General features: G+C 72.3%; 59 protein-coding genes and 2 pseudogenes (1 of these 61 only partly in view). 29 read left to right on the forward strand and 32 right to left on the reverse strand.

Going from position 1 to position 54,633, the window contains the following annotated elements; all coding sequences use genetic code 11:
- Both AB0G28_RS31705 and AB0G28_RS31710 read right to left on the reverse strand, forming a co-directional pair.
- Nucleotides 1-93: pseudogene (locus AB0G28_RS31705) on the reverse strand (2-oxo acid dehydrogenase subunit E2); the annotation flags it as partial.
- Nucleotides 78-317 (reverse strand): hypothetical protein, encoded by a 240-nt coding sequence (locus tag AB0G28_RS31710; RefSeq protein ID WP_361097307.1) that lies wholly within the window; start codon nt 315-317, stop codon nt 78-80. The gene AB0G28_RS31710 and the pseudogene AB0G28_RS31705, both read right to left, overlap by 16 nt.
- A gap of 139 nt (nt 318-456) precedes the next feature.
- Here AB0G28_RS31710 and AB0G28_RS31715 point away from each other — a divergent pair, with 139 nt between their 5' ends.
- Nucleotides 457-882 (forward strand): hypothetical protein, encoded by a 426-nt coding sequence (locus tag AB0G28_RS31715; RefSeq protein ID WP_361097310.1) that lies wholly within the window; start codon nt 457-459, stop codon nt 880-882.
- On the opposite strand, the gene AB0G28_RS31720 is transcribed toward AB0G28_RS31715, so the two are convergent.
- Entirely contained in the window at nt 879-1,568 is a 690-nt protein-coding gene (locus AB0G28_RS31720) for a GNAT family N-acetyltransferase (protein ID WP_361097313.1), read from the reverse strand. The two genes, AB0G28_RS31715 and AB0G28_RS31720, sit on opposite strands and share 4 nt — an antisense overlap.
- A gap of 66 nt (nt 1,569-1,634) precedes the next feature.
- Here AB0G28_RS31720 and AB0G28_RS31725 point away from each other — a divergent pair, with 66 nt between their 5' ends.
- Entirely contained in the window at nt 1,635-2,264 is a 630-nt protein-coding gene (locus AB0G28_RS31725) for a hypothetical protein (RefSeq protein ID WP_361097316.1), read from the forward strand.
- On the opposite strand, the gene AB0G28_RS31730 is transcribed toward AB0G28_RS31725, so the two are convergent.
- The 3 genes from AB0G28_RS31730 to AB0G28_RS31740 form a co-directional block, all read right to left on the reverse strand.
- Nucleotides 2,183-2,812, reverse strand: coding sequence for a hypothetical protein (locus AB0G28_RS31730; RefSeq protein WP_361097319.1), 630 nt, complete (start codon nt 2,810-2,812; stop codon nt 2,183-2,185). The two genes, AB0G28_RS31725 and AB0G28_RS31730, sit on opposite strands and share 82 nt — an antisense overlap.
- A gap of 81 nt (nt 2,813-2,893) precedes the next feature.
- A complete protein-coding gene (locus AB0G28_RS31735) occupies nt 2,894-3,301 on the reverse strand; it encodes a VOC family protein (RefSeq protein ID WP_361097322.1) in 408 nt (135 codons plus the stop codon).
- A gap of 82 nt (nt 3,302-3,383) precedes the next feature.
- On the reverse strand, nt 3,384-3,938 hold the full coding sequence (locus AB0G28_RS31740) for a hypothetical protein (protein ID WP_361097325.1): 555 nt from the start codon (nt 3,936-3,938) through the stop codon (nt 3,384-3,386).
- Nucleotides 3,939-4,304: 366 nt separating this feature from the next.
- Here AB0G28_RS31740 and AB0G28_RS31745 point away from each other — a divergent pair, with 366 nt between their 5' ends.
- From AB0G28_RS31745 to AB0G28_RS31760, 4 genes are read left to right on the forward strand one after another with little or no spacing between them, the layout of a single operon-like run.
- The gene (locus AB0G28_RS31745; RefSeq protein ID WP_361097328.1) at nt 4,305-4,745 is read left to right on the forward strand and encodes a MarR family transcriptional regulator; all 441 of its coding nucleotides are present in this window, start codon (nt 4,305-4,307) and stop codon (nt 4,743-4,745) included.
- Nucleotides 4,742-5,548, forward strand: a complete 807-nt coding sequence (locus AB0G28_RS31750) for an ATP-binding cassette domain-containing protein (protein ID WP_361097332.1) — start codon at nt 4,742-4,744, stop codon at nt 5,546-5,548. The genes AB0G28_RS31745 and AB0G28_RS31750 overlap by 4 nt, the downstream gene beginning before the upstream one ends.
- Nucleotides 5,508-6,329, forward strand: a complete 822-nt coding sequence (locus AB0G28_RS31755) for an ABC transporter permease (RefSeq protein WP_361097335.1) — start codon at nt 5,508-5,510, stop codon at nt 6,327-6,329. The genes AB0G28_RS31750 and AB0G28_RS31755 overlap by 41 nt, the downstream gene beginning before the upstream one ends.
- A gap of 36 nt (nt 6,330-6,365) precedes the next feature.
- A complete protein-coding gene (locus tag AB0G28_RS31760) occupies nt 6,366-8,480 on the forward strand; it encodes a transglycosylase domain-containing protein (protein WP_361097338.1) in 2,115 nt (704 codons plus the stop codon).
- On the opposite strand, the gene AB0G28_RS31765 is transcribed toward AB0G28_RS31760, so the two are convergent.
- Nucleotides 8,477-8,902 (reverse strand): nitroreductase/quinone reductase family protein, encoded by a 426-nt coding sequence (locus tag AB0G28_RS31765; protein ID WP_361097341.1) that lies wholly within the window; start codon nt 8,900-8,902, stop codon nt 8,477-8,479. The two genes, AB0G28_RS31760 and AB0G28_RS31765, sit on opposite strands and share 4 nt — an antisense overlap.
- Nucleotides 8,903-9,000: 98 nt before the next feature.
- Between AB0G28_RS31765 and AB0G28_RS31770 the strand changes: the two genes are divergently transcribed.
- A complete protein-coding gene (locus AB0G28_RS31770) occupies nt 9,001-9,381 on the forward strand; it encodes a zinc-ribbon domain-containing protein (RefSeq protein ID WP_361097346.1) in 381 nt (126 codons plus the stop codon).
- Here the strand turns inward: AB0G28_RS31770 and AB0G28_RS31775 are convergent.
- Complete coding sequence (locus AB0G28_RS31775) at nt 9,366-9,512, reverse strand: hypothetical protein (RefSeq protein WP_361097349.1); 147 nt, start codon at nt 9,510-9,512, stop codon at nt 9,366-9,368. The two genes, AB0G28_RS31770 and AB0G28_RS31775, sit on opposite strands and share 16 nt — an antisense overlap.
- A gap of 360 nt (nt 9,513-9,872) precedes the next feature.
- The gene (locus AB0G28_RS31780) at nt 9,873-10,484 is read right to left on the reverse strand and encodes a PhoU domain-containing protein (RefSeq protein ID WP_361097352.1); all 612 of its coding nucleotides are present in this window, start codon (nt 10,482-10,484) and stop codon (nt 9,873-9,875) included.
- A gap of 126 nt (nt 10,485-10,610) precedes the next feature.
- Here AB0G28_RS31780 and AB0G28_RS31785 point away from each other — a divergent pair, with 126 nt between their 5' ends.
- The 3 genes from AB0G28_RS31785 (at nt 10,611) to AB0G28_RS31795 (ending at nt 13,028) form a co-directional block, all read left to right on the forward strand.
- Nucleotides 10,611-11,069 carry a single-stranded DNA-binding protein gene (locus AB0G28_RS31785; RefSeq protein ID WP_361097355.1) on the forward strand — a complete coding sequence of 153 codons (459 nt, stop codon included), beginning with the start codon at nt 10,611-10,613 and terminating at the stop codon, nt 11,067-11,069.
- Nucleotides 11,070-11,252: 183 nt separating this feature from the next.
- Entirely contained in the window at nt 11,253-11,546 is a 294-nt protein-coding gene (locus AB0G28_RS31790) for a hypothetical protein (protein ID WP_361097358.1), read from the forward strand.
- A 483-nt stretch (nt 11,547-12,029) separates the two neighbouring features.
- Nucleotides 12,030-13,028 (forward strand): pirin family protein, encoded by a 999-nt coding sequence (locus tag AB0G28_RS31795; protein WP_361097361.1) that lies wholly within the window; start codon nt 12,030-12,032, stop codon nt 13,026-13,028.
- On the opposite strand, the gene AB0G28_RS31800 is transcribed toward AB0G28_RS31795, so the two are convergent.
- Together AB0G28_RS31800 and AB0G28_RS31805 are read right to left on the reverse strand one after the other, a co-directional pair.
- Nucleotides 13,025-14,410, reverse strand: a complete 1,386-nt coding sequence (locus tag AB0G28_RS31800) for a pyridoxal-dependent decarboxylase (RefSeq protein ID WP_361097364.1) — start codon at nt 14,408-14,410, stop codon at nt 13,025-13,027. The genes AB0G28_RS31795 and AB0G28_RS31800 overlap by 4 nt on opposite strands.
- Before the next feature lie 352 nt (nt 14,411-14,762).
- Nucleotides 14,763-15,668, reverse strand: coding sequence for a phosphatase PAP2 family protein (locus AB0G28_RS31805; RefSeq protein WP_361097367.1), 906 nt, complete (start codon nt 15,666-15,668; stop codon nt 14,763-14,765).
- Nucleotides 15,669-15,778: 110 nt separating this feature from the next.
- Between AB0G28_RS31805 and AB0G28_RS31810 the strand changes: the two genes are divergently transcribed.
- From AB0G28_RS31810 to soxR, 4 genes are all read left to right on the forward strand, one after another.
- Entirely contained in the window at nt 15,779-16,468 is a 690-nt protein-coding gene (locus AB0G28_RS31810) for a response regulator transcription factor (protein WP_361097370.1), read from the forward strand.
- Complete coding sequence (locus tag AB0G28_RS31815) at nt 16,465-17,871, forward strand: HAMP domain-containing sensor histidine kinase (RefSeq protein WP_361097373.1); 1,407 nt, start codon at nt 16,465-16,467, stop codon at nt 17,869-17,871. The genes AB0G28_RS31810 and AB0G28_RS31815 overlap by 4 nt, the downstream gene beginning before the upstream one ends.
- A complete protein-coding gene (locus tag AB0G28_RS31820) occupies nt 17,868-18,359 on the forward strand; it encodes a hypothetical protein (RefSeq protein ID WP_361097376.1) in 492 nt (163 codons plus the stop codon). Before AB0G28_RS31815 ends, AB0G28_RS31820 begins: the two co-directional genes overlap by 4 nt.
- Before the next feature lie 98 nt (nt 18,360-18,457).
- On the forward strand, nt 18,458-18,937 hold the full coding sequence (gene soxR, locus AB0G28_RS31825; RefSeq protein ID WP_361097379.1) for a redox-sensitive transcriptional activator SoxR: 480 nt from the start codon (nt 18,458-18,460) through the stop codon (nt 18,935-18,937).
- Here soxR and AB0G28_RS31830 read toward each other — a convergent pair.
- From AB0G28_RS31830 to AB0G28_RS31840, 3 genes are all read right to left on the reverse strand, one after another.
- The gene (locus tag AB0G28_RS31830) at nt 18,925-19,440 is read right to left on the reverse strand and encodes a DUF664 domain-containing protein (RefSeq protein ID WP_361097381.1); all 516 of its coding nucleotides are present in this window, start codon (nt 19,438-19,440) and stop codon (nt 18,925-18,927) included. The two genes, soxR and AB0G28_RS31830, sit on opposite strands and share 13 nt — an antisense overlap.
- A gap of 72 nt (nt 19,441-19,512) precedes the next feature.
- The gene (locus tag AB0G28_RS31835) at nt 19,513-20,085 is read right to left on the reverse strand and encodes a hypothetical protein (RefSeq protein WP_361097384.1); all 573 of its coding nucleotides are present in this window, start codon (nt 20,083-20,085) and stop codon (nt 19,513-19,515) included.
- Nucleotides 20,086-20,087: 2 nt separating this feature from the next.
- On the reverse strand, nt 20,088-20,771 hold the full coding sequence (locus AB0G28_RS31840; RefSeq protein WP_361097387.1) for a hypothetical protein: 684 nt from the start codon (nt 20,769-20,771) through the stop codon (nt 20,088-20,090).
- Between the two features lie 257 nt (nt 20,772-21,028).
- Between AB0G28_RS31840 and AB0G28_RS31845 the strand changes: the two genes are divergently transcribed.
- Entirely contained in the window at nt 21,029-21,766 is a 738-nt protein-coding gene (locus tag AB0G28_RS31845; RefSeq protein ID WP_361097390.1) for an SDR family oxidoreductase, read from the forward strand.
- 331 nt (nt 21,767-22,097) lie between these two features.
- Here AB0G28_RS31845 and AB0G28_RS31850 read toward each other — a convergent pair whose 3' ends face one another.
- Entirely contained in the window at nt 22,098-22,535 is a 438-nt protein-coding gene (locus AB0G28_RS31850; protein ID WP_361097393.1) for a DUF6314 family protein, read from the reverse strand.
- 68 nt (nt 22,536-22,603) lie between these two features.
- Between AB0G28_RS31850 and recQ the strand changes: the two genes are divergently transcribed.
- Nucleotides 22,604-24,439, forward strand: coding sequence for a DNA helicase RecQ (gene recQ, locus AB0G28_RS31855; RefSeq protein WP_361097396.1), 1,836 nt, complete (start codon nt 22,604-22,606; stop codon nt 24,437-24,439).
- A gap of 1 nt (nt 24,440) precedes the next feature.
- Here the strand turns inward: recQ and AB0G28_RS31860 are convergent, their stop codons facing one another.
- Nucleotides 24,441-24,665, reverse strand: coding sequence for an antitoxin (locus tag AB0G28_RS31860; RefSeq protein WP_361097399.1), 225 nt, complete (start codon nt 24,663-24,665; stop codon nt 24,441-24,443).
- Between the two features lie 152 nt (nt 24,666-24,817).
- On the opposite strand from AB0G28_RS31860, the gene add reads away from it, so the two are divergent.
- The gene (add, locus tag AB0G28_RS31865) at nt 24,818-25,792 is read left to right on the forward strand and encodes an adenosine deaminase (protein ID WP_361097402.1); all 975 of its coding nucleotides are present in this window, start codon (nt 24,818-24,820) and stop codon (nt 25,790-25,792) included.
- On the opposite strand, the gene AB0G28_RS31870 is transcribed toward add, so the two are convergent.
- Together AB0G28_RS31870 and AB0G28_RS31875 are read right to left on the reverse strand one after the other, a co-directional pair.
- Nucleotides 25,770-27,137 carry a VWA domain-containing protein gene (locus tag AB0G28_RS31870; protein WP_361097405.1) on the reverse strand — a complete coding sequence of 456 codons (1,368 nt, stop codon included), beginning with the start codon at nt 27,135-27,137 and terminating at the stop codon, nt 25,770-25,772. The genes add and AB0G28_RS31870 overlap by 23 nt on opposite strands.
- A 79-nt stretch (nt 27,138-27,216) precedes the next feature.
- Nucleotides 27,217-28,098, reverse strand: a complete 882-nt coding sequence (locus tag AB0G28_RS31875; protein WP_361097408.1) for a MoxR family ATPase — start codon at nt 28,096-28,098, stop codon at nt 27,217-27,219.
- A 62-nt stretch (nt 28,099-28,160) separates the two neighbouring features.
- Here AB0G28_RS31875 and mgrA point away from each other — a divergent pair, with 62 nt between their 5' ends.
- Nucleotides 28,161-29,189: an L-glyceraldehyde 3-phosphate reductase gene (gene mgrA / locus AB0G28_RS31880; RefSeq protein WP_361097411.1), complete on the forward strand. Its 1,029-nt coding sequence runs from the start codon at nt 28,161-28,163 to the stop codon at nt 29,187-29,189.
- 46 nt (nt 29,190-29,235) lie between these two features.
- Here the strand turns inward: mgrA and AB0G28_RS31885 are convergent, their stop codons facing one another.
- Complete coding sequence (locus AB0G28_RS31885; RefSeq protein ID WP_361097414.1) at nt 29,236-30,096, reverse strand: SDR family NAD(P)-dependent oxidoreductase; 861 nt, start codon at nt 30,094-30,096, stop codon at nt 29,236-29,238.
- Between the two features lie 145 nt (nt 30,097-30,241).
- Between AB0G28_RS31885 and AB0G28_RS31890 the strand changes: the two genes are divergently transcribed.
- Genes AB0G28_RS31890 through AB0G28_RS31900 form a run of 3 tightly spaced genes read left to right on the forward strand, consistent with a single transcriptional unit; the run spans nt 30,242 to nt 32,064 of the window.
- On the forward strand, nt 30,242-30,907 hold the full coding sequence (locus AB0G28_RS31890; protein WP_361097418.1) for a helix-turn-helix domain-containing protein: 666 nt from the start codon (nt 30,242-30,244) through the stop codon (nt 30,905-30,907).
- A gap of 15 nt (nt 30,908-30,922) precedes the next feature.
- Entirely contained in the window at nt 30,923-31,792 is an 870-nt protein-coding gene (locus AB0G28_RS31895) for a TIGR03564 family F420-dependent LLM class oxidoreductase (protein ID WP_361097421.1), read from the forward strand.
- Complete coding sequence (locus tag AB0G28_RS31900; RefSeq protein WP_361097424.1) at nt 31,789-32,064, forward strand: cyclic-phosphate processing receiver domain-containing protein; 276 nt, start codon at nt 31,789-31,791, stop codon at nt 32,062-32,064. Before AB0G28_RS31895 ends, AB0G28_RS31900 begins: the two co-directional genes overlap by 4 nt.
- A gap of 68 nt (nt 32,065-32,132) precedes the next feature.
- Here AB0G28_RS31900 and AB0G28_RS31905 read toward each other — a convergent pair whose 3' ends face one another.
- From AB0G28_RS31905 to AB0G28_RS31925, 5 genes are all read right to left on the reverse strand, one after another.
- The gene (locus tag AB0G28_RS31905; RefSeq protein ID WP_361097427.1) at nt 32,133-33,356 is read right to left on the reverse strand and encodes a helix-turn-helix domain-containing protein; all 1,224 of its coding nucleotides are present in this window, start codon (nt 33,354-33,356) and stop codon (nt 32,133-32,135) included.
- 134 nt (nt 33,357-33,490) lie between these two features.
- Nucleotides 33,491-33,949 carry a (2Fe-2S)-binding protein gene (locus tag AB0G28_RS31910; protein ID WP_361097430.1) on the reverse strand — a complete coding sequence of 153 codons (459 nt, stop codon included), beginning with the start codon at nt 33,947-33,949 and terminating at the stop codon, nt 33,491-33,493.
- A 13-nt stretch (nt 33,950-33,962) separates the two neighbouring features.
- Nucleotides 33,963-36,200, reverse strand: coding sequence for a molybdopterin cofactor-binding domain-containing protein (locus AB0G28_RS31915; RefSeq protein ID WP_361097433.1), 2,238 nt, complete (start codon nt 36,198-36,200; stop codon nt 33,963-33,965).
- A 165-nt stretch (nt 36,201-36,365) separates the two neighbouring features.
- Nucleotides 36,366-36,905, reverse strand: coding sequence for an RNA polymerase sigma factor SigC (sigC, locus tag AB0G28_RS31920; RefSeq protein WP_361097436.1), 540 nt, complete (start codon nt 36,903-36,905; stop codon nt 36,366-36,368).
- A gap of 56 nt (nt 36,906-36,961) precedes the next feature.
- Nucleotides 36,962-37,474, reverse strand: coding sequence for a PadR family transcriptional regulator (locus tag AB0G28_RS31925; protein WP_361097439.1), 513 nt, complete (start codon nt 37,472-37,474; stop codon nt 36,962-36,964).
- A 91-nt stretch (nt 37,475-37,565) separates the two neighbouring features.
- On the opposite strand from AB0G28_RS31925, the gene AB0G28_RS31930 reads away from it, so the two are divergent.
- Nucleotides 37,566-38,126 carry a hypothetical protein gene (locus AB0G28_RS31930; protein ID WP_361097442.1) on the forward strand — a complete coding sequence of 187 codons (561 nt, stop codon included), beginning with the start codon at nt 37,566-37,568 and terminating at the stop codon, nt 38,124-38,126.
- A gap of 5 nt (nt 38,127-38,131) precedes the next feature.
- Here the strand turns inward: AB0G28_RS31930 and AB0G28_RS31935 are convergent, their stop codons facing one another.
- Nucleotides 38,132-38,872 (reverse strand): DUF427 domain-containing protein, encoded by a 741-nt coding sequence (locus tag AB0G28_RS31935; protein WP_361097445.1) that lies wholly within the window; start codon nt 38,870-38,872, stop codon nt 38,132-38,134.
- A 115-nt stretch (nt 38,873-38,987) separates the two neighbouring features.
- Here AB0G28_RS31935 and AB0G28_RS31940 point away from each other — a divergent pair, with 115 nt between their 5' ends.
- Together AB0G28_RS31940 and AB0G28_RS31945 are read left to right on the forward strand one after the other, a co-directional pair.
- On the forward strand, nt 38,988-40,187 hold the full coding sequence (locus tag AB0G28_RS31940) for an ROK family protein (RefSeq protein WP_361097448.1): 1,200 nt from the start codon (nt 38,988-38,990) through the stop codon (nt 40,185-40,187).
- Nucleotides 40,188-40,191: 4 nt separating this feature from the next.
- A complete protein-coding gene (locus AB0G28_RS31945; protein WP_361097451.1) occupies nt 40,192-42,504 on the forward strand; it encodes a P-loop NTPase fold protein in 2,313 nt (770 codons plus the stop codon).
- 3 nt (nt 42,505-42,507) lie between these two features.
- Here AB0G28_RS31945 and AB0G28_RS31950 read toward each other — a convergent pair whose 3' ends face one another.
- Nucleotides 42,508-42,969, reverse strand: a complete 462-nt coding sequence (locus tag AB0G28_RS31950; RefSeq protein ID WP_361097454.1) for a pyridoxamine 5'-phosphate oxidase family protein — start codon at nt 42,967-42,969, stop codon at nt 42,508-42,510.
- Between AB0G28_RS31950 and AB0G28_RS31955 the strand changes: the two genes are divergently transcribed.
- Nucleotides 42,968-43,444 (forward strand): MarR family transcriptional regulator, encoded by a 477-nt coding sequence (locus AB0G28_RS31955; protein ID WP_361097457.1) that lies wholly within the window; start codon nt 42,968-42,970, stop codon nt 43,442-43,444. The two genes, AB0G28_RS31950 and AB0G28_RS31955, sit on opposite strands and share 2 nt — an antisense overlap.
- 1 nt (nt 43,445) lies before the next feature.
- Here the strand turns inward: AB0G28_RS31955 and AB0G28_RS31960 are convergent, their stop codons facing one another.
- Complete coding sequence (locus AB0G28_RS31960) at nt 43,446-43,946, reverse strand: PaaI family thioesterase (RefSeq protein WP_361097460.1); 501 nt, start codon at nt 43,944-43,946, stop codon at nt 43,446-43,448.
- Between the two features lie 118 nt (nt 43,947-44,064).
- Between AB0G28_RS31960 and AB0G28_RS31965 the strand changes: the two are divergent.
- The 3 genes and pseudogenes from AB0G28_RS31965 to AB0G28_RS31975 all read left to right on the forward strand — a co-directional run.
- Nucleotides 44,065-44,397: pseudogene (locus tag AB0G28_RS31965) on the forward strand (metalloregulator ArsR/SmtB family transcription factor); the annotation flags it as partial.
- 297 nt (nt 44,398-44,694) lie between these two features.
- Nucleotides 44,695-45,426, forward strand: a complete 732-nt coding sequence (locus AB0G28_RS31970; protein ID WP_361097463.1) for a beta-phosphoglucomutase family hydrolase — start codon at nt 44,695-44,697, stop codon at nt 45,424-45,426.
- The gene (locus tag AB0G28_RS31975; RefSeq protein ID WP_361097466.1) at nt 45,423-47,825 is read left to right on the forward strand and encodes a glycosyl hydrolase family 65 protein; all 2,403 of its coding nucleotides are present in this window, start codon (nt 45,423-45,425) and stop codon (nt 47,823-47,825) included. Before AB0G28_RS31970 ends, AB0G28_RS31975 begins: the two co-directional genes overlap by 4 nt.
- Here the strand turns inward: AB0G28_RS31975 and AB0G28_RS31980 are convergent.
- Nucleotides 47,806-47,988, reverse strand: coding sequence for a hypothetical protein (locus AB0G28_RS31980; RefSeq protein ID WP_361097469.1), 183 nt, complete (start codon nt 47,986-47,988; stop codon nt 47,806-47,808). The genes AB0G28_RS31975 and AB0G28_RS31980 overlap by 20 nt on opposite strands.
- A gap of 41 nt (nt 47,989-48,029) precedes the next feature.
- Nucleotides 48,030-48,971 carry an exopolyphosphatase gene (locus AB0G28_RS31985; protein WP_361097472.1) on the reverse strand — a complete coding sequence of 314 codons (942 nt, stop codon included), beginning with the start codon at nt 48,969-48,971 and terminating at the stop codon, nt 48,030-48,032.
- Between the two features lie 285 nt (nt 48,972-49,256).
- Between AB0G28_RS31985 and AB0G28_RS31990 the strand changes: the two genes are divergently transcribed.
- On the forward strand, nt 49,257-49,859 hold the full coding sequence (locus tag AB0G28_RS31990; RefSeq protein ID WP_361097476.1) for a class F sortase: 603 nt from the start codon (nt 49,257-49,259) through the stop codon (nt 49,857-49,859).
- Nucleotides 49,860-49,880: 21 nt separating this feature from the next.
- Here AB0G28_RS31990 and AB0G28_RS31995 read toward each other — a convergent pair whose 3' ends face one another.
- From AB0G28_RS31995 to AB0G28_RS32005, 3 genes are all read right to left on the reverse strand, one after another.
- Complete coding sequence (locus AB0G28_RS31995) at nt 49,881-50,921, reverse strand: LLM class F420-dependent oxidoreductase (RefSeq protein WP_361097479.1); 1,041 nt, start codon at nt 50,919-50,921, stop codon at nt 49,881-49,883.
- 32 nt (nt 50,922-50,953) lie between these two features.
- The gene (gene fahA, locus AB0G28_RS32000; RefSeq protein ID WP_361097483.1) at nt 50,954-52,165 is read right to left on the reverse strand and encodes a fumarylacetoacetase; all 1,212 of its coding nucleotides are present in this window, start codon (nt 52,163-52,165) and stop codon (nt 50,954-50,956) included.
- A gap of 145 nt (nt 52,166-52,310) precedes the next feature.
- On the reverse strand, nt 52,311-54,633 hold the final stretch of the coding sequence (locus AB0G28_RS32005) for a DUF885 domain-containing protein (protein ID WP_361097486.1). The gene runs 4,307 nt beyond the window's last position; 2,323 of the gene's 6,630 nt are visible here — the last part of the coding sequence; its start codon lies off the right edge, out of view; the stop codon is at nt 52,311-52,313.

Here is a 54,633-nt window from a genome sequence, read left to right on the forward strand (position 1 = left end):
GTCCACCCAGACCGTGGCCTCGGGAATTTCGCGCCGCGACGCTGTCAGCTTGTCGGCGACGGCCTTGCGCACGCCGGTCAGCGGGATCCGCCTGCGGCGACGGCCAGCTCGCACCGGCAGCCGCGGCACCAGCGGTGCCGGGTCACCGGGCTGACGTGGGCGGGCGAAGCGACGCACTGGTGGATCCACCGGCCGTGCACGTGGCAGGTCAGGCGGTCGTCGGGCGCCAGCAGGCCCATGTCTTCGGCGTCGTCCTCGGTGGCAAGCAGGACCGGCAGGCTGCGGACCCGGCTCGGCGTGCTGGTCGTGGCGGTCATCGTGGTCCCCTTTCGCTCCCACCCGCACGTCGAACCGGGGAGGCCGGAATCGACACCCGCTCCCCGGCTGGCCGGATTCCGGCGGTTCCTGGCAATCCGGCCACTCCCCGATGCGCGCGAAGATCGCTAGCGTCGGGGCGTGTCGAAAATCCTCCTCTCGGTCCACGTCCTGGCGGCGATCCTCGCCGTGGGCCCGGTCGCGGTCGCGGCCAGCATGTTCCCCGCCGCGGTCCGCCGGGGCGACGTCAAGGCGGCGACCCTGCTGCACCGGATCTGCCGCGTGTATGCCTACGCGGCCATCGCGGTCCCGGTGTTCGGCTTCGGCGTGGCGGGCACGATGCACGTCATGGGCGACCCGTGGCTGCTCGTGTCGATCGGCCTGACGGCGGTCGCGGCCGCGGTGCTCGCGCTGCTGGTCCTGCCGCGCCAGAAGCGGCTGCTGGCCGAGGAGCCGGCTACGGACACCCTCGGCCGGCTCGCCATGCTGACCGGCGTGTTCAACCTGCTGTGGGCGGTCGTGACGGTACTGATGATCGTCCGGCCCGGGTCGTCGACCGGTGCCTAGGCCGCGACCGCGAGCGGCACGCGGACCGCCACGAAGTCCGGGCGGTACCGGAGGACGAACCCCAGCGACAGGTAGAGGCGGATGGCGGAGGTGTTCGACGCCGCCGCGTGCATCATCGGGATCTCGCCGCGCTCGCGGATACCGGCCGCGACAGCGAGGACCAGCCGCGTCGCGAGCCCCTGCCCGCGGTGGGCCGGGTCCGTGCAGACCGCGCTGATCTCCGTGTACCCCGGCGGGTGCAGCCGCTCGCCGGCCATCGCGACGAGCGCGCCGCCGCGGCGGATGCCCAGGTAGGTGCCGAGCTCGACGGTCCGGGTCCGGAACGGCCCCGGCTGCGTCCGTTCGACGAGGTCCAGCATCTCCGGCACGTCCGCGGGCCCCAGCCGGACGGCTTCCGGGTCGGGGGTGGCCGCGACGCCGTCGTCGACCAGCTGCACGCCGGGGATCTCGTCGAGCACCTCCCAGCCGGACGGCGGCCGCGCGGTGGCCGCGGCGATCACGACGGTCGCGCCCGGTCCGGCCAGCTCGGCGACGTCGAGCCAGTCCTGCTCGCCGGGGTCGTCCGGGAGGGCCAGGAACGGCGCGACGTCGTCGGGGTAGCGCAGCACGCGGCCGCGGCGTTCCGCGAAGTGCGCGTGCGGACCGGCCAGTGACGCCCAGGTCGGGTTGTCCAGCGGTGAAGCCACGGCTCCAGCATGCCGACATCGGGCGCGTGGCCGCCGCCACTCCCACATGCTGGGTAGGGTGCGCACGTGGGTTCCCAGGTCCCGGTGTGGATTCCGATCGTCGTCGCCCTGCTCGGCCTCGCCGGGGTGATCCTGACCCAGGTCCTGTCGGGACGGCGGGAGGCCCGGCGGATGGCCGAAGAAGCCGCTCGCGAAGAACGCCGGTGGCAGCGCGAACGCGAAGCCCGGACCCACGAGACCCGCGCCGCGGCCTACGCCCAGCTGATGGGTGTGCTCGAAGCGTTCGACGGCGTGCTGTTCCAGGCCCGCGCGGTCGTCGAAGCGGGCAATGACCTCGACGAACACCAGCTCGCTGAACTGCGCGAAGTGCGCAGCGAGGCCCAGCACGCGCTCGGGCCCGTCGTGCTGCACGCGCCGGAAGCGGTCCGGCGGCTGGTCAGCGACGCCACGCTGCCCCGGATGCGGCTGGCCGCGATGCTGCTGGACCCCGGCGACGACCACACCAGGCTGCGGCCCGCCTGGGACGCCGGCCAGCGCGGCTACCGCGTCATGCGGGCCCGGATGCGGGCCGACCTCGGGTTCGACGCCGAGCCGGTGGACGAGATGTACGGCCCTCAGCCGACGGTGGTCAGCTCCTCGTCCGAGAGCACCTCGGATCCGGCCGACACGACCAGCCTGCCGCCGCCCACCTTGTAGGTGTAGTCGCCGTTCACCGCGACGAAGCCGTCGCCCGAGGGCTGGGCCGGCAGGACGATGTGGGTGTCGCCCGAAGCCGCCTGGCCGCGGGCCTGGCCGTCGTAGAAGATCCGGCCGTCGGGCGTCCGGCAGACCGTGATGAGGGACTTCGCGGTCTGCGCGACGAGCAGCGCGGTCCCCTCGCCGCCGGGGAGGTACCGCGCGGCGTCGCCCGGGCAGGGCTTTCCGGCCGGCGTGGCCGAAGTCGAGGTGGACGGCGTGATCGGCGGGGTGGCGGAGGCGGTCGTGACCACCGTCTTGGTGGTCGGCAGCGCGGGCGTCGTGTACTCCGGGAAGGGCCCCGACGCCGACGGCGAAGGCCGCGAGCGCCCGGTGAACAGCAGGACCCCGCCCACCGCGGCGCCGGCGACCAGCATCAGGGTCAGCAGGACCCACAGGGCCCGCGCGCGGGCCCGGCCCGGCGCCAGGCTCGCGCAGGTGCCGCACCGCCCGGCACCCGGGTCGTTGACCGCGCCGCACTGCGCGCACGTCCAGGGAAAACCCGCCATCGGGCCTCCTTCGGCCCGGCGCCACGCCACGCCGGTCCCTCCATGGTCACCGACGAGGGCACCGGCTGCAACGGCTCGCGGCTAGCCGTGGACGACGTTGACCATCCAGGGAATGCCGAACTTGTCGACGCAGGCGCCGAACTCGTCGCCCCACATCTGCTTTTCGAACGGGACCGTCACGGTGCCGCCGTCGCTGAGCTTGTCCCAGTAGCCGCGCAGGTCGTCGGCGTCGTCCCCGCTGAGGCTCACCGAGATGTTCGTGCCCGGATTGTGTTCCATCCCGGCCGGGGTGTCCGACGCCATCAGCGTGAAACCGTTCTCGGCCTCCAGCTGGGCGTGCATGATCTTGTCCGCGTCCGCCCCTTCGGGTGAACCGAATTCCCCGAACGTGTTCACCCTCAGCGTGCCACCGAACACGCTCTTGTAGAACTCCATGGCCTGCCGAGCGTCGTCGCGGAAGCTCAGGTAGGGATTGAGGCGAGAAGCCACGGCCATCTCCTTCGATCGGACGAGAGCAGCATCTTCGCAGAACGCCCGTGCCGCGCCAATCGGAAGATTTTCAGGACCGTCCTCAGAGCACGAACCGCCGGTGGGCGACGGGTTCGAGCGGCAGCGCGCCGTGCAGCGCCGCCCGGGCGCGCAGCTCCAGCGCCCGGTCCAGGGGCCGGCTCCCCGGCGCCGCGGCGTGGAACGTGCCGCGGTCGAACAGGTACACCAGCGCGAGCTTCCCCTGCCGCCGCCCGGTCTGCTCGGCGAACTCGACGGTCGCCGACCGCAGGCAGCCGCCGTAGCCCGCCCGGTTCAGCCGGTCCGCGACGTCGACCAGGTCGCCGGTCAGCACGCGCAGGTCGCGGTTGCGGCGCCAGCACCGGACCGTCGAGTGGCCGTGGAGGTCCTGCGTCACCAGCGGGTGCACGGGCAGCCGTGCCGAGGTCGCGGCGATCAGCTCCGCCTCGGTGCGGGCCAGCGCGTCCCCGTCCACTTTGAAGCCGACCGTGCCGCCACCGGTGGGCGCGAGGCCGAGGGCGGCGCGCACCCGCGGGGCGGCCGCGGCGAGGGTGTAGAGGGACTGCAGGTGCGGGCGGGACGTCCAGCAGCGGACGAGCTTGCTGTCCAGCAGGGTCACGAAGGTTCCTATCCTCGGGTGAGAAGACCGCCGGACCGGGCGCACTGGCAATGTCCACAGTGGACGTCAGGCGCGGGGACGCGGGGCCGGAAAGGACAGCATGCGCCCCTTCGCCCGGTTCCGCGCCGGAACGCCGGCGTCCGCGCGGCGAACGGCACCGGCCCGCCGCCGAACGGTCGTCGGTGAAACAGTTCCACCGATCAGCGGTATCCCGCTCGTTTCACACGGGGCGATCGCGACCTCGCCGAAGTTCTCCCGGTCCTCGAAACGCCGCCCCGGCGTCCCCAGCCGCCTGATCCGGCCTTTCCACATCAACCAGACATTTAGCGTTGCTAATAGATCTGGGTCAGAGCTACCTTGGGAGGCATGACCGAACTCGCCGAACGGCTCCTGAGCGCCGTCCAGGGAATCCGCCGGGTGGTGCGCCGCCGGGTGCGGGCCGACGTGCCGGGCTTCCCGCTGCCGGGCGCCCAGGTCGAGCTCCTGCGGGTCGTGGCCGACCAGCCCGGCATCGGCGTCGCCGCGGCCGCACGCGAACTGCACCTGGCGAACAACTCGGTCAGCACGCTGGTGAACCAGCTCGCCGACGCCGGGCTGCTGAGCCGCGAGGCCGACCCCGCCGACCGCCGCGCGGCCCGGCTGGAGATCACCGCCGCGGCCGCCGACCGGATGGCGGCGTGGCGGCGCGCCCGGACCGGGCTCGTCGCCGACGCGCTCGCCGGACTGTCCGAAGAGGACACAGCGGCCATCGAGCAGGCCTTGCCGGCCCTGGAAAAGCTCATGGGCATCCTGAAGGAGCAGCCATGACCGAACCCGCGGCGGTGCGCTGCACCGGCCTGAGCCACTCGTTCGGCACGACCCGCGCGGTGGACGGTGTCGACCTCGAAATCCACCCGGGCGAGGTGTTCGGCCTGCTCGGCCCGAACGGCGCCGGCAAGACGACCACCCTCCGGATGATCACCACGCTGCTGCCGACGGCACCGGAGAAGATCGCCGTCTTCGGGGTCGACGTCGCGCGCCGCCGGATGGCCGTGCGGCGGCTGATCGGCTACGTCCCCCAGCAGCTGTCCGCCGACGCCGCGCTGACCGGCCGCGAAAACGTCGCGCTGTTCGCCCGGCTCTTCGACGTGCCCCGCCGCGAGCGGGCCGGACAGGTGCGGCTCTCGCTCGAGCTGGTCGGGCTGGCCGGCGACGCCGACCGCACCGCCAAGACGTACTCCGGCGGCATGATCCGCCGGCTCGAGCTGGCCCAGGCCCTGGTCAGTTCGCCGCGGCTGCTCATCCTCGACGAGCCGACGATCGGGCTCGACCCGGTCGCCCGGTCGTCGGTGTGGGACCGCATCGGCTCGATCCGCGCGGCGACCGGCATGACCGTGCTCGTCACCACGCACTACATGGACGAAGCCGAGCAGTACTGCGACCGCGTCGCGCTGATGCACACCGGCCGGATCCGCGCGCTGGGCACCCCGGCCGAGCTGGAGGCCGGCCTCGGCCCGGAGTCCACTTTGGACGACGTGTTCCGGGCGGTGACCGGGAACCGCCTCGACCACGAAGAAGGAGGGATCCGCGGTGTCCGTGCCACTCGCCGTACCGCCCGCCGTCTCGGCTGACCCGGGCCCGTTGCGCCGGCTGCGCGTGCTCGCCGCCCGCGTCGGCGCGATGTGCCTGGTGGAGCTGCAGAAACTCCGCCGCGACCAGACCGAGCTGCTCACCCGGGCGATCCAGCCCGCGCTGTGGCTGCTCATCTTCGGGGAGACCTTCACCCGGCTGCGCGCGATCCCGACCGGCTCCACGCCGTACCTGGACTACCTCGCCCCGGGCATCCTCGCGCAGTCGGCGTTGTTCATCGCGATCTTCTACGGCATCCAGATCATCTGGGAGCGCGACGCGGGCGTGCTCGCCAAGCTCCTGGTGACGCCGACACCGCGCGCGGCGCTCGTCGCGGGGAAGGCGTTCGCCGCCGGGGTGCGCGCGCTCGTCCAGGCGCTGATGGTGCTGGTCCTGGCCGCGCTCCTGGGCGTCGGGCTGACCGCGAACCCGCTGAAGCTGCTGGCCATGGCCGCCGTCCTCGTGCTCGGCTCGGCGTTCTTCTGCTGCCTGTCCATCGTGATCGCCGGGATCGTGCTGTCGCGGGAACGGCTGATGGGCATCGGCCAGGCGATCACGATGCCGCTGTTCTTCGGCTCGAACGCGCTGTACCCGGTGGACCTGATGCCGTCGTGGCTGAAGGTGCTCAGCCACGTCAACCCGCTGAGCTACCAGGTCGACGCGCTGCGGGGCCTGCTGATCGGCACGCCCGCCCACCTGGGGGCCGACTTCGCCGTGCTGGCCGTGGCGACCGCGGTGGCCATTTCGGTCGCCTCGGCACTGCTCGGCAGGTTGGCCCGGTGAGGCACATGTCTCACCGAACGGAAGCTTTATCGCCCGATGCCTAATCTCGGATTCGTGAATCGTCGCCGGGGTGTGGTCGGATTTGTCGGGTTGTGTGTGCTCGCTGGAATTCTGGTGGCCGGGACGATGGCGCCCGCCGCCCTCGGGGCGGGCCTGCTGTCGAATCAGGTCAGCGATTCGGTGGACGCCATTTCGGCCCAGCTCGCGGCCGCCGATCCGCCTCTGGTGACGACGGTGACCGACCGCGACGGCACCCCGATCGCGACGCTCTACGCGCAGTACCGCCTGCCGGTCACCGCGGCCGGGATCGCGACGACGATGAAGGCCGCGATCATCGCGGTCGAGGACCGCCGGTTCTACACCGAAGGCGGCGTCGACGTGCAGGGAATGCTCCGCGCGGCGGTGAACGACAGCACCGGCGGCGCGCTGCAGGGCGCGTCGACGATCACCCAGCAGGACGTCAAGAACTACCTGATCAACGTCGTCGACCGGAACGACCCGGCGGCCCAGCAGGCCGACCGCGAGGACTCGCTCGCCCGCAAGCTGCGGGAGGCGAAAATGGCCGTCCAGCTCAACGCGACCAAGAGCAAGGACGACATTCTGGCCGATTACCTGAACGTCGTGGAATTCAGCGGAACCGTGTACGGGGTGGGTGCCGCGGCAAAAGCGTACTTCGGGACGACAGCGGACAAACTGACCGTTCCGCAGGCGGCGCTGCTCGCCGGAATGGTGAACAACCCGAGCGTCTACAACCCGTACACCCACCCGGACAAGGCGCTGCAGCGCCGCAACCTCGTCATCGACGACATGGTCACGAACGGCTCGATCCCCGCCTCCTACGCGGCGACGGCGAAGGCCGCCCCGCTCGGGCTGCTGCCGAACGGACCCGTCACGCCGTCCGGATCATGCCTGGGCGCGGCGCCGGACGCCGGTTTCTTCTGCGCCTACGCCGAAAGCTACCTCGAGCACGCCGGGTTCACCGCCGACCAGCTGGCCACCGGCGGGTACACGATCAAGACGACGCTCGACCCGCGCGTGTCGCAGGTGACGAAGGACGCCGTCGACGCGAACGTGCCGACCACCCAGGACGGCGTGGCCAACACCTTCGCCGTGGTCCAGCCGGGCCGGAACGGCCACCAGGTGCTCGCCATGGTCGCCAACCGGAACTACGGCACGGACCCGGGCCAGGGCGAGACGTCGACCGACATCGTCGCCGACGCGAGCAACAAGTTCGGGTCGGGTTCGTCGTTCAAGATCTTCACGTCCGCGGCGGCGCTCGTCACCGGCAAGGCGGGCCTGGACACGCCACTGCCCAATCCGGACAGCCAGTGCTTCCCGGTGCCCGACGCGCATTCGTCCTGCTACACCGTCCACAACGACGGCCACTACGCGGACCCGATCACCCTCGAAGACGGGCTGGCGACGTCACCGAACGTCGCGTTCGTCGGGCTCGAGTCGCAGGTGGGGATGCCCGCCGTGCTCGACATGGCGTACAAGCTGGGCCTGCGGAACACGCTGGCGACCAACGACGCCGGCCGCACGCCGGACCCGAAGTCGGCCAACCCGCAGTACAGCGAGCCGCAGTCGCAGTACTTCGAGGATCTGCTGTCGTTCACCCTCGGCAACAGCCCGGTCAGCCCGCTGGAGATGGCGAACGTCTCGGCGACGCTGATGAGCGGCGGCGTCTGGTGCCCGCCGAACCCGATCCTGTCGGTGACCGACCGGAACGGGAACGCGGTGCCGGTGCGGCAGCAGGGCTGCGAGCAGGTCATCCCCACGGGCGTGGCGAACACCCTCGAAGCGGGCCTGAGCAAGGACACCACGAGCGGCACGTCCGCCCAGGCGGCCCGCGCCGCCGGCTGGACCCGCCCCGACATCGGCAAGACGGGCACGACCCAGCTGAGCGAGTCGGTGGCGTTCGTCGGCGGTGTCGACGGCTACGCGGTGTCGTCGATGGTGTTCGCCGACGGGCCGCACCCGCGGGAGATCTGCCCAGGCACGCCGGTGCATCTGGGCGACTGCGGCCACGGCGCGTTCGGCGGCACGGTCGCCGCGCCGCCGTACTTCCACGCGATGAGCCAACTGCTGGCCGGGGTCCCCGACCAGCCGATCCCCGCCCCCGACCCGGAATACCTGAACGCCCGGAGCTAGCGCGGTTCGAGGAAGACGAGCGGGATCTCCCGCTCGGTCTTCGTCTGGTACTGCGCGTAGTTCTTGAAGTCGGCGGTGATCTTCGGCCACAGCCGCGCGCGCTCTTCGGCGTCGGCGATCCGGGCGCGCATCGGCTGCTTGGGGCCGCCCTTCAGCGAGACCTCGACGTCGGGGTTGTCGCGCAGGTTGAGGAACCACGCGGGGTGCGTGTCATCGCCACCACGCGAGGCGACGACGACCCAGGTGTCGCCCTCCTGGTGCGGCGAGGTCAGCAGCACCGACCGCGGCTGCCCGCTCTTGCGGCCGACGGTGGTGAGCTCGAGGACGGGCATGGCGACCTGCCACCCCACCTTCCCACCGGTGAGCTTGATCAGGCCGCGGTGGACGGCGTTCATGGTCTTCAGGGCGAAGTCGCTCGGCATGATCCCAATCTATCGCCCCAGTTCGCGCAAACCGCCACGCGGCCGCGTACCGGTGTGCGAGGCTGCGCGGCGACCGAAGACGGAAAGAGAGAAGACCGATGCTGATCTGGGGCTGGCGTACGCGGATCTACGTACTGGCGATGACGACCTTCCTGTGCGGCCGCTGCGGCAATCCCGCGTCGCACGCTGTCCGCAAGGCGGTCACGAAGTTCACCCTGTTCTTCATCCCGCTGTTCCCGATCAGCGTCAAGTACACGGCACAGTGCACGTTCTGCGGGATCGAGAACCGGATCCCGAAGGAAGACGCCGTCCGCCTGCAGGCGCAGGAGGAGCAGGCCCAGGCCCAGCCCCAGCCGGCGCCGGGGTACCCGCAGGGACTTCCGCAGCAGGGCGTCCAGCACCCTTCGGGGCAGCAGCAGTACCCGGCGCAGCAGCAGGGGTTCCCGCAGCCGGGCCGTCCCCCTCAGCAGGGCCAGTAGCGAACTCGCCCGGCCGCGGCTTCCCGCGGCCGGGAACCCGCCGGTGCGAGCCTGGCGGTCCGTTGGGCGATCCGCACGGCCACCGCGGCGAACCGCACGTAGACCGCCGCGAGCAGCGCGAGGCCGACCACGGCCGAACCGCTAAGCTCCCACCGCCGCGAACCCGGCAGCCCGCCGACCGACCCCGACCGCCACCGCGGCAAACCCGCACGTAGACCGCCGCGAGCAGCGCGAGGCCGACCACGGCCGAACCGCTAAGCCCCCACCACCGCGAACCCAGCCGCCCGCCGACCGACCCCCACCGCCACCGCGGCAAACCCGCACGTAGACCGCCGCGAGCAGCGCGAGGTCGACCACGCCCCGCGCCCCTCTCACCCCGGCGTGCCCCCGCCCGAGCCGCCATGCCACGACCCCAGCAGCCCGCCGGTCAGCCCGCAGCGAACCCGACACGAATCGCCGCGAGCACCGCGAGGCCGACCACGGCCGAACCGCTAAGCCCCCACCACCGCGAACCCGGCAACCCGCCGACCAACCCCCACCGCCACCGCGGCAAACCGCACGTAGACCGCCGCGAGCAACGCGAGATCGACCGCGGCACCGGCCCCACGCGGCCGATCCCGTCCGTCCACCCACTCGCGCAGCTCCCGTTCGGCCGCACCGGCGAGCACCACCGCGTCGCCGATCCCGGCACCGTCCCCGCCGGCGAGCAACTCCCCCAGGGCCCGGGCGGCGGCCACCGCGTGCGCGCCGAGCCGGGCGAGCGCGGGCCGGGCGTCCGGCGGCACGGGCCCTCGCGCGTCCGCGACCTCCCGCGCAAGACCACCCATCCGAGTGAGATCCGCGGCGGTGTGCACGGCGGCGACCACCGCCTTCACCTCCGCCTCCCGCGGCGCGTGCAAGGCCAGCAGCGCACACGCCTGGTCCTCGCACGCGGCCCCGAGCGCGGCCGCCGCCGCGACCTGCTCGCGCACACGTCCGCCCAGCGTGTCGTCACTTTCCAGCACCGAGCGCGTGGCCTCTTCGAGGGCGATCGCGACGAGCGCGCACAGGTCCGCCAGCCGGTGGGAGAGCGTGACCAGTTCCTTCTGAAACGCCGTCGGCATGGCGGCAGGAAACCAGCCCGGCCGGGTGTCGGCATCTCGTCGCCCCGCCCGGAATTGTCGGTCCCCCGTGCTCTCCTCGACGGCGAGAGCGGTGCACCCCGCACCCGGAGGAGAAGGAGAAGACCGATGGCAGGCGAAACGACGGTCACCGTGGTCGGCAACCTGACGAGCGACCCCGAACTGCGCTTCACGCCGGCCGGCGTGGCGGTCGCGAGCTTCACGGTCGCCTCGACGCCGCGGACGCTGGACCGGCAGTCCGGCGAGTGGAAGGACGGCGAGGCCCTGTTCCTGCGCTGCAGCCTGTGGCGCCAGGCCGCGGAAAACGCGGCGGAGAGCCTCACGCGCGGAGCCAGGGTCCTGGTCACCGGCAGGCTGGTGCAGCGGTCGTTCGAAACCAAGGAGGGCGAGCGGCGCACCGTCGTCGAGCTGCAGGTGGACGAGATCGGCCCGTCGCTGCGGTACGCGACCGCGACGGTCACCAAGGTCAGCCGCGGCGGCAGCGGACCGAACACCCCGGACGGCACCGGGTGGGGAGCCGCGCCGGTACCGGCGGGCGTCGGCGCGGGCGAGGAGCCACCGTTCTAGTTTCCCGGCTGCCCCATCCGTTCGCGGCCGGCGGCCGAACGCCCGTTGACGGGAACTCGACCCGTGCTCGACGGCCCCCGGTGACGATGAGGGGGCCGCTCCGGCCGGACCTGTTGTCGAAATCCCGCCCCCTGGTTCGACGCAGGGGTGGACGAGGCCGAACCACGAGCGGGAGGGACCGAGATGAACGGGAACGAGAAAACCGGCTCACCGGCGGCGGCGCACCTGGTGGTCAACCACCGGATGCGGGCGATGTTGCGAGCGGTGGGCGCGGGCCGGGGCCGGGTGTCCTGCAGCAGCGAACCGGACCTGTTCATCGACGGCCTGTCGTGCGGCGACCAGTTCGCCGCCCACGGGCTGGCCCACCTGGGCCTGATCCGCCCGGCCCACCCCGGCCGCCCGGGCGAGCAGGTCCCGGCGGTCCTGACGGCCGCGGGCCGGGCCATCGTGACAATGGACAACCAGTCGGCCGCCTGAGCGGGGCGACCGGCGCGAAGTTTGACAACTCCACAAAGAAACGACCACGCGGCGCCCGCACACCGGCCCTGCCCGGCCGGGCACCGCAAGACGACCCACGGCCGGGAATCGGCCGCTCGGTCCCGCCACCCCGGCCGCAACCACCTCGCCAATGGCGAACCCACCCTCGCTGTCTCGGCCGGCCGTGCCAAAACCACCAGCCAACCGCCCCGTGATCCCACCGGCCGGGCCGGCTCGGCCGAACCACCCACCACCGGCGAACCGGCCCGGCCATCCGACCAGGCGCCCCCGGCCACAACCCATCACCACCGGCCAACCGTCCCGCGATCCTCACCGGTCCGGTCCGGTTCCGGTCCGGGCCGGGCCGGGCCGGGCCGAGCCCACCCACCGAGCGGGGCCCGCGCCCACCAACAACGAGCGAACCGGCCCCGCGGACCCCGGCCACCCCCCACCCCGACACGAACCGCGACTACCGTGGCGGGCATGAGCAACACCGAGGCCGCCCCCGCCGAGCTCGCCTGCGGCGACCGGCCGTCGGCCGCCGATCCCGAGCGTCCGGCCGTCGAGGTCCTCACCCCGCGTGAGGTGCCGCTGGGCGGCCCGCGGGCGATGCGGGTCCGGCGGACACTCCCCCAGCGGTCGCGTTCGCTCATCGGCGCCTGGTGCTTCGCCGACCACTACGGCCCGGACGAGGTCACCGGCCCCGGCGCGATGGACGTCGCGCCGCACCCCCACACCGGGCTGCAAACGGTGAGCTGGCTGTTCGCCGGCGAAATCGAGCACCGCGACAGCCTGGGCACGGACGCGATGGTCCGGCCCGGCGAGCTGAACCTGATGACCGGCGGGCACGGCATCTGCCATTCGGAAGTCTCGACCGCGGCAACGAAGACGCTGCACGGCGTCCAGCTCTGGGTGGCGCTGCCCGAGCGGCACCGGCACGCGGCCCGGGCCTTCGACCACTACGTCCCGTCGGTGAACCGGATCGAAGGCGCGGAGATCCGGGTGTTCCTCGGGTCGCTGGCCGGGCGCACGTCCCCGATCCCGACGTTCACCCCGCTGCTGGGCGCGGAGGTCGTCCTCGGCCCGGACGCGCACATGTCCCTCGGCGTGGACCCCGGGTTCGAGCACGGCGTCCTCGTGGACACCGGCGACGTCGTCGTGGCCGGCACCCGGGTCCGCGCGGCGGAGCTCGGCTACCTCGGCACCGGGGTTCGCTCCTTGACGCTCAGCAACCGCGGCACGGAGCCGGCCCGGTTCCTCCTGCTCGGCGGCACCCCGTTCGACGAAGAAATCCTGATGTGGTGGAACTTCGTCGGCCGCACGCACGAGGAGATCGCGGAGTTCCGCGAAGCCTGGCAGGCGGAGTCCGACCAGTTCGGCAGCGTCACGGGCTACTCAGGCACTCCGCGGCGCCTGCCCGCACCGGCCCTGCCGGCGGTCCGCATCAAGCCGCGCCGCAACCCGGAATCCGGCCGGAGCTAACCGGTGACCACCCGCTCCAGGGCGGCGAAGACCCGGTCGACGTCGGCCGGGGTGGTGCGCCAGTTGCTGAAGGCGGCCCGCAGTGCCGGGCGGCCGTCGTACACCGTCGGGGTCAGGAACGTGGTCCCGTCCTCGGCGATGGCCTGGACCAGAGCGTCGATCCGGTCCTGGGTGACCTCGCCGGCCGGGGTGAAGCAGACGACGTTGAGCCGCACCGGGTCGAGCAGGTGCCAGCGCGGCGAGCCGTCGATCCGCGCGCCGAGGTCGCGGGCCAGCGCGACACAGCGCTCGACGATCTCGCGGTGCCCGGCGCGGCCGTACGCCATGAGCGAGAACCAGGCCGGCAGGGCCCGCAGCCGCCGGGAGTTTTCCGGCGTGAGGTGCAGGAAGTCCGGGTTCGCGCCGATTTCGCCGAGGTAGGCGGCGTTGTTGGCGAACACGCGCAGCTGCAGGTCGCGGCGGCGGGTGAACTGGACGGCCGAGTCGTAGGGCACGTTGAGCCACTTGTGCAGGTCGACGACCACCGAGTCGGCCTGGTCGAGGCCCGCGGTCAGCGCCGCGTGCTCGGGGGCCAGCGCGGCGAACCCGCCGAACGCGGCGTCGACGTGCAGCCAGAAGTCGTACCGCTGCTTGAGCGCGGCGATCGCGCGCAGGTCGTCGAAGTCGACCGTGTTGACGGTCCCCGCGTTCGCGACGACGACGGCCGGGCCGTCGAGCGCCTCGAGCACTTCGGCGAGTTTCGCGACATCGACCGCTTCACGGCCGGGGAGCACCGGCACCTTCAGCAGCGCGGACCGGCCCATCCCGAGGAACGACAAGGCCTTCAGGACGCTGGAGTGCGGCGAACCGGACAGCACCGTGACGGGCCCGAGCGCGGCGGCGCCTTCCTCGGAGACGTTCACGCCGGCCCGCTCGCCGAGCCATTCACGGGCGATGGCCAGGCCGGTCACCGTCGACATCGTGGCTCCGGTGACGAACGCGCCGGAGAACTCCGGGCCCAGCCCGAACAACTCGGCCAGCCAGCCGACGGTCTCGCGTTCCAGGTCCTGCGCGGAAGAGTCCATCCCACTGGCCGGGTTCTGGTCGTAGGCGGCGGTGAGCCAGTCCCCGGCCAGCGCCGCCGGCGTGGCCCCGCCGGTCACGAAACCGAGGTAGCGGGGGCCCGCGCTGGCCGCGAAGCCGGGTTCCCAGCGCTGCGAGAACTCCTCCAGCGCACCCCGCGCCCCGGCGCCTTCGGCGGGCAGGGGCTTCGGGGCGACGGCGACGGGCGGGACGGCCGCCGCCCGCCCGGCCAGCCCGGCGAGCGCCTCACTCGCGACTTTGCCGGTGACGTCGAGGAGATCGGCCAGGGAGGTCAGGTCTTCGGCAAGCTTCGGATGCACCCGGCCGACGCTAGGCGCCCGCGGGCCCAGCTGTCGCGGTCCAATCCCCCGAAACTGGCCCCTCACCCCGTGATGCCCCGCCAATCACACGCGATGCCCCGCCAATCACGCGAGATGCCCGCCCGATCACGCGAGATGCCCGCCCGATCACGCGAGATGCCCGCCCGATCACGCGACATCCGCCTCCGATCACGCGAGATCCGGGTCCAGTCACGCCAGTTCCGGCCTCCGAGCACACGAACCGACCCTCCGGGCACGCAAGCCGACCGTCCAGGTACGCGAACCCGCCATGGCGGTACGCGGACCCGCGCCAGACACGCCACATGCGAGGTTCCGGACCGCGCGGCCGCGGTCAGCGGCGTCGGAGACGGCGGACCCGCGCCTCGGCCGGATCGAACGCGACCCGCCGCAGCGGCGCGGCGACCAGCAGCACCACCGCCATCCCCGACATCGCGGCCAGCACCATCGCGGCGACGAACTGGGCGTCGCCGGACGTCGCCGTGCCGAGGACCGCGTACCCGGCGAGCACCAGGGCCGGCGGCGCCAGCAAACCGGCCAGGACCGGCACCGGCGGCACCCGGTCACCGTCGGGGCGGCGGGCGGACACCACCGCCGCCCCGGCGCAGGTGACCGCGGCGACCAGCAGGCAGCCGCCGACGGTGTCGCTCAACCGGTGCCAGCCCAGCGCCACGGCCGCGGCCGAAACCCACGCGACGCCGAACCCGCCCACCACGAAGGTCGCCCTGCGGAACCGGCGGGGCAGGACGATCGCGAGCGCCACCAGCACGGCCATCGCCGCGCTGACGTGCCCGCTCGGAAAGCTGTTGTGGCTCGCGACGCCGAGCCGGTCGTCGGTGGCCGGGCGGTCCAGGACGTACAGCTTGAGCAGCTGCGCCACCACCAGCGGCGCGGCGAGCAGGACCAGGGCCGTGACACCGAGGGCGAACCGCCGCCGTACCAGGGAAACCACCACGAGCAGCACCGCGACGCCGCCGAGCACCACCACCAGGTCGGCCTGCCGCAGCGGCGCCGCCCAGTCCACCGTCGTCCCCGCGGACTGGGCGCTGCGGACGACGCCGTTCTCGACGCCGCGGCCCGCCTGGGTGCGGACGAACAGCAGGTAGGCCGCGACGAAGGCGAGGGCGAACCCGGCCGCGCTCGCGGCGAGCACCGCCGTGCGGGACACGGTCCTGGTAGCGAGCGCGTGGCGGCCGGTCGACGGGGTCGCGGGCCGGACATCGGTGATGATCACTGCCATGTCTCCGAGTCTGGAGCGTGCATTTCGGGATCCCGTCAGCGCGATGTCATGGTTTTGCTACAAGATCCGGCCGAGTCGCCACGAAGTGCTCTTTTCCGAATAATGGCGCCGTGGCCGAGGTATTGGTTGTGGAAGACGACGCGGCGGTGCGGGAAGGACTGCAGCTGGCCCTGCGCCGGCAGGGACACGTGGTGCACACCGCGGAATCGGGCGAGCTCGGCATCGAGGCGCTCGTGCGCCACCGGCCCGACATCGTCGTGCTCGACCTGATGCTGCCCGGCATGGACGGCTTCGAGACCTGCCGCCGGATGCGGTCGGCGGGCCCCGTCCCGATCATCATGCTCACCGCGCGCAGTGACGACTTCGACGTCGTCGCCGGGCTCGAAGCGGGCGCGGACGACTACGTCGCCAAGCCGGTCGAGCCGCGGGTCCTGGACGCGCGGATCCGGGCGGTGCTGCGGCGGGCGGCCGGCGAGCGGCCGGGTGAGCCGCCGGAGCCCTCGGAACGGCACGGCGACCTCGTGATCGACCGGGCCGCGCTCGAGGTGACCAAGCGCGGCGCGCCGGTGTCGCTGACCCCGACCGAGCTGAAGCTGCTGCTGGAGCTCTCGCGCACGCCCGGGCAGGTGTACAGCCGCCAGCAGATCCTCTCGGCGGTGTGGGACCACGACTACCTCGGGGACTCCCGGCTCGTCGACGCCTGCGTGCAGCGGCTGCGCGCCAAGATCGAGGACGTGCCGGCGAAGCCGGAATACGTGCAGACGGTCCGGGGGTTCGGCTACCGGTTCGGCCGGTCGTGAACCAGCGGATCCGGTCGTGGCTGGCCGGGCTGCGGCCCCGGCTGGTGGCCGCCTTCGCGGTGATCATGATCGTCGGGGCCACCGCCGCGTCCGGCGCGAGCTACGTCTCCGCGCGCCGGGCCATCCTGGAAGGCATCCAGGACCAGACGATGCTGAAGCTGCGCGACCAGATCTCCGCGTACCTGCCGACCATCTCGCTACCGCCGACCGCGGGCACGATCGACGCGTTCGCCTCGGCGCTCAAGCCGAGCAACGTCCTCGTCGTCTACCACGAGCTGCACTCGTCGTCGGGGCTGTCGCTCGACGCCGTCCCCGCCGAGCTGCGCCACGTGGTGGCCGCCAGCACCAACATCCAGTTCCAGCGCGCGGACGTGCACGGCATCCCGCAGTTCTTCGTCGGCGTCCCGGTGCAGACCGCCGCGGGCCGGCCGAGCGGCCTCGAGGTCTACGCGACGGTGTCCCTGACCGGCCAGCAGGACGCGATCGACGAACTGGCCACGAGGGCCTGGCAGACCGCGGCACTCGCCCTGCCGTTCGCGGTCGCCGTGGCGCTGCTGGCGGCCCGGCAGGTGCTGCGGCCGGTGCGCGCGCTGAACACCGCCGCCAGCCAGCTCGGCCGCGGACGGCTGGACGTGCGGCTGCGCGTGAAGGGGTCCGACGAGCTCGCGCAGCTGGTCGCGACGTTCAACAACACCGCCGCGGAGCTGGAACGCGCCGTCGGCACGCTCCGGGCGATGGAGGCCGACGCGCGGCGGTTCGTCGCCGACGTCTCGCACGAGCTGCGGACCCCTCTCGCCGCGATGAACGCCGTCACCGACGTCCTCGACGAGGACGCGGAGCAGCTGCCGCCGGACACCGCGGTCGCGGCGCGGCTGGTGTCGGCCGAGACCCGGCGGCTGACCCGGCTCGTGCAGGACCTGATCGAGATCTCCCGGTTCGACGCCGGGCGGGCGGAGCTGCGGCGGGAAGAGCTGGACGTCGCCGCGGCGATCACCGACAGCCTCGCCGCGCGCGGCTGGGAGCCCGGTGCCGGCCTGGTCATCGACCTGCCGCCCGGGATCGGCGCCCGGCTCGACCGGCGGCGGCTCGACATCGTGGTGGCGAACCTGGTCGGCAACGCGCTGCGGCACGGCGCGCCCCCGGTCGAGGTGGTGCTGCGGGAAGCGGCCGGCGCCGTCGTGCTCACCGTCACCGACCACGGGCCCGGCATCCCGGACGACGTGCTGCCGCGTGTCTTCGACCGCTTCACCAAGGCCGACACCGCGCGGGCGCGGTCCGAGGGCAGCGGTCTCGGGCTGTCCATCGCGCGGGAGAACGCGCGGCTGCACGGCGGCGACATCGTCGCGGCCAACACCGGCACCGGCGCCCGGTTCGAGTTGCGCCTGCCCCGGGAGGTGGCGTGAGGAAGCTCCTCGTCCTGGCGGTGGTGCTCCTGGTGAGTGCCTGCGGGATCAAACCGACGCCGGTGGTGTCGGCCGGCCCGGCGCCGACGCTGCGCAGCCCGGCGAGCGACGGTCAAAGCACCGGCGTGATCCTCTACTTCCTGGTCGACGGCCGGCTGACGCCGGTGGTGCGGCCGGCCAACCGCACGGTGACCGTCGAGGAGACGTTGACGATGCTGTTGGACGGACCGACCGTCGACGAGCACGCCGAGGGGTACCGGACGATGCTCCCGGTGCGCACCGGCCCGGTCACGGTCACCGTGTCCCCCGGCCGGCCCCCGACGATCAGCTTGCCGTTCCCGCTGCGGCCGATCACCGGTGTCGCGCTCAACCAGCTCGCCTGCACCGCGTCCGCGGCACTGGCGGTCCAGGGCGGATCCGGCGTCGACGGCACCGTCTCCTTCGCCGGGCCGGACGTCCTGCTGCCGTACCAGCCGTGCCAGGCTTGACGGCCGGGGCGTCAAGCCGACCTGACATCACCGGACCGTCCATTCCGGACTTCGAGTTCACTTGAAGTCGATTGCCCGGCTGTGGTTGGGTGGCGACCATGGTGAACGCCACGGCCCGGTCACTGCCCGACCTGACGGTCGGCGAACTCTCCCGGCGCAGCGGAGTGCCCGCCTCGGCCTTGCGGTTCTATGAGGACGAAGGTCTCATCCACAGCCGCCGCACCGCGGGCAACCAGCGGCGCTACCGCCGTGACACGCTGCGGCGGGTGACGTTCGTCCGGATGTCGCAGCGGGTCGGCATGCCGCTGTCGAAGATCCGCGAAGTGCTCGCCCTGCTGCCGGACGACCGCACACCCACCCGCGCCGACTGGACCCGGATCTCCCAGTGCTGGCAGGAAGACCTCAACGCGCGGATCCGCCGGCTGGAACAGCTGCGCGACCAGCTGGACGACTGCGTCGGCTGTGGCTGCATGTCGCTGGCCAAGTGCCGGCTCGCCAACCCGGGCGACCGGCTCGGCGCCGAGGGCCCGGGTCCGCGGCGGGTCGCCGACCACCGCGGCGAGGGCTACGAGGACTGACGCTCCAGCAGGCCGCGGACGTACATGGCCTGGCCGGCGTGCTGGATGTCGTCGTCGAGGACGCTGATCAGGCGCACGCCCAGCGACACCGGCGGGTCCCAGGCCTCGTCGACGATCCGGTCGAGCGCGTCGGCGTCGACGCCCGCGACGAACCGCAGGGTCTGCTCGTGCACGGCGTCGTAGTAACCGGTGAGCAGGTCCGGCTTGTCGACGCGGACCGCCTCGACGTCGGCCGGGCGGTGGCCGTAGCCGGTGTCGCCCGCCGGGAAGGGGAGGCCGAACCGCGAAAGCCAGTCCTGCCCGGTCCACACCTGTTCGGTGCCCGCCACGTCGGCGACGTGGTCGTCCTGGACGCGGGTCAGGTGCCACACCAGCCAGGCGATCGAGTTGGCCTCGCCGCCCGGCCGCGTCCGGAGCTGCTCGGCGGTGAGCCCTTCCACCGCCGCGTGCACTGTGCCCCGGACCCGGCCGAACCCGTCGGCGAGCAGATCGGCCACGTTCATTCGGCTGCCTCCCGTTGCTGACGCCGTCCCCCGGCGTGCTACCCGATCATGCCCGCCGGCAAACGGCGCCCGCTAGCGCGGGAGCAGCTGGTCGAAGAAGGAGCGGTAGCGGCGAAGCGCGATCCGCAGCTCCTCGGTGGCCGGTTCGCCTTGCCGCCACTGGGCTTCCAGCTCGCTCTTGTGCTCGGCGAACGTGGTGGCCAGCGCGCTGATCACGGCGGCGACCAGTTCGTCGGCCTGCTGGACGGCCTGCTTCGGGTCGTCGACGAAGCCGGTCTGGACGTTCTGCCAGCGGTCGCGGAAGCCGGTGACCTTCTCCTCGTCGATGAGCGCCGGCGTTTCCACGTCGTCGCCGGATCGGGCGGGAGTCTCCCCGTCGCCGCCCGAAGCGGCCGGGGTTTCGACGTCCCCGCCCGATTCGGCGGGTGACTCCACGTCCCCGCCGGATTCGTCGGCGTCCTGCCGCCCGGCCGAAGCGGACGCCAGGTCGGCGGTGCTCAGGTTCTGGTCGTCACCGGTGCCCGGTTCACGGAATTCGGTCCGCTCCTGATCGGGGACCTCGGCGGTGTCCCGCTCGTGGAAGCCTTCGCGCGGCGTGAGGTCCTCGTCGTTTTCGGTGCTGTGACGCGTCAGGTGGTCGGTCATGGTCAGCGTCCTCCGTTCCGTTCGGTCCGCGACTGCGCGGACGCCTCGCGCTCGTCGGTGTCGCGCCGCTCGGCCAGGTCGTGGTCGTGGCCGTTGTTGTGGTCGTGCCCGTTGCGGCGGTCGTGGTGGTGGTCGTGGTCGTCGCGGTGTTGCTCGTCGGCGCCGTCGGTCAGCAGGTCCTCGAAGACGGTGCGGTAGCGCACCATCGCGTCGCGGAGGTCCTCGGTGGACGCTCCGTCGCGCTTCTGCTGCGTCGTGTGCGCGGCGCGGTAGTGCTCGAGGGTTTTGGCGTGCCGCACGGAAAGGTCCGCCACCTGCTGCTCGTAGCCTTCGGTCGGGTAACCGCGTTCGGCCATCAGCGAGACGAGGACGCGGTCGGCTTCGGCGACCGCGTCGGCCGGCTGGTCGACGAACTTTTCCTGCACCTGCGCCCATTGCTGGGTGTAGCGCTCGCGCGCCGACGCCGAGAGCGGGCGGATGTCGAGTTCCTTGTGCCGGCGTTCCCGCTCGGCGAGTTCCCGTTGCGCGGCACGGGGACTGTCCTTCTCCGCGACCGTGCGGTCGTACTCCGGGCCGAACCGCTGCTGCAGCCGTTTTCGTTGCATCTCCTGCGTCACCAGCCAGATCACGGCGCCGAGCACCGCGACGGCCACGACGACGATCAAGACGATCAGCCAAGTGGGCATCGCACAAACTCCTTCAACGATGTCGCCCCCGATGCGTCCCGGGTTCCCGCATTCCCCGTCCCGAAAACGGCGCGCACGCCGCTGACCTCGCGATTCGGCCGACCGGCGGCGTCGATACCGCCGGATGCCGTGCCCCGCGACGGGGAGGTAACGGCGGTAACGAGCAGTCGCTAGCGTCGTTACCATCGACGTGCTATCGTCGATACAGAAAGAGCGAAGCGGTGATACGTTCACCGCCCGACCGGAAGAAGGAACCGATGAGCACCACCCCCCGTGTCGCGATCGTCACCGGCGGCTCCCGCGGCATCGGCCGCCAGGTCGCCGAACGCCTGGCCGCCGACGGCATGGCGGTCGTCGTCAACTACGCCGGCAACGAGAAGGAGGCCGGCGCCGCCGTAGAGGCCATCACGGCCCGCGGTGGCCAGGCGATCGCCGTCCGCGCCGACGTGGCCGACCCGGCCGCGGTCGCAGAGCTGTTCGACACCGCGGAGCGCACCTACGGCGGCGTGGACGTCGTCGCCCACCTGGCCGGCGTGATGAACCCGCCGACGCCGATCGCCGACACCGACTTCGATGTCCTGGACCGCGTGCACCGCACCAACATCCGCGGCACCTTCGCGGTGGCCCAGCAGGCCGCGCGGCGGGTGCGCGAGGGCGGCGCGGTGATCATGACGTCGACGTCGGTGATCGGGCTGAACCTGCCCGGCTACGGCATCTACAACGCGACCAAGGGCGCGGTCGAGGCGATCACCATGATCCTCGCGCGCGAGCTGCGCGGCCGCGACATCACGGTGAACACCGTCGCGCCCGGCCCGACCGCGACCGCGCTGTTCCTCGACGGCAAGGGCGAGGAGACCATCACCCGGATGGCCAAGCAGCCGCCGCTCGAGCGGCTCGGCGAGCCCGAGGACATCGCCGAGGTCGTCGCCTTCCTCGCCGGCCCGGCCCGCTGGGTGAACGGCCAGGTGCTGCGCGCCAACGGCGGCATCGTCTGAGCTTCGCCTCGCCGCCGACGCGGAGACCGCGGTGGGGCGCCCCGCTCGACCCGCCGGGCGACCGGCGGCACCACCTTGGCCTCACGCCTCCGCCCACCGGAGCCACGGCTGGTCGCCCCGCTCAACCCGGCCGGGCGACCAGCGGCACCACCTGGGCTTCACTCCCCCGCCGACCGGAGCCCACGGCGGGTCGCCCCGCCGGGCCGACCGCGGCATCGTCCGATGCCTCAGCTCACCGCCGCGCGGAGACCGGCGGCGGATCGCCCCGCCCAGCCCGCCGGGCGAACAGCGACACCGTCCGAGCTTCGCCGCGACGCCGGGCCCGCCCCGCTCAGCCGGCCGGGCGGGTGAACCGGCTGACGATGACGTGGTCCTTCGCCGGTCCGCGCACCGCCCACTCCTGCCGCCAGCGCGCGGCGCCGGTCACGCGGTACTCGCCGCGGTAGTGGTCGGCGCGGCAGGGGTGGTCCGCCGTCCAATGGCCTTCGCGCAGGTCGAGGTCGTGGAAGAAGCCGCCGTGGTCGAAGTGCACCGACGCGCGGCCGGGGCCCGCCGGGCGGTAGTGCAGGGTGCGCGTGACCGGTCCGGTGTGGCCGCCGAGCCGCAGCTCGCCTTCCTCGTGGTAGACGAGCACTCCCGCGGCCTCGGTGAAGGTGGCGGTGCCGGTGACCTCGCCGACCGGATCGCCGTCCGTGGTGTGGATTTCCCGGTCCAAGCGCCATTCGCCGCCGAAATACGCGGCGAGATCGGGAACCGGCCAGTACTGCACCCGCCCATTCTCGCACCCCGCGGCGGGCCGGACCGGAACTGTCGGACCCCCGCTCTATAGTCGGGCGGGTGGCAGAGACCGACCTCACAACCGCGTCCGACGCGCTGGAGACCCTCCGGCGCGTGTTCGGCTACGACAGCTTCCGCGGCGACCAGGCGGCGATCGTCGAGCACGTGATCGCCGGCGGTGACGCGCTCGTGCTGATGCCCACCGGCGGCGGGAAGTCCTTGTGCTACCAGATTCCCGCGCTGGTGCGGCCCGGTGTCGGCGTGGTGGTGTCACCGCTGATCGCCCTGATGCAGGACCAGGTCGACGCGCTGCGCAACGCCGGCGTCCGCGCCGGGTTCCTCAACTCCACCCAGGACTACGCGGCGCGGCAGGAGGTGGAGTCGGCGTTCCTGAACGGCCAGCTGGACCTGCTCTACCTGGCGCCGGAACGGCTTTCGGTCGAATCCACCGTGCGGCTGCTCGACCGCGGCAAGATTTCGCTGTTCGCGATCGACGAAGCACACTGCGTCGCCCAGTGGGGCCACGACTTCCGGCCCGACTACCTGCAGCTGTCGGCCCTGCACGAGCGCTGGCCGGACGTGCCGCGGATCGCGCTGACCGCCACCGCGACCGAGGCCACGCACAAGGAGATCTCCGCGCGGCTGCAGCTGGACGAAGCCAGGCACTTCGTCGCGAGCTTCGACCGGCCGAACATCCAGTACCGGATCGTCGGCAAGAACTCGCCGCAGCGGCAGCTGCTGGAGCTGCTGCGCACCGAGCACGCCGGTGACGCGGGGATCGTCTACTGCCTGTCCCGCAACTCCGTCGAGAAGACGGCGGATTTCCTGGTGCAGAACGGGATTCCGGCGGTGCCCTACCACGCGGGGCTCGACGCGCGCACGCGCGCCAAGCACCAGTCGCGGTTCCTGCGCGAGGACGGGCTGATCGTCGTCGCGACGATCGCGTTCGGGATGGGCATCGACAAGCCGGACGTCCGGTTCGTCGCGCACCTCGACCTGCCGAAGTCGGTCGAGGGCTACTACCAGGAGACCGGCCGGGCGGGCCGCGACGGGCTGCCGTCGACCGCCTGGCTCGCGTACGGCCTGCAGGACGTCGTCCAGCAGCGCAAGATGATCGACACGTCCGAAGGGGACGAGGCGCACCGGCGGCGGCAGGCCGCGCACCTGAACGCGATGCTCGCGCTGTGCGAGACGGTCGAATGCCGCCGGGTGCAGATCCTCAACTACTTCGGCCAGAAGGCCGAGCCGTGCGGCAACTGCGACACGTGCCTGAGCCCGCCGGAGAAGTGGGACGGCACGATCCCGGCGCAGAAGTTGCTGTCGACGGTCGTGCGGCTGCGCAACGAACGGCGGCAGAAGTTCGGCGCCGGGCAGATCATCGACATCCTGCTCGGCAAGTCCACACCGAAGGTCACGCAGTTCCAGCACGACACGCTCAAGACGTTCGGCATCGGCACCGAGCTGGCCGAGCCGGAGTGGCGGGCGGTGGTGCGGCAGCTGCTGGCCCAGGGCCTGCTGGCGGTCGAAGGCGACTACGGCTCGCTCGTGCTCACCGAAGGCAGCGCGGAAGTGCTGGGCGGCGATCGCCAGGTGATGCTGCGCCGCGAACCCGAGCGCGCGCCGGCCGCGAAGGTCCGCAGCGCCAAGCGGGCCGCCGCCGCGGCCGAGATGCCCGCGGAAGCGGCCCCGCTGTTCGAACGCCTGCGTGCCTGGCGGGCCGGCGTCGCGAAGGAGCAGGGCGTGCCCGCGTACGTCATCTTCCACGACGCGACCCTGCGCCAGATCGCCACGCAACGGCCGTCGTCGCTGGCGGATCTGGGCACGGTCAGCGGTGTCGGCGAGAACAAGCTCGCCAAGTACGGTGAGGGGGTCCTCGAAGTCCTGACCGCCGAGTGAGCTACCGGCCGGCCGCGGGTCCCGCCGGTCCCGGCTGCCCGGTCACCGAGTTGACCTTGCGGACCGCGCCGGCGATCTGCTGGTGGTACTTGCCCTTGGTCTTGTCGTCGACGAACTTCGCGGCCTTGCCGACGGCCTGGTTCACCTTTTCGGGGTTCTTCTTGGCGTAGGCGCGGGCCGCACCGGCGGCGCCGGCCAGCATGGTCAGCCTCTTGAGCAGAGCCACGGTGGTCCTCCCTCATCGGTTCCGGTCATCCTGACAACGCGGACGAACCACCCGGAGGTTCCCCGTGTGACGAAGCCCAAAACCTGGGTGGCAGCGGTGGCCGCCCGAAATTGGCGCGCGCGACGCCGCCGCGCGGTCCTAGGCTCGTGATCATGCGCGACCTGGCCGCCCTGCCGAAGGCCCACCTGCACGTCCACCTGGAGAGCACCATCCGCCCGGACACGCTCCGTGAGCTGGGGGAAGCCAACGGCGTCGACGTCCCCGGCGAGCCTCCGGTGTTCGACGGCTTCCGCGCCTTCGCCGACTACAACGCGCTCATCCGATCCTGTCTCCGGCGGCCCGAGGACTTCGAGCGCATCGCGCGTGAGTACTGCGAGGACGAAGCCGTCCAGGGCACGCGCTACGCGGAGGTCACCTTCACCGCGGCCTCGCACGGGGAACGCCTGGGAGATCTCGAAATGCCGCTCGCGTCCGTCCTCAAAGGACTGTCGCAAAGCGGGAACCTCGAGTGGCGGCTGCTGCTCGACCACTCCCGGCGCCGCTCGGTCGAACGCGCCGAGCGCACCCTCGACCTCGCGTTGAAGTACGACGAAGTCTTCGCGATCGGTATGGCCGGCGAAGAGAACCACTCGCTCCGGCCATTCGCGACGCTCTTCGAGAAGGCCCGCGCGGCCGGGATCCACCTGCTGCACCACACCGGCGAGGACGCCGGACCGGACAGCATCCGCGAAGCACTCGAAGTGGGCCGCACCGAACGGCTCGGGCACGGCATCCGCGTCCTCGACGACCCCGCGCTCGTCGCCGAGGTCCGCGACCGGGGCCTCGCGCTCGAGGTGTGCCCGTCTTCCAACGTGACGCTCGGGCTGGTGCCTTCGCTCACCGAGCACCCGCTGCCCCGCCTGCGGGACGCCGGGCTGACCGTCACGCTCAACACCGATGTCCCGTCGGTCACCGGCGCGAACCTCGCCGAGGAGTACGCCCGCGTGCGGGAAGCCTTCGGCTACGACGACACGACGATGGCGGACTTCGCCCGCGCGAGCGTCACGGCGTCCTTCGCACCGGAAGCGACCAAGAAGGCCATCCTGCGGGACATCGACGCCTGGCTCACACCGGCAGCAACCGGGTGACCAGCGCGCCGAGCTGGTGCACCGTGCGGCATTCGTGCATTTCGACGACGTCGGCGTACTCCAGCGCCGCCGAGTCCCCGGTGGACCACAGCGACCGGCGCTCGGGGTTCAACCAGTAGACGTGCCGGGCGCGGGCCTTGATCGCGCGGACCGCGTCGAGGTTCGGGTCGCCGCCGTTGGTGCGGGCGTCGCCGAGGATCAGCACCGACGTCCGCGGGCCGACCGCATCGAGCCAGTTCTCGGTGAACTGACGCAGCGAACCGCCGTAGTCGCTGTGGCCGTCCCAGCGCACCAGCGCCGCTTCGGACAGCATTCGCGCGCCGAGGTGCTCCGGGTCGGCCGCGCCGGTGGTGACCAGGTGGGTGACCTCGTCGGTGCTGTCGACGAAGGCGAACACGCGGATCTTGCTGAACTGGTCCCGCAGCGCCTGCACCAGCAGCATGGTGAAGTTCGCGAACCCCGCCACGGACCCGGAAAGGTCGCACAGCAGCACGATCTCCGGCCGGCCGGGACGGCGGTGGCGGTAGGCCGGCCGCATCGGCACCCCACCGGTCGACAGCGACCGCCGCAGCGTGCGGCGCAGGTCGATCTGTCCCCGCGTCATCCGGCGGCGCCGCGCGGCCAGCCGCGTCGCCAGCTTCCGGGACAGCGGCTGGATCGTGCGCCGCAGCTCGGCGAGCTGGTTCCGGCTCGCGATGAGGAAGTCGACGCGGTCCGGGGCGGGGGCGATGGCGTGCTTGGCGACGCGCTCGCGGCCGCGGACTTCGGCCGCGCGGCGGCGCGCCTCGGTGCGGACCTGCCCGCGGAACCCTTCGACGCGGCGGCGGATCTCGTCGCGGTCGAGCCGGTCGGTGAACTCCCCGCGCGCGCCGCCGCCGCGGACCGCGGCCAGCACCCGCGCGATCAGGGTCTGCGGCTGGAGCCGTTCCAGCGTCTGGTGGGCCGAGAAACCACCGCCCGGTCCGGACGCCGAGCCGTACTGCCCCAGCATGTCGACGGCCAGCCCGGCGAGCTGCGACAACGCCTGCCGGTCGCCGTCGGCGAGCGCGGCGGCCAGCTCCTCCCGCAGCTCTTCCAGCGTCGACGGCTGGTCCTCGCGGGCGCGCTCGGGCGCGCCGATCCCCGCCGGGAAGTACAGGTCGAACGCGGCGTCGAACACCGCGCGCTGCCCGCCGCGGCGGACCAGGGCCGCGGCCAGCCCTTCGCGCACGAGCGAGCGGTCGTCGAGACCGAGCACCTCCAGCGCCGCGGCGGCGTCGACCGTTTCGGCCGGCCCCGCCGGAATGCCCTGGGCCCGCAGCGCCTTGACGAACGCCGCGAGCCGCTCGGGCACGCCGCCGGTCACGATGCGTCCAGGACCTGATCAAGCCGCGGCCGGCAGCCCGGCTCGGCGATGCCGACCCGCCACCCCCGCACGCGACCGGTCACGAGGCGTCCAGGACCTGTTCGAGCTTCAGGCCGGCGCCCGCCTTGGCGATGTCGTCCTGGTGCTTGAGCACGACGCCGAGGCTGTCCCGCACCACCTGCTCGTCCAGGGCCGACGCGCCGAGCGCGAGCAGGGTGCGCGCCCAGTCGATGGTCTCGGCGACCGACGGCAGCTTGCGCAGGTCCATCGCGCGCAGCGCGGCGATCACCCGGACCACCGAGTCGGCGAGCGCGGCGTCGATGCCGGGCACCTTGAGCCGGACGATGTCGCGCTCGAGCTCCTCGTCGGGGAAGTCGATGTGCAGGAACAGGCACCGGCGGCGCAGCGCTTCGGACAGCTCGCGCGTCGCGTTGGAGGTCAGCACGGCGAACGGCGCGCGCGTGGCGGTGATCGTGCCGAGCTCGGGCACGGTGACCTGGAAGTCGCCGAGCACCTCCAGCAGCAGGCCCTCGACCTCCATGTCGGCCTTGTCGGTCTCGTCGATGAGCAGCACGGTGGGCTCGTCCGACGAGATCGCCGTCAGCAGCGGGCGGCGGAGCAGGAACTCCTCGCCGAAGATGTCGGTCCGGGCCTGCTCCCACGTCTCGTCGCGGCCGGCGGTGATCCGCAGCAGCTGCTTCGCGTGGTTCCACTCGTAGAGCGCGCGGGCCTCGTCGATGCCCTCGTAGCACTGCAGGCGCACCAGCCGCGAGCCGCTGACCTGGGCGACGGCCTTGGCGAGCTCGGTCTTGCCGACCCCGGCGGGCCCTTCGACCAGCAACGGCTTGCCGAGCCGGTCGGCGAGGAACACCGTGGTCGCCACCGCCGTGGACGCCAGGTAGCCGGCCTCGGCCAGCTTCGCCGACACGTCGTCGACGGACGTGAAGAATCCGGTGCCCACCCTGACCTCCTAAGCGGTCGCTCACCCGGAGCGTACCCGAAGAGCGGGCTAGCATCGGCCGCGTGACCTACGTTGCCGCTTCCGGCCGATACGACTCGATCCCCTACCGGCGCTGCGGGCGGTCCGGGCTCAAGCTGCCCGCGATCTCGCTCGGGCTGTGGCACAACTTCGGCGGCGACCGGCCCCTGGAGACACAGCGCGCGATCACCCGCCGCGCGTTCGACCTGGGCATCACCCACTTCGACCTGGCCAACAACTACGGCCCGCCGTACGGCTCGGCGGAGGAGAACTTCGGGCGGCTGCTGGCCGGCGACTTCAAGCCGTACCGCGACGAGCTGGTGATCTCCACCAAGGCCGGCTACGACATGTGGCCCGGCCCGTACGGCGAGTGGGGCTCCCGCAAGTATCTGCTGTCCTCCCTGGACCAGTCGCTCGGCCGGCTGGGCCTGGACTACGTCGACATCTTCTATTCGCACCGCTTCGACCCCGATACGCCCCTGGAAGAAACCGTCGGGGCGCTCGATGCCGCCGTCCGCGCCGGGAAGGCGCTCTACGTCGGGATCTCCTCCTACAGCTCGGAACGCACGGCCGAGGCCGCCCGGCTCCTGCGGGAGCTCGGCACGCCGCTGCTGATCCACCAGCCGTCCTACTCGATGCTCAACCGCTGGATCGAGGAGGACGGCCTGCTCGACACCCTCGAGACGGCGGGCGCGGGCTGCATCGCGTTCTCGCCGCTCGCGCAGGGCCTGCTGACGGACAAGTACCTGAAGGGTGTCCCGGAGGACTCGCGCGCGGCGCAAGGCAAGTCGCTCGATCCCGGGACCCTCGACGAGAACCGGCTCGGCCGGGTTCGCGCGCTCAACGACATCGCGGGCCGCCGCGGGCAGTCGCTGGCGCAGCTGGCCTTGGCCTGGGCGTTGCGCGACCACCGGGTGACGTCGGTGCTGATCGGCGCGAGCAGCGTCCGGCAGCTGGAGGACAACGTCGGCGCGCTCGGCAACCTCGAGTTCTCCTCGGAGGAACTGACCGAGATCGACGGCCACGCGACCGACGCCGGCATCAACCTCTGGAAGCGTTCGTCGGACGCCTGAGCCACCCCCGACGGCAGGCCCGCGGGGGCGCCCCCCGTCTTCCACTCTACCGGTGGGCACCGACATTTTCGGCGGTGCCGCCGTGGGCCTCCGCCGACAGCTCCTGCCACTCTTCCCAGGTCGCGAGCCGGTCCGCGTACGCCTGCTTGATGATCGGGTAGAAGCCCTGCCCGAAGAGCACCCGCAGGGGCGGGTTGGCCGAGTCGACGACCTTGAGCAGGGCCTGGGCCGCGGCGGCCGGGTCGCCGGCGGGCTGCTTGCCCGCGACCCCGGCCAGCCGGCGGCGGAGGCCGTCGTAGACCGGGCTGGTCTCGGCGACGTGCCCGTTGGCGAGCGGGTCGGGGTTCTTGCCGTCGCGGGTGGCGAAGCCGCCCGGCTCGACGATCGTGACCTTGACACCGAAGTCGGCGACCTCCTTGGCCAGGGTTTCGGTCACGGCTTCGATCGCCCACCGGGACGCCTGGTACGCCCCGCCGAGCGGCATCGCGATGAGGCCCGCGGCCGAGGACAGCTGGATGAAGTGGCCGGCGCGCTGTTCGCGCAGGTAGGGCAGGGCGGCCTGGATGACCCACACCGGGCCGAACACGTTGGTCTCCAGCTGGTCGCGCAGCTCCGGCTCGGTCAGCTCCTCGATGGCGCCGATCTGCGCGTAGCCGGCGTTGTTCACGACGACGTCCAGCCGGCCGAAGTGCTCGGCGGCCCGCTTCACGGTCTCGAAGACGGCGGCCTTGTCGGTCACGTCCATCTCCAGCGGGAGCACGGCGTCGCCGTAGATGGCGACGAGTTCGTCGAAGCTCGCGGTGGACCGGGCGGTGGCGGCCACCCGGTCGCCGCGGCCGAGGGCGGCTTCGACGAAGCAGCGGCCCAAGCCGCGCGACGAACCCGTGACGAACCAGACCTTGCTCATGATGTTTCCCCGTTCCCCGTGGTGCCTTCGGCATCCGATCGACCACAGGACACCGGGCGCCGTACGCCTGTGACAGCGCCTCGAGGTGACGGCAGTCACTCGCTGGCGTTTGACCAAATTTCGTATTTGGTCATACGATGGCGCCATGCCCCCCGCCGAAGACCGTGCCGAACGGGCCGAGCGCATCCTCGACGCGGCGGCCGGCCTGCTGAAGCGGGTCGGCTACCGCCGCACGACGATCGAGGACGTCGCCGAGCGGGCCGATGTCGGCAAGGGGACCGTCTACCTGCACTGGAAGAACCGCGAGGACCTGTTCGTCGCCGTGCTGCTGCGGGAATCCGTCCGGGCTCTCGAGGACCTCGTGGCGGCGATCGCGGCCGACCCCCTCGCCGTGCGGCTTTCGCGGCTGACCGAAATCCAGTACACCAACGTGCTGGACCGCCCGCTGCTGCACGCCGTGTACGCCGACGACGCCGACACGCTCGGCAAGCTGCTGCCGAAGCTGCACGGCAAGCTCGACCCGAGGCACGCCGAAGCCTTCGTCGAGTACCTGGACCTGCTGGCGGCGAACGACCTGCTGCGCACCGACCGGCCGGTCCGCGAACTCGTCGTCGCCTTCCAAGCCGTCCTGCTCGGCTTCCTCGGCCGCACTCCCCCGCCCGAGCCGGCCCTGATCGCCGACACCGTCGCGCACGCCTTCGAGCCGCTCGCCGTGTCGACGCGGCAGCTGCGCGCCGTGGCACCGCGGGCGCGGGAGCTGTTCACCGAAGCCGTCGCGCTCGACCGCGCGCAGCTCGAACGCGCGTACTGACCCCCTGGAGGACCCATGCGCACCGGAATCCTGATCGACGAACTCGGCGTCGGCTTCGACGCCATGACCGCACAAGCCCGCGAAGCGGCGAAGCTCGGCTACGGCACGCTCTGGCTGGCCCACCGCGGCGGCTGGGACCCGCTCACCGCCCTGCCCGCGCTCGCCGCGGCCGCGCCCGGCCTCGAACTGGGCACGTGCGTCGTGCCGACGTACTCGCGGCACCCGATCACCATGGCCGCGCAGGCGCTGACCGTCCAGGCCGCGACCGGGGTGCCCGTCCACCTCGGCATCGGGCTGAGCCACCGGTTCATCGTCGAGCAGCAGTACGGCTACTCCTACGACCGCCCGATCCGGCACCTGCGCGAGTACCTCCAGGCGCTGAACCCGTTGCTGCGCGGGGAAAAGGCGGACGTCCACGGCGAGTCGCTGACCGCCGCGGCCGGGCTGACCACCCCCGGCGCCCAGCGGCCCGCGGTGCTCCTCGGCTCGGTGAGCCCGCAGTCGACGCGGCTGGCGGGCGAGCTGGCCGACGGCGTGATCACCACGTGGGCCGGCCCGCGGGCGACCGGCGAGTTCGTGGTGCCGACCCTGGGCGCGGCGGCGCGAATCGTCTCGGGGCAGCTGATCTGCGTGACGTCCGAAGTGGACGAAGCCAGGAAGTGGGTCGACGAGACGTACGGCGGGGTGGCGGGCATCCCGGCTTACCGGGCCGTCCTGGACCGGGACGGCTACGGGCGCGTCTCGGACAGCGCCATCGTCGGCGACGAGGAAACCGTTCTGCGCCAGGTGAAATCCCTCGAGGACGCGGGCGCGACGGAACTGCTGGTGATGCCCTTCGGGTCGCCGGAGGAGCAGGCCCGCACGCGCGAACTGCTGGCCGCGTGAACCGCCTCTGGGTCGACGACCTGCGCCCGGCCCCGGACGGCTGGACGTGGGCGAAGTCGAGCACGGAAGCGATCGCCCTCCTGCGGGAAGGCGAGTTCGCGGCGATCTCCCTCGACCACGACCTCGGCGGCGACGACACCACCCGCCCGGTGGTGCTCTGGCTGTGCGAACACGACCGCTGGCCGCCCGAAGTGCGCGTCCACACCGCCAACCCGGTCGGCCGCGAGTGGCTGACCGGGATGGCGCGGCGGTACGGGCCCGGGGTGCGCTGACGCGGGGGCGCCCCCCGTTTTCCACTCTACCGGCGGGCACCGACAATTCCCGGCGCCGCCGGGGTGCGCTAGCGCGGCGCCGGCAGGTGGGTCGCCTCCGGGAAGAGGTTCAGCGCCCGCAGCGCCGCGCCCAGCTCGGCGATGTCCGCCGGATCGGTCAGCGAACGGCCCAGCTCGTCGGCGATCCGCTTCAGCCGGTGGCGGATCGTGTTGGGGTGGCAGAACATCCGCTCCGACGTCAGCTTCGTCGAACCCTGGCAGTCGAACCACGCGCGCAGCGTCAGCAGCAGCACGTTCCGGTCGTCGCCGGGCAGGTCCAGGACGGGCTGGAGCACGTGGTGGGCCAGCTGCACCGACGCCTCGGGCGCGCTGGCGACCAGCCCGGCCAGCGGCGACTCGGTGAACTGGACCAGGCCCGGTGTCCCCGGCGTCATGCTCGACAGCGCCACCCGCGCCAGGTGCAGGGCGCGGGCGGTGTTGCCGAGGCCGGTGAACACCGGGCTCATCCCGACCCGGCCGACCGGGTGCTCGCGGACCAGCTCGACGATCGCCGGAGCCGCCGCGGGGTCGCGCAGAGACACGACACCCACCTGCAGGTCCGGCGTGAGCCGCCAGGCCGACGCGTGCTGCAGCGCGCGCAACCGGGCCTCGATCTGCGGCAGCGGTTCCTGGCCCAGCCGCGGGGTTTCCGCGGCCACGACGACGAACGTGCCGTCCAGGGACAGGTCGAGCACGCGGGCGATGTCCCAGAGGGTCCCCTCGGTCGCGGCGCCGCCCGCGAACAGCGCCTCCACCAGCGCCGAACGCCGGTTCTGGTGCGCCACCATGACTTCCGCCGTCGTGTCGCGGTAGGCCGTCGTGAGGGCTTCGGCGAGGTCGTCGATCAGCGCCCAGATCGCCGTCGTCGCGGCGACCAGGCCGGCGAGGTCGTGTGCCTGGGCGGTCAGCTCGACGAACCGGTGCCAGACCTCGGTGAGCCCGATCCGGTAGGCCCGCAGCAGCTCCGGCAGCGGCGCGCCCTGCAGGGCCCGGGCCCGGCCGGTCGCGCGGGCCTGCGACAGGTCGGGCCCGTCCGAGCCGCGCAGCGTCCGCATCACGTGCTCGAGGTTGGCGCGCACTGAGCTCCGCAGCTCCGCGAGCGTGACGAACCGGGCGTCGGCGTAGACCGGCATTTCGGCGCGGATCTGCCGCACGGTGCTCTCGACGAGCTCCGGCAGCTTCCGTTCGACCTCCGTGGCGAGGACGGCGACGCGCGGCGCGAGCCCGTCGGACAGAAGCGCCTGGTAGTGCATGGTGGCCTCCGGTCCCCGGCCTCTTCGTCGAGGCCCGGACCGACAGCTAACCCGAACGGTGCCACCACGTTCGGGTGAACTTGCTACAGGAACCGCGAATGCGGAGGTTCTTTTGTCGAACCTCCGCATTCGCGTCAAGCCATCTTGGCGGCCGCGCTCTTGATCGCCTCCCGGATCCGGAAGTACGTGCCGCAGCGGCACACGTTCTGGATGGCGTCGATGTCGGCGTCCGTCGGGTTCTTCGTCTTCTTCAGCAGCGCGACCGCCGCCATGATCTGCCCGGGCTGGCAGTAGCCGCACTGCGCGACGTCCTGCTCCAGCCAGGCCTCCTGGACCGGGTGCAGCTCGTCGCCGTCGGCGAGCCCTTCGATCGTGGTGACCTCCTTGCCCGCGCACGCGGAAACCGGCGTGACGCACGGGTTGAACGCCTCGCCGTCGAGGTGGCTCGTGCAGGCCTTGCAGACGTTGATGCCGCAGCCGTACTTCGGCCCGCGGATCTTCAGCTTGTCGCGCAGCGCCCACAGCATCGGCAGGTCGGCGGGTGCGTCGACGGTGACGGACTGCCCGTTCACCACGAAGGTGTAGTTCGGCACGGGGGAACTCCTGTCAGCGCGGGAACGGGTCGAAGTCGACCGGGAAGGTGATCGGGAAGCTGCGGGGCTTGATCCCGGTGGCCCGGGCGTAGGCGTTGGCGATCGCGCCGACCGGCGCGGGCAGGCCGAGCTCGCCCGCGCCACCGATGTCGTCGCCGGTGGCCGGCATGACGTGCACGGTGACGTCGGTCGGCGAGTTCTTCTGCCGCGCGTAGTGGAACTGCGAGTAGCTGCCCTCCAGCGGCAGCCCCTTGTCGATGTGCAGGCCCGCGGTGAGCGTCGTCGAGATCGCGTCGGTCAGGCCGCCGAGCATCTGCGCCTGGATCCCGCGCGGGTTCACCGGCTTGCCGACGTCGACCGCGATGGTCGCCTTCGTGACACGCGGGTGCTTCGGATCGCGCGCGTCCAGTTCGACCAGGCACGCGGTGTACGACTTGTACTCGCCGTGCACCGCGATCCCCTGCGCGAACCCGGACGGCATCTGCTTGCCCCACTCGCCGAGTTCGGCGACCTTGTCGAGCACCGCGCGCTGGCGGCCGGACTTGATGAACTCGCGGCGGAAGGCCACCGGGTCCTTGCCGAGCTTCTTGGCGATCTCGTCGACCATGATCTCCTCGGCACCGCGGGTGTTCGCCGAGTAGACCGACCGCCACGCCGAGGTGTGGAACTTCAGCGGCACCTCGTTGAGCAGCTGCGTGGTGACGCCGAAGTTGTACGGCGACTTCACCGTCAGCAGGAACACCGTCTGCGCGAAGCTGAGGTTGCCGCCGACGGGCAGCTTCGCCGCGTACGCCGTGAGGATCTCGCCGAGGCCGTGGCTCCAGTCGGTTTCGACGCTCGCGACGCGGTGTTCGAACGTCAGCACCTGCCCGAGCGCGAAGGTGGCGCGGATGCGGTGGTAGCTCGCCGCGCGGGCCCGGCCGTGGCGCATGTCGTCGATCCGGCTCCACATCAGCCGCACCGGCTTCTTCATCGCCTTCGAGATGTGCGCGGCTTCGAGGGCGGCGTCGAAGAACAGCCGCCGCCCGAACGACCCGCCGCCCTGCTGGACGTGCACGGTGACCTTGTTCTCCGGCAGCCCCAGCTCCCGCGCGATGGTCTGCTTCGCCACGATCGGCGACTTCAGCCCGGCCCAGATGGTCGCGCTGTCCTCGCGGACGTCGGCGACCGCGGAGTTCGACTCCATCGGCGCATGACTGGCGAAGGCGAAGTCGAACTCGCCGTCGACGTACTGGGTCAGCAGCGGCGGCACCGCGAACGGCAGCGCGGCGGCCCGCAGCTTCTTCTTGATCGTCTCGTTGTCCTCGCCGTCGACCGTGCCCGGGCCCCAGGTGACGTCGAGGGCGTTCTTGCCGTCGAGCGCCTGCCCGAACGTCTCGGCCATCACCGCGACCCCCGTCGGCACGACGGCGATGTCGATGATCCCGGGCATCGCCCGGACAGCGGCTTCGTTGTTGACCTTCTCGACCGTGCCGTTGATCGTCGGCGGCCGGCGCACCATCACCGGGTTGGCGCCGGGGACGTCCAGGTCGAGCGTGTAGACCTGCTTCCCGGTGACCATCGCGCGGGCGTCCTTGCGCGAGGTCGGCGTGCCGACGAGCGTGTGCGCCGACTCGGCCTTCGGCTGGACCGCGCCGGTGGTCAGGCCGGTCCGCGACGCCGGTCCGGCGAGGACGCCGTAGGAGGCGCTGCGCCCGTCGGGCGCCCACACCGCACCGTCGCGTGTGGACAGTCGCGAAGCGTCGGTTCCCCACTGCGCCCCGGCCGCGGCGACCATCCGGGCGCGCGCGGTCGCCGCGGTGGCGCGGACCGGGTCGTACAGCGAGCGCATCGTGTTGGAGCCGCCGGTGAGCTGGTTGAACAGCAGCTCGGTGCGCGCGTCCGAGAGCACGACGTCGACCTTCTCCAACGGCAGGTCCAGCTCTTCGGCGACGAGCATCGCGGTCGCCGTCGTGATGCCCTGGCCGACCTCGGCGCGCGGCAGCTGCAACCGCGCCCGGCCGTCGTCGGTGATCTCGAGGACGAGCATCCCGGCGGTCGGCGCGCACGAGAGGATCAGGACGTCACCGAGGTCGAGGATCTCCGCGGGCTGCGGCAGCGTGGGGACGACGGCCTCGGCGCGGCCCGGGGCCACCGCGTCGGCGGTGAGTTTCGTGGCGACGGTCAGCGTCGGCGCGGCGACCAGGTAGGTCAGGAAGCGGCGGCGGCCGACCCGCCCGGGCTCGGCGGGTTCGGTGGTGGGACGGGCCATCGGGAATCCCTTGCTGGGGTGGTGGCGGGGTGCGCGCCACGCTAAGGAGCCCTCGGCCGGTCGTCAACGCGGCGTAGTCGAGTTCGCGCATCTCTGTGACGAGATGACAGCGGAAGCCGCCGAATGTGTGCGCCGCCACAGTGCCGGACGGCGTAATCGCCTGGTTCAGCCGGCCCCTCGCTCGCGCCGCGCTTCGAGCAGGTCCTCGCGGGCGCGGGCGACGCGGGAGCGGACGGTGCCGACGGGGACCCCGCAGACGTCGGCGGCCTCGGCGTAGGACAGGCCGAGCACCTGCGTCAGCACGAGCACTTCGCGCCTTTCCGGGGCGAGGCCGTCCAGCAGGACGCCGAGTTCGACGAGCTCCTCGAACCCCGTGGCGGCGCGCCCCTGGTCGACCGGGGCGTCCCAGTCGATCTTCGGCCGGGCGCCGGCGGCCCGGATCTGGTCGACGACGACCCGCCGCGCGATGGACAGCAGCCACGTCCGCGACGACGAGCGCCCGGCGAAGCGGCGAAGGCTGCCGAAGGCGCGAAGGTAGGTCTCCTGCGTCAGGTCGTCGGCCGCGGCGGCGTCGGTGAGGTGCGCGAGGAAGCGCCAGACGTCGGCCTGCGTGGCGCGGACCCACGCGTCGAGGGCACGCCGGTCACCGCGGCCGGCGGACAGGGCCAGAGCCGTGACGCGGTCGTCGTCCTTACCGTGGGTCATGATCCGTGAACATACAGCGTCATCACAGCGGCGCCGTGTAGGGCGTTATACGCAGGTCACTTGATCTGCTTGACCGCCCACTCGGCCCACTCGCGCTGCATCGCCGAGAAGCGCTTGCCCCACTCCAGGACCAGGCGGCCGTAGAGCGACTGGTTGTCCTCGCCCCAGGGGATCGAGCCCTCCAGCTCTTCCAGCCCTTTCTCGCGCGCCTGCGCCTTCTCCCCCATCGTCGCGAGGTAGCCGCGCGCCTGGTCCGGCGAGACCGAGCCGAGGAAGTAGACGCGCAGCAGCGTGGCGCTGCGGGGCGGGCCGCTCGGTTCGACTTCGACCAGCCAGTGCCGCAGTTCCGCGAGCCCGGTCTCGGTGATCTCGTACTCCTTGCGGCCGCGCGGCCCCTCGGCGTGGACGTGGATCATGCCCGCCGTCTCGAGCTTGCCGAGCTCGCCGTAGAGCTGGCTCTGCGTCGCCGGCCAGACGCCCGCCATCGCCCGCTCGAAGCGTTTCAGCAGGTCGTAGCCGCTTCCGGGCTGGTCGGCCAGCATTCCGAGCACCGCGTGTCGAAGGCTCATGTCCCCATCATGACATTCCAGTATTGACATGTCCAACGCAGAAGTTCTAACTTCGACCTGTCAGAGTTGGAATGTCGGGAAGGACCCCGCCGTGAACTACCTGAAGAGCCTCCTGCCGTGGATCGCGTTCGCCGTGGTCGCGACCCAGTTCGACTGGCGCTGGTCCGGGCTGACGGGCCTGGTCGTCTCGGCCGCGCTGCTGCTGCTCGCCCGCCGCGAAGGCCGCAAGGCGGACACGCTGATCATCGAGTGGAGCGGGTTCGTCTTCTTCGTGCTGCTCACCGCGGTCGCGTTGGCCTTCCCCGCGTCACCGCTGAAGACCTACACCGGCGCGCTCACCGACGCCTGGCTGTCGCTGACCGCCTGGGGTTCGCTGGCCATCGGCAAGCCGTTCACCCTCGGCATCGCCCGCACGACGACACCGGAGAAGTTCTGGGACAACCCGGTCTTCAAGCGCATCAACGTGATCCTCACGACGGCGTGGGCCCTGAGCTTCACCGTCGGCGGGCTCGCCGGCATCGCGCTGCTGAACTACGCGCCGCACGCCACCTTCGCGCTGATCACGCTCAAGGTGCTCGGCTTCGGTGTCCCGGTCGCCTTCACCATCCTCTACCCGCGCAAGGCCCGCGCCCGCGCCCAGCAGGCCGCCTGAGGCGCTCAGGCGAACTTCGTCTTCGGCCGTTCCTGCCGGACGCCGTCGACGTAGACGTCGACCTTCTCGTCGAGGAAGGCCACCAGGCCGGCGGCACGGGTGCTCTCCGGCAGGGGCGTCGGATAGCTCCAAGCGAGGTCTTCGTGACCGGCGACGTCGAAGTGCTCGGCGGCCCCCTTGTACGGGCAGTGCGTCACCACGTCGATCTTCGAGAGCAGGTCCATCCGGACGTCCACGCGGGGCAGGTAGTAGCGGGTCGGCAGGCCCGTCTCGAACAGCAGGTGCGGGCGCACCGAATCGGCGACGGTGACGCCGTCGACCTCGATCCGCACGTGGCGCGAGCTCGGCAGGACGTCGACGCGGACGCCGGGGTCGCGCGGGTGCGTGAAGATCTGCTCGTCCTCTTCGAACCAGTCGAACGCGCCGAACTCGAACCGGATGTGGTCCCGCAGCTGTCCGATCGGCGAATCCGGGTACTCCAGCGCGCCGTCCACCGCCTCGGCTCCGCCACCCTTTATCGTCGACAGAACAGCTTCTCCGCGGCTGGGCGAGTGCGACGTCCGGCCGGAGGGGGTGAGAACGCCGCTCACGACGTCCGCGCGCGGGATGTAGTACGTGGGGTAGTACGGAACTTCCCACACCAGGAGGGGGTGCACCGTGTCCGCGACGACCTGCCCGCCGAGGAACACCCGTACCCGCTTCGCGCCTTGTGCCACGCGGACCCGGCCGCGTACCGGAGTGCTCATGCCCCGGTCAACGGGGTCCGGAGCGGACGTATTCCGGCGGAAACCCGGCCGGGGCGGCTAGCGTGGCAGAAATACCGAGAGCGAGCAGCACGAGGACGACAGGAGGCGGGCACGGGTGGCCGGCGTAGAAATCCCCACGGTCGGTACCCCCGCCGGGATGCGCAAGATCAACCAGCGGGCGGTGCTCGACCTCCTGCGCCGCAGCGGGCCGGCGACCCGGCCGCAGGTGGCGAAGGACACCGGGCTGTCGAAGCCGACGGTCAGCCAGGCCCTGCTGGCGCTCGAAGCCGCCGGGCTGGCGCGCCCGACCGGGCAGACGTCGACGGGCACCGGGCGGTCGGCCGTGCTGTACGAGGCCGACCCCACCGCGGGGTACGTGCTGGGCGTCGACATCGGCCGTGAGCACCTCCGCGTCGCGGTGTCGGACCTGGGCCGCACGCTCGTGGCGCGCCGCGACGAGCGCAACACCGCGCGGTCCGGCGCGGCGCTGGTGACCGCGGTCGGGAAGATCGCGGCCGCGGCGGTCGCCGAAGCCGGCCTTTCGGCGGGCGACATCGTCGTCCGCGTGGTCGGCTCCCCCGGCGTCGCCGACCCGGACAAGCGGTGTTTCCGGCACGCGCCGAACCTGCCCGGCTGGGGCCGGGCCGGGCTGATCGACGACCTCGAGGCCGCGCTGGGCCCGGACCTGATGGTGGAGAACGACGCCAACCTCACCGCCGTCGGCGAGTGGGAGAGCGGCGCAGCACGCGGAGCGTCGGTGTTCGGCTGCATCACGATCGGCACCGGCGTCGGCATGGGCATGATGGTCGACGGCCGGGTGTTCCGCGGCGCGACGGGCGCGGCGGGCGAGATCGGCTACCTGCCCTACGGCCGCACACGCGCCGCCGACGAGCCGGGCACCCCACCCGCCCGCGGCCACCTCGAAGAGGCGACGGCGGCCCAGTCGGTCGTCCAGGGCGCCCGCGAACTCGGCCTGGGCACGGCGAAATCGGCCCGCGAGGTGTTCCGCCTGGCCCGCGAAGGCGACGAGCTCGCCCGGCGCGCGGTGGAGACCGAAGCCGACCGCCTCGCCTACACGGTGGCCTCGGTGGCGGCGGTGATCGACCCGGAGCTGATCGTCCTGGGCGGCGGCATGGGCACGGCGGCGGACCTGCTGCTGGAGCCGATCGACCGCGCGCTGCGGGCGTTCACGCCGCTGGTCCCGAAGGTGGTCCAGGGCGAGCTGGGCGAGGACGCGGTGCTGACCGGCGCGATCAGCGTGGGGTTGCGGGCCGCGGAGGGCTTGGTGTTCGAGCGCCGGGTGGGCGCCGCCTGAGCCGATGACGATCTCCCTCGTTGCCGATTTTCCCGCCCGGTTCGCCGAGCTGCCCGCTTCGACCCAGCAGCGAGTGCTCACGGTCGTCCAAGCGCTCGAAAAGGGCGACCTGGTGGACTCGTGGTCGGTCGTGGGTGCGGACCCACGGGCGCGGATCGCGGATCTCGACGATGCCTGGAGTCTCGTGCTTCTGGAGATCACTCCCGGCGATTACCTCTTGCTGAGGGCGCACCTGCGCGACCAGGTCGAGAATTGGGTCCTTGCCCAAAACTTCGACCGGTTCCGGTCGGCCAAGACCGTCGGCGTCGAGCGGATACTGCCCGGGCGGAACTCCGAACGGGCGCGGCTCATCCCCGGCTTCGCGGGCGAAACCACCAGCGGCACCGACCGCCTCGGCATCACCTACGACGCCCGCGCCCTGGCCGCCCTCCTCGCCGCGAAGTCCCTCCAGCCGCCGCTCGCTGTCGGCCTCTACGGCGAATGGGGCACCGGCAAGACCTTCTTCATGCGGACCCTCGAAGCCGAGATCACCTCGCTCGACAGCCTCAGCTGCTGCCACAACGTGGCGCACGTCTGGTTCAACGCCTGGCACTACGCCGAAGGCAACCTCTGGGCGAGCCTGGTGCACCACATCTTCGTGTCGCTGCACCACGACGACTCCCCGCAGGAGAAGGCCCTCACCGCGGCCCTGGACCGGATCCAGGGCATCCAGCAGACCAAGGACGAGGCGCTCGCCCAGGTGAACTCGGCCGCCGAAGCCGTCGCCGCCGCCCGGGGTGCCGTGGAGCGGCTCGAAAGCGAGCGGGAAGCGGCGCTGGAGAAGACCGGCGCCGTGACCGCGAAGGACGTCTGGACGACCATCGAGGTCGACCCGGAGCTGCGCGGCCGTCTCACCGACGCCGCGGAACAGCTCGGGCTGACCGGGATCGGCGAAAGCGCCCGCGAACTCGCCCGCACGGCCAAGGACATCCGGGACACCGTGCGGCGCAGCGGGATCCTCGCGACCGCGCGGCCGTGGTGGCGCTCGCCCCTGGTGCTGGGGCTGTTCGCCGGGGTGGTGATCTGGGTCGCGGGCATCGCCGTGACGGCCGCGACCGGCTGGGTCCAGCCGTGGCTCGCCCCGGTGACGGCCGCGCTCGGCGGGGCCGTCACGTGGCTGACCAGCCAGGCCCGCCGGTTGCGGGAGCTGCTCGCGCCGGCCGAGCGGATCCAGGCCGAACTCGACACGCGGGTCGCCGAAGCCGAGGCGGCGTACCAGGCGAAGGTGGCGGAAGCGCGGCAACGCTTCGAAACCACCGAAGCCGATCTCGCCGCCGCCCGCACGGCGTTGCTGGCCGCCGAGCAACGGGAGGCCGCCGCCCAGGCCGACCTCGGGGAGCTGGCCGGCTCGCGGCTGCTCGAACGCTACCTGTCCGAGCGGGCGAGCAGCGACGACTACCGGCGCCACCTCGGCGTCGTCGCGCTGGCGCACCAGGACCTCAGCGACCTCGACGCCTACCTCCGCGCGGCGCTGGAGGACGAGACGGCCGAGAGCCCCATCGACCGGATCGTGCTCTACATCGACGACCTCGACCGGTGCTCGCCCGAGACGGTGGTGCGCGTGCTCGAAGCGGTGCACCTGCTGCTCGCGCTGCCGATGTTCGTCGTGGTGCTCGGCGTCGACCCGAACTGGCTGACCCGGTCCATCCGCGCCCGGCAGCCGGGCGAGGGACCGGCGCGCCAGTACCTCGAGAAGATCTTCCAGCTGACCTACCGGCTGCCGCCCATGAACGCGGCCACGTGCGCCGACCTCCTCCAGCACACCGCCGAAGCGACCCAGCCCGAGCCGCCCGCCGCCGACCTGGTGACACCGCCGAGCGGCTTCGAGCTTCCGGCCGAGATCCGGCGCACGTCGTTCGCGCGGGGCTTCGGGCTCGACCACACCGAGGCGCTGGCGCTGACCGACTCCGAAATCCGGCAGATCCGGCTGGTCGCGCCGCTCGTGGGCACCTCGCCGAGGCGGGCGAAGCGGTTCGTCAACGTCTACCGGATCAGCAAGGCCCGCGTGCTCGGCGAGCCCGGCAACCACCTGGCGGACCAGGCGGTCAGCGGCTTGATCGTGCTTGTCGCGCTGCTGCTGGGCACCCGCCTGCCGCTGGCCGCGGTCCGCCCGGACGACGACCGGACGCTCGCGGAGTGGGTGACCGCCGACTGCGACGCGCCGGGCGGGGAACTGGTGGAGTTCCTCGGCGAGGTGACCGAGCTGGCCACACTGCCGATGACGGCCGTGGTCCGGCACCTGCCGCAGGTCGAGCGCTTCACGTGGCAGGTCGCGTGACGGCTAAGCCGCCCGCCAGGCTTCGCCGCCCGTCGAGATCCGCCAGGGGGTCAGCTTCAGCACCGTGATCTTCGGGTCCCGGTGATCCTCGCCGCCGAGGATCTTCGGGTCGAAGCCCAGGGGTTCCGGCGTCGAGGCGAACAGGTCCCACAGGTCCTTGCGCGTCTCCTCGTCGTCGGCGAACTCCGCGCGGCACTCCGCCACCGCCACCTCGTGCTGCGGGTCCCAGTACGAGCACGAGACGTACGGCGACGCCGCCAGGTGCGCGAGCTTCAACGGCGTCGGCCGCGTGAACAGCCGGCCCGTCAAGCCGTCCGGGGTGTGCTCCCAGATCGGGTGGACCACCCGGGACCGCGGGCGGCCCCGGCGGTCGACCGTCACCAGCGTGCACCAGACGATCCGGTGCGCCACGCGCACGAACGCTTCGGCCAGCCCGGCCGGCACTCTGCTAGATTCCACAACCATGGTTGTGCATCCTAGCAGCCTCGACCTCTCCCTGACCGCCCTTTTCGCGGGCTGGGCGATGACCGACGAGGCCCAGCGCCGCCTGGCCGGGCAGGGCTTCGGCGACCTTCGCTTCAACGACGGCGTCGTGATCCAGCACGTCCTGGCCGCCCCGCTGTCCATCACCGCGCTGGCCGAGCGGATGGGTGTGACCCAGCAGGCGGCGTCGAAGGCCGTCGCGGACCTCGAACGCCGGGGGCTGCTGCGCCGCGAGCCCGATCCCGCGGACGCCCGGACAAAACTGTTGCACCTGACCGAGCACGCGCTGGCCGCCGTCGAAGCGACACGGGTGCTGCGCCAGGAACTTCAGGAGGAACTGGAGGCGGAATACGGCGCCGCGCGAATCGAGGACGCGCGCGCACTCCTCGCGGCGGTCATCGGCCGGTACGGCGGCGACGACGCGATCCGCGCCCGGCGCGTCCGGCCGCCGCGGTGATTCAGCGCGTGAGCACGCACGTTCCCGACGCCGTGGCCAGCAGCCTGCCCTCGGCGTCCCGGATTTCCCCTTCCGCGAACGCGATCCGCGAACCCTCCTTCACGACCCTGCCGGTCGCCCGGATCTCGCCGCGGCCCGCGTGGATCGCCCGCAGGTAGCTGACCTTCAGCTCCACCGACGCGTAGCCGACGCCGGCCGGGAGCGTCGTGTGCACCGCACAGCCGACCACCGAGTCCAGCATCGTCGCCGCGACGCCGCCGTGGACCATGCCGATCGGGTTGTACAGCGACTCGTCCGGCTCGGCGACCGCGACGACCTCGCCGGGGTCGACGCGCTCCCAGCGCAGGCCGAAGTGCGCGGCGATCGGCGCGGGCGGGACGCGGCCTTCGGCGATCGCCCGCATGTACTCGAGGCCGGACATCGTGGCGCCGAGCCGCGCGGTCTCCAGGGGGTCCTGCCAGGTGATGGTCTTCGAACGGACCTGCGCTTCGACGTCGGTCATCTCGGCTCCTCGGACTATGACAGCTGTCTTAATCTCGCCCGTGGACACGGGCGGCGTCAAGCGGGGGTGACCCAGGCCACCGGTGGTCCGGCCGCACGGCGGGTGGAATCATCCGGGGGTGAGCACCGACCGCAAGCTGATCGACCCGGAACGCGTCGCGGCGGCGGTCGACGGGCTGGGCGACCGCGCCGTCATCGACGAGTGGGCCCAGCGGTTCTCCGTGGTCGCCGACCCCTCCCGGCTCGCGCTGCTGGTTTCGATCCACTACGCCCGCGAGATCAGCGTCACGGACCTCGCCGCGGCCACCGGCATGACCGACACGGCGGTGTCGCAGGCCCTGCGGCTGCTGCGCGCCCACGGGCTGGTCACGCCGCAACGGACCGGCCGCGTGGTGCGCTACCGGCTGGCGGACGCGACCGTGCACGAACTCATCCATCGGGTGCGCCCGCACCGCGAACAGCCCGCTGTGACAACCGAGGCTCCGCCTCGAACCGGGGGCTTCGCCACCCGGACCCCCGAACAACCCGCTGTGACAACCGAGGCTCCGCCTCGAACCGGGGGCTCCGCCACCCGGACCCCCGAACAACCCGCCGTGACAACCGAGGCTCCGCCTCGAACCGGGGGCTCCGCCACCCGGACCCCCGAACAGCCCGCCGTGACAACCGAGGCTCCGCCTCGAACCGGGGGCTCCGCCACCCGGACCCCCGAACAACCCGCGAAAGACACCCAGGACCGGTAGCGTGCGGGCATGACGGGATTGCCCGAGACCATCACGGCCTGCCTGTTCGACCTCGACGGAGTGCTGACCGGCACGGCGGTCCTCCACCGCGAGGCCTGGAAACGGACGTTCGACGAGTTTCTCCGCACCCGGGACGGCGCCGCCTTCCGCGAGTTCACCGCCGCGGACTACGCGACCTATGTGGACGGCCGCCCGCGCGCCGACGGGGTCCGCGAATTCCTGCGCTCACGCGGGATCGAGCTGCCCGAAGGCAGCCCGGACGACCCGCCGGACGCCCCCACCGTCAACGGCGTCGGCAACCGCAAGAACGACCTCGTGCTCAAGATCATCGACGAACGCGGGGTGAGCCCGTATCCCGGCTCGATCCGCTACCTCGACGCGGTCAAGGCGGCCGGGCTGAAGATCGCCGTCGTCACGTCCTCGGCCAACGGCGCGAAGGTGCTCGACGCCGGCGACCTCAGCAAGTACGTCGAAGCCCGGATCGACGGCATCGTCATCCGCGAACAGCACCTCAAGGGCAAGCCGGCGCCCGACTCGTTCCTGGCCGGCGCCGCCGCGCTCGGCGTCGAACCCGCCCACGCGGCGGTCTTCGAGGACGCCCAGTCCGGCGTCCAGGCGGGCAAAGCCGGCGGCTTCGGGTACGTCGTGGGCGTGAACCGGGCCGACCAGGCCGCCGAACTGCGGGCGCACGGGGCCGACATCGTCGTCGACGACCTCGCCGACCTCCTGGAGGACAAATGACCGAAGAGGTACACGGCTACGAGTGCGCGCCGTGGGAGCTGCGGTGGCGCGGCATGGACGTCGACGCCCTGCAGCGCACCGAATCGGCGTTCGCGGTGTCCAACGGCCACATCGGGCTGCGCGGCACCCTCGAGGAGGCCGAGCCGCGCGGGCTGCCCGGCACCTACCTCAACGGCTTCTACGAGCAGCACGAGCTCCCGTACGCCGAAGCGGGTTACGGCTACCCCGAAGAAGGCCAGACCGTCGTCAACGTGACCGACGGCAAGATCATCCGGCTGCTCGTCGAGGACGAACCGCTCGACATGCGCTACGGCGCGGCCACCGCGCACGACCGGGTGCTCGACTTCCGCAAGGGCACGCTGTGCCGGACCACGGAGTGGTCGTCCCCGACCGGACGGCGGGTCCGCGTGCGCACCGAGCGGCTGGTGTCGTTCACCCAGCGCGCGATCGCCGCGATCCGGTACGACGTCGAGCCGCTCGACGAGGACCTGCAGCTGGTCGTGCAGTCCGACCTGCTCGCCAACGAGCCGATCGAGTCCGACACCAGCGACCCGCGGGTGGCCGCGGCGCTGAACGCGCCGCTGGTGAGCGAGTTCCACCGCGCGTCGGAGTACAACGCCGTGCTGGTGCACCAGACCCGCCGGTCGGGGCTGCGGATGGCCGCGGCGATGGACCACAAGATCGAGGTGGACGACGGGATCCGCGCCCGCATCCACGCCGAGGAGGACCTCGCCCGGCTGACCGTCGCGGTCGACGTCCCCCAGGGCGGCCGGCTGCGCATCACCAAGTTCCTCGCCTACGGCTGGTCCGCGCAGCGCTCGGTGCCCGCCCTGCGGTCGCAGGTCGAGGCCGCGCTGGCCGGTGCCCGCCAGACGGGCTGGAAGGGGCTGCTCACCGAGCAGCGCCAGTTCCTCGACGACTACTGGGCCACCTCGGACATCGAGATCGACGGCGACCCCGAACTGCAGCAGGCCGTCCGGTTCGCCCTGTTCCACATCCTCCAGGCCGGGGCCCGCGGCGAAAGCCGCGCGATCGCCGGCAAGGGCCTGACCGGGCCGGGTTACGACGGGCACGCCTTCTGGGACACCGAATCCTTCGTCCTCCCGGTGCTCACCTACACGGTCCCGGACGCGGCGCGCGACGCCCTCCGCTGGCGTCACTCCACAATGGACAAAGCCAAGGAACGCGCGCACCAGCTCGGGTTGCGCGGCGCGGCCTTCCCGTGGCGGTCGATCAACGGCGCCGAGTGCTCGGCGTACTGGCCGGCGGGCACGGCGGCGTTCCACGTCAGCGCGGACATCGCCGACGCCGTCCTGCGCTACCTCAACGCCACCGGCGACGAGGAGTTCGAACGCAACTACGGCACCGAGCTGCTGCTGGAAACCGCGCGGCTGTGGGCGTCGCTGGGCCACCACGACCGGCACGGCGCGTTCCGCATCGACGGCGTCACCGGGCCGGACGAGTACTCGGCGGTGGCGGACAACAACGTCTACACGAACCTGATGGCGCGGCGGAACCTCCTGGCCGCGGCGGACTCGTGCGAGCGGCACCCGGACGTGGCCGGGCGGTTCGGCGTCGACGCCGTCGAGCTGGACTCGTGGCGCGCGGCCGCCGCGGCGATGTTCCTGCCCTACGACGAAGAACTCGGCGTGCACCCCCAGTCGGAGGGGTTCCTCGACCACGACGAGTGGGACTACGAGGGCACCGACCCCGCCCACTACCCGCTGCTGCTGCACTTCCCGTACTTCGACCTGTACCGCAAGCAGGTGGTCAAGCAGGCGGACCTGGTGCTGGCGCTGCACCTGTGCGGCGACTCGTTCAGCCCGCGGGAGAAGGCCCGGAACTTCGAGTACTACGAGGCGAGGACCGTGCGCGACTCCTCGCTGTCGGCGGGGACGCAGGCGGTCATCGCCGCCGAGGTGGGTCATCTCGAGCTGGCCTACGACTACCTCGCCGAAGCCGCGCTGACCGACCTGCACGACGTGCACAACAACGTGCGCAACGGCCTGCACATGGCGTCGCTGGCCGGGGCGTGGCAGGGCGCGGTGGCCGGGTTCGGCGGCCTGCGCGACCACGGCGGCACGCTGTCGTTCGCGCCGCGGCTGCCGCCGCAGCTGGACCGGATCACCTTCCGGCTGATGTTCCGCGGCACCCGGTTCCAGGTCGAGATCGACCGCGACCAGGCCACCTACCACGTCGTGGCGGGCGCGCCCCTGGAAGTGCTGCACCACCACGAGCGCATCACGATCACCGACGAGCCGCAGCGGTTCGCGATCCCGAAGATCGACGCGGGTGAACCGCCGAAGCAGCCCCCGGGGCGCGCCCCGATGCGGCGCGACTCGGAAATGGTGCGTCAGTACGCGGAGCCGACCAACCCGGTCACTGCGGAAGGTCGCTGACGGCGTCCCGCGCGGGTGGGGCCGGCACCTCTTCGGTCCCGCCCGGGCTGACGTCCGGGTCCGGCGCCGTGGGCACGTCGTGGGTCAGCTGACTGGGCTTGGGGAGCTTCGGGAGCTCGTCGTCTTCGTCGTCGTGGGCGCGGATGCGCTGCTGCTCGCTCATGTGTTCCGGAATACCCGGTTTTCCGGGCCACGGCCAGCGGATCAGGCCGCGCGCTTCCCCGCCGCGGCTCTCGCCTTGTCCTGCAGGGTCAGGAGCAGGCCGTCACGGGTGGACCACGGGCAGATCGTCACCTTGCCGCCCGCGACCGTCAGCAACGCTTCGGCCACGATCGCGCCCGCGAGGGCCTGGTGGGCCCGGCTGCGGGAGATGCCGGGCAGTTCGGCCCGCCTCGACGGCGGCAGCGCGGCGAGCCGCGGGATCCACGCCCGCAGGTCGTCGAGCCGCAGCTCACGGCACTTGCCCGGGCGGGCGCCCGCCAGCCGCGCGAGCTGCTGCAGCACCTTCGAACAGCCGACGACGCGCGGGTCCTCGACGTCCGCGGCCCCGAGCGTGGGGCCCACGACGTCGAGAGCATGCGCGCGCAACGCCTTGACCTGCTTGTTCGACACGCGCTCGGAGGGCAGCCAGTCCCGCGTCATCGAGCGGGCGCCCAGCGGCAGCGAGCGCGCGAACGTCGCCTTTTCGCCGCGTCCGGCGGCCAGCTCGACGGTCCCGCCGCCGATGTCGAGCACCAGCATCGGGCCGGTGTCCGCGTCGTACCAGCGGCGGGCGGCCAGGTAGGTCAGCTCGGCCTCGCAGCGGCCGGACAGGAACCGCAGCTCGACGCCGGTTTCCCCGGCGACGTGCCGGACCACTTCCGCCGCGTTGGCCGCGTCGCGGATCGAAGACGTCGCGAGCGGGTAGACGCCGGTGACCCCGTGGCGGTACGCCGTGGTCATGCCGGCGGCGACGGCCGCCGTGACCGCCGCGATCCCCCGGTCGGTGAGCCGGCCGCGGCTGTCGAGCTCGCGGTCCAGGCGAAGCCGCGTCTGGTGGTTCAGCACCGGCTCCTCGGGGGAGCCGTCGACCGGCACCACGACCAGCCGGGCGCTGAACGAACCGACGTCCAGCACGCCCACCGCGGGCTTTTCCCTTTTTCGCACAGCTCGGCGCACCTCACTTCCGCCCCGATGAATATCCCCAGTCCGGCCGGTTCAAACCAGCAATGATGTCCGATGTCACGCCATTCCGCCGGACAACCGGGGCATTGGCGGCGTCCGGCGGTGTCCGTGGGGAGCGAAGGTCACAGTGAGATAACCCGATCGAGTGAATCCCTGGTGGACCGGACACGATTCGGTAACGCCCGGGATCCTGGCGCGATTCACCAGGCGTCAGCAGTGGCGGGGAGCAGCAGTGCTCACGGGAGAGTGCTCACGGGAGCGGCGGAAGTGATCGAACGGCCCGAGCGGCGATCCGAGCTCGCACGGCCGGCCGCGGTCGTGCTCGCGGTCGTGGCCGGGCTCGGCTGCGTCCTGCTCGGCGTCGCCTCGGTGCTCGCCCCGGCCACGACGGTGGCCTCCGGCGCGGCCTCGGCGGACCCGCCCGCGGCGGCCGGCGCCCGGCCGGCGGCGCTCATGATCCCCGAACTCGGCCTGGCGCTGAACCACGTGGTCGCCCTCGGCCACATCGGCGGCCGCCGCGAGCAGCCCGGCACGGCCCTCGGCGTCGGCTGGTTCACCGACAGCGCGGTCCCCGGCGCCCCCGGCGTGGCGGTGTTTTCCGGCCACGCCGGCTTCGGCTATTCCGCCGGCGCGTTCGCCCACCTGGACACGCTGAAGCCGGGCGCGACGATCATCGTCCGCGACGAGCTCGGCCGCGAGGCCCGCTTCACGGTCCGCACGACGGCGCTGTTCCCCGCCGCCGAGCCGGACAGCACGCTGGTCGCCCCCGAGGACACCGGCCCGGAGCTCCGGCTGATCACCAGCGACGGCACCAACGACGACCCCGCCCTCAGCGGCCCCCGGTACGCGGTCTACGCCGTCCCGGCTTGACGGGCCGGCGGCTCGGAGCGCTCAGCCGATCAGTTCCCGCAGCTGGGACACCGCCGCCACGCGGGCTTCGCGGCCCGGCTGCAGCGGGGTCACCACCAGCGTCGTCACCCCCGCGTCGGCGAAGGCCGCCAGCCGCTCCTTCACGTAGCCCGCCGGGCCGACCAGGGAGATCGCGCGCAGCAGCTCGGCCGGGACGGCGGCCGCGGCTTCCTCCTTCTTGCCGTCGAGGTAGAGGTCCTGGATCAGCTTCGCCTCGGCCTCGTAGCCGTAGCGGCACGCCAGGTCGTTGTAGAAGTTCTTGCCCCGCGCGCCCATCCCGCCGACGTACAGCGCCACCATCGGGCGCACGTAGTCGAGCAGCGGCTCGACGTCGTCGCCGATCGCCAGCGCGACGGTGACGAACGTGTCCAGCTCGCCCAGCGCCGGGTCGCGTTTCGCCTTGCCTTCGGCGAGGGAGGAGCCCCAGACGTCCGCGGCCTTCTCCGGGTGGAAGAAGATCGGCTGCCAGCCCTCGGCGATCTCGGCGGTGAGCGCGACGTTCTTCGGCCCGAGCGAGGCCAGCAGCACCGGGATCCGCTCGCGCACCGGGTGGTTGATCAGCTTGAGCGGCTTGCCCAGCCCGGTGCCCTGCTCGGGCGGCAGCGGGATCGTGTAGTGCTTGCCTTCGTGCACGACGCGTTCGCGGCGCCACACCTGGCGGCAGATCTCGACGATCTCGCGGGTGCGGGCCAGCGGCGCGTCGTACTTCACGCCGTGGAACCCCTCGATGACCTGCGGACCGGACGCGCCGAGCCCGAGGATGAACCGCCCGTCGGAGACGAAGTCGAGCCCGGCCGCGGTCATCGCGGTCAGCGTCGGCGTGCGGGTGAAGATCTGGAAGATGCCCGACGCGAGCTGGACGCGCTCGGTCTTCGCGGCCAGGTAGCCGAGCTGGCTGACCGCGTCGAACGAGTAGGCCTCCGGCACGAAGACGACGTCGAGGCCCGCCTTCTCCAGTTCGACGACGTCGGCGACGCTCTCGGCGAAGCCTCCGGCGTAGCTGATGGCGGTCCCGATCCTCATGTGCATCCTCCCGGACTAAGCGTGCGCTTAGCCTAACTCGGGACCACCGTGCCGCGCACCTCCCCCAGGCCGATCCGCGTGCCGCCCGGGCCCGGGGCGGTCGCGCTGATCACGACCTCGTCCCCGTCTTCCAGGAACGTCCGGGTTTCGCCGCCGGGCAGCTCGAACGGCTCCCGCCCACCCCACGACAGCTCCAGGAACGAGCCGCGCTGTTCGCGTTCCGGGCCGGTCACCGTGCCCGACGCGAACAGGTCGCCGGTGCGCAGGCTCGCCCCGTTGACCGTCATGTGCGCCAGCTGCTGCGGGGCGGTCCAGTACTGGGTCGCGAACGGCGGGCTCGACACCAGGTGGCCGTTGAGCCGGATCTCGAGCGCCAGGTCCAGCCCCCATTTTTCGGAGGTCCGCAGGTATTCGAAGGGTTCCGGGTCCTGCGGCGGGCCGTCGACGCGGGCGTGCTCGAGCGCGGCGAGCGGGACGATCCACGGCGACACCGACGTCGCGAACGACTTGCCGAGGAACGGACCGAGCGGCTGGTACTCCCAGGCCTGGATGTCCCGCGCCGACCAGTCGTTGACGAGGCAGACGCCGAACACGTGGTCCGCGAAGTCCGCTGTGGACACTGCAGTGCCCAAAGTGGACGGAACGCCGACGACGAACCCGACCTCGGCCTCGATGTCCAGCCGCTGCGACGGCCCGAACGACGGCGCCTCGGCGGCGCGCGGCTTGCGCTGCCCGTGCGGCCGCACGACCGGCGTGCCGGACGGCACCACCGTGCCGGACCGGCCGTGGTAGCCGATCGGCAGGTGCTTCCAGTTCGGCGGCAGCTCGGTGGCGTCGGGCCGGAAGATCTTGCCGGCGTTGAGGGCGTGGTGCTCGCTGGAGTAGAAGTCGACGTAGTCGGCGACCTCGAACGCCAGGTGCGTGGTCACCTCGGCCAGCGGGACCAGGTGCGGCCGCAGCCGGTCGGCGTACCGGGGTTCGGTGAGCCACTCCCGGACGCTTTCGCGCACTTCCCGCCAGGTGCCCGGCCCGGCGGCCAGCAGCGGGTTGAGCACCCCGGCGGTGAGCAGCGGGGCGAACGCCGCCGCGGTCTCGCCGGCCGCCGCGGTCAGATCGAGCACCCGGTCACCGACCGGCACCCCGACCCGGCGCGCGGGCGCCCCGCCGACCGAGAAGACCCCGTAGGGAAGGTTGTCCAGGCCGAACGGCGTGTCATCGGCGAGGTCGAGCCAGGTCACGTTCACTCCTCGGTGTTCCGCCCGCAGGGCGCGTCGCCTGCGGGATCGAGCCAAGCCACGTCCACTTCCCCGGCCGGCCGCGCCGCCGCCGAGCCGGCCACCCCCGGCCCGGGTCGCCCCGGCCGCCCGGCACTGCCCCACCGAACCCGGCTCACTCGCCGGCTCCCGCGGCACGCGCCGCCACCCAGTCGGCCACCACGTCCGCCAGGACCGGCAGCGGCAGGGTGCCGCTGCCCAGGACCGTGTCGTGGAACTCGCGGATGTCGAACCGCTCGCCCAGCGCCCGCTCGGCCTCCGCGCGCAGCCGCTCGATCTCCAGGCGGCCCACCATGTACCCGAGCGCCTGGCCGGGGTGGCCCGCGTAGCGGTCGATCTCCGCCTCGATCTCGATCCGGGCCATCGGCGTGTTGGCGACCAGGTAGTCGACCGCCCGCTGCCGGCTCCAGCCCAGCGCGTGCAGGCCCGTGTCGACCACCAGCCGGGCCGCGCGCATCGAATCCTGCGTCAGCAGGCCGAGCCGGGCCGTGCTGTCCGAGTACAGGCCCATCTCGTCCGCCAGGCGTTCGGCGTACAGCCCCCATCCCTCGGCGAAAGCGTTGAACAGGGCGATCCGGCGCAGCAGCGGCACACCGGTGAGCTCCTGGGCCAGCGTCAGCTGGAAGTGGTGCCCGGGTACGGCTTCGTGGAACGCCACGGCCTCCCCCAGCGTCCGTTGCCGCTGGTCCGCCTCACTCGTGTTGGCGTAGTACGTGCCCGGCCGCGAACCGTCGAGCGACGGCTCGATGTAGTAGGCGATCAAACCGCTCTCGGCGTCCGCGCCGGGCACCGGGGCCACCTCGCACCGCTGCGCCGGAACGCGCGAGAACCATCGGGGCGCCGCGGCTTCCGCCCGCTTGATCGTCGCGCGGGCGGCTTCCAGCAGCTCGTCGCCGTCCCGCCAGCGCAGCGCCGGGTCCGTGCGGATCCGCTCGAAGATCTCCGCGAGGTCGGTCGTGCCGAACAGCTCGGCGCCCAGCTCGCGGTACTCCCCCGCCAGCCGTTCGATGATCGCCAGGCCGGTGTCGTGCAGGTCCTGCGGCGTGCGCTCGGTCGTCGTCTCGGCCCGGATCAGGGCCGCGTACCGCTCCGGCCCGCCCGGCAGGTCGCCGATCCCCGGCGACGTTTCGGGCCGGGCCATCGGGACGACTTCGCCGGCCAGGAAGTCCCGGTACCGCCGGTACGCCGGCCGCACCACTTCGGCCAGCAGCCGGTCGCGCTCGGCTTCGAGGCCCCGGACCGGCACCTTCAGCGGGTCGTTCTCCGGCGCGGCGAGGTACCGCTCGACGTACCCGATGCCGATGCGCGCCAGGAACTCCGGCGGTGTCAGCCCCTCGGCGAGCGCGGCCCGCTGCCGCTCGATCAGCTGGTCCAGGTACGTGCCGACGGCGGCCAGCCGGCTCAGGTAGCCACGGGCCTTGACGTCGTCGTCGAGGATCGTCTGCGGCAGCAGCATCAGCAGTTCGAGGGCCGGCGCGGCCAGCTCGTCGCTCACCGCGATGCCGGCCCGGCCGGAGTCGAGCACGTCGATCTGGGTGCGGGCCTGCCAGATGACGACATCCCGGGTGACGCGCTCGGCCGGCGCCAGCCCCGCCGGGTCGATCGCCTCCGCCCGCGCGAGGATCCCGGCGAGTCCGGCCCGGAACCGGGCGGCGGCTTCGGCGGTCTGGTCGGCGAGCTTGTCGTGCGTCCCCGGCAGGCCGTACAGCGACGGCAGCAGCGGCTGCGCCTCGGACATCAGCGCCAGGCACTCGTCGGCGAGCTTCTCGGGCGTGTCGCGGCGCTGGGCCACCCACTCCGCGACGACGCCGGACAGCACCGGCAGCGGCAGGGTGCCACTGCCGAGCACGACGTCGTGGAACTCGCGGATGTCGAACGCCTCGCCCAGCACCTGCTCGGCCTCGGCGCGCAGCCGCTGGATCTCCAGCCGCCCCACCATGTAGCCCAGTGCCTGGCCCACGTCCGCGGTGTACCGGTCGACCTCCGCTTCGATCTCCAGCAGCGCCATCGGCGTGTGCTCGGCGAGGTAGTCGACGGCCTGCTGCCGGCTCCACCCGAGCGCGTGCAGGCCCGTGTCGACGACCAGCCGGGCCGCGCGCATCGAATCCTGGGTCAGCATGCCCAGCCGCGCCACGTCATCGGAGTACAGGCCCATCTCGTCCGCGAGCCGCTCGGCGTAGAGCCCCCAGCCCTCGCCGTAGGCGTTGACGTGCAAGATCCGGCGCAGCAGCGGCAGGCCGGTCAGGTCCTGGGCCAGGCTGAGCTGGAAGTGGTGGCCCGGCACGGCTTCGTGGAACGCGATCGCCTCGCTGGTGAACCGCGGCCGCTTCTCCGCCTCGTACGTGTTCGCGTAGTACGTACCCGGACGGGTGCCGTCCAGCGACGGCCGCAGGTAGTACGCGATCGTGCCGCTCGCCGCGTCGGCCGCCGGCACCGGC

The organism is Amycolatopsis sp. NPDC021455 (assembly GCF_040640995.1).
Lineage (GTDB): Bacteria > Actinomycetota > Actinomycetes > Mycobacteriales > Pseudonocardiaceae > Amycolatopsis.

Coding starts and splice junctions, on each gene's coding strand:
- AB0G28_RS31890 (WP_361097418.1), top strand. CDS start 30,242: ATGCCCCCCGCCGAAGACCGTGCCGAACGGGCCGAGCGCATCCTCGAC.
- AB0G28_RS31750 (WP_361097332.1), top strand. CDS start 4,742: ATGACCGAACCCGCGGCGGTGCGCTGCACCGGCCTGAGCCACTCGTTC.
- AB0G28_RS31745 (WP_361097328.1), top strand. CDS start 4,305: ATGACCGAACTCGCCGAACGGCTCCTGAGCGCCGTCCAGGGAATCCGC.
- AB0G28_RS31710 (WP_361097307.1), bottom strand. CDS start 317: ATGACCGCCACGACCAGCACGCCGAGCCGGGTCCGCAGCCTGCCGGTC.
- AB0G28_RS31785 (WP_361097355.1), top strand. CDS start 10,611: ATGGCAGGCGAAACGACGGTCACCGTGGTCGGCAACCTGACGAGCGAC.
- AB0G28_RS31840 (WP_361097387.1), bottom strand. CDS start 20,771: ATGCCCACTTGGCTGATCGTCTTGATCGTCGTCGTGGCCGTCGCGGTG.
- soxR (WP_361097379.1), top strand. CDS start 18,458: ATGGTGAACGCCACGGCCCGGTCACTGCCCGACCTGACGGTCGGCGAA.
- AB0G28_RS31845 (WP_361097390.1), top strand. CDS start 21,029: ATGAGCACCACCCCCCGTGTCGCGATCGTCACCGGCGGCTCCCGCGGC.
- AB0G28_RS31935 (WP_361097445.1), bottom strand. CDS start 38,872: ATGAGCACTCCGGTACGCGGCCGGGTCCGCGTGGCACAAGGCGCGAAG.
- AB0G28_RS31805 (WP_361097367.1), bottom strand. CDS start 15,668: ATGGCAGTGATCATCACCGATGTCCGGCCCGCGACCCCGTCGACCGGC.
- AB0G28_RS31790 (WP_361097358.1), top strand. CDS start 11,253: ATGAACGGGAACGAGAAAACCGGCTCACCGGCGGCGGCGCACCTGGTG.
- AB0G28_RS31760 (WP_361097338.1), top strand. CDS start 6,366: ATGCCTAATCTCGGATTCGTGAATCGTCGCCGGGGTGTGGTCGGATTT.
- AB0G28_RS31995 (WP_361097479.1), bottom strand. CDS start 50,921: ATGAGGATCGGGACCGCCATCAGCTACGCCGGAGGCTTCGCCGAGAGC.
- AB0G28_RS31955 (WP_361097457.1), top strand. CDS start 42,968: ATGGTTGTGCATCCTAGCAGCCTCGACCTCTCCCTGACCGCCCTTTTC.
- AB0G28_RS31925 (WP_361097439.1), bottom strand. CDS start 37,474: ATGAGCCTTCGACACGCGGTGCTCGGAATGCTGGCCGACCAGCCCGGA.
- AB0G28_RS31975 (WP_361097466.1), top strand. CDS start 45,423: ATGACCGAAGAGGTACACGGCTACGAGTGCGCGCCGTGGGAGCTGCGG.
- AB0G28_RS31915 (WP_361097433.1), bottom strand. CDS start 36,200: ATGGCCCGTCCCACCACCGAACCCGCCGAGCCCGGGCGGGTCGGCCGC.
- add (WP_361097402.1), top strand. CDS start 24,818: ATGCGCGACCTGGCCGCCCTGCCGAAGGCCCACCTGCACGTCCACCTG.
- AB0G28_RS31895 (WP_361097421.1), top strand. CDS start 30,923: ATGCGCACCGGAATCCTGATCGACGAACTCGGCGTCGGCTTCGACGCC.
- AB0G28_RS31780 (WP_361097352.1), bottom strand. CDS start 10,484: ATGCCGACGGCGTTTCAGAAGGAACTGGTCACGCTCTCCCACCGGCTG.
- AB0G28_RS31980 (WP_361097469.1), bottom strand. CDS start 47,988: ATGAGCGAGCAGCAGCGCATCCGCGCCCACGACGACGAAGACGACGAG.
- AB0G28_RS31795 (WP_361097361.1), top strand. CDS start 12,030: ATGAGCAACACCGAGGCCGCCCCCGCCGAGCTCGCCTGCGGCGACCGG.
- AB0G28_RS31945 (WP_361097451.1), top strand. CDS start 40,192: ATGACGATCTCCCTCGTTGCCGATTTTCCCGCCCGGTTCGCCGAGCTG.
- AB0G28_RS31960 (WP_361097460.1), bottom strand. CDS start 43,946: ATGACCGACGTCGAAGCGCAGGTCCGTTCGAAGACCATCACCTGGCAG.
- AB0G28_RS31835 (WP_361097384.1), bottom strand. CDS start 20,085: ATGACCGACCACCTGACGCGTCACAGCACCGAAAACGACGAGGACCTC.
- AB0G28_RS31730 (WP_361097319.1), bottom strand. CDS start 2,812: ATGGCGGGTTTTCCCTGGACGTGCGCGCAGTGCGGCGCGGTCAACGAC.
- AB0G28_RS31885 (WP_361097414.1), bottom strand. CDS start 30,096: ATGAGCAAGGTCTGGTTCGTCACGGGTTCGTCGCGCGGCTTGGGCCGC.
- AB0G28_RS31830 (WP_361097381.1), bottom strand. CDS start 19,440: ATGAACGTGGCCGATCTGCTCGCCGACGGGTTCGGCCGGGTCCGGGGC.
- AB0G28_RS31950 (WP_361097454.1), bottom strand. CDS start 42,969: ATGGTTGTGGAATCTAGCAGAGTGCCGGCCGGGCTGGCCGAAGCGTTC.
- AB0G28_RS31770 (WP_361097346.1), top strand. CDS start 9,001: ATGCTGATCTGGGGCTGGCGTACGCGGATCTACGTACTGGCGATGACG.
- AB0G28_RS31765 (WP_361097341.1), bottom strand. CDS start 8,902: ATGCCGAGCGACTTCGCCCTGAAGACCATGAACGCCGTCCACCGCGGC.
- AB0G28_RS31905 (WP_361097427.1), bottom strand. CDS start 33,356: ATGCACTACCAGGCGCTTCTGTCCGACGGGCTCGCGCCGCGCGTCGCC.
- AB0G28_RS31970 (WP_361097463.1), top strand. CDS start 44,695: ATGACGGGATTGCCCGAGACCATCACGGCCTGCCTGTTCGACCTCGAC.
- sigC (WP_361097436.1), bottom strand. CDS start 36,905: ATGACCCACGGTAAGGACGACGACCGCGTCACGGCTCTGGCCCTGTCC.